We start from the raw sequence: 44,928 nt of genomic DNA, 5'->3' as shown, positions 1-44,928 counted from the left end.
GAACTCAGCAGTGAAACGATGCATCGCCGATGGTAGTGTGGGGTTTCCCCATGTGAGAGTAGGTCATCGTCAAGATTAAATTCCGAAACCCCTATCTGCGTATGCAGGTAGGGGTTTTGTTTTTGTCCGCAATGTAGGAGCGAGCCCACTCGCGAAAAACCCGAGAGCGCTGCGGGGCGTCAGGTTTCCCGCGTCATCGTTGGCGTCCATCGCGAGCGAGCTCGCTCCTACAAGGTCATTGTAAAAAAAATCACATAAACCTGACTCCGCGCTTTTGCTAAGGTGCAGCTCATTTTTAATGGACTGAGTTTGCGCCCACGGATCGGCATTCTTTTCAAAGAGTTGCTGTAGAAATGCCCGAACCGATACCCATCAAGGACCGCGAGAAAGAGACACGCCTGGTCAATAAAAGGCTGATGGCCTGCGGCTTGTTCGTTGCCGCTGTCACCTGTGCGCTGGTAGTGCGCCTGTATGTCCTGCAGGTAGTCGAGTTCGACTATCACTCGACCATCTCCGAAAACAATCGCGTACATGTCCTGCCAATTACACCGACTCGCGGGTTGATCTACGACCGCAACGGCGTACTCCTCGCGGATAACCGTCCCAGCTACAACCTGACCATCACCCGCGAACGTGCTACCGATGTAAACGAAGAGCTGGACGAGGTAGTCAATCTCCTGCATTTGCCCGCTGAAGACCGCTCGCAGTTCGACAAGGCGATGAAGCAGGCACGTCACCCCTTCGTACCTGTGACGTTGTTCTATGAACTGAGCGAAGAGCAAATTGCCGTACTCGCCGTCAACGAGTTCCGCTTGCCGGGCCTCGATGTCGAGCCGCAGTTCGTTCGGCACTATCCATTGGGCGAGCACTTCGCCCATTCGGTCGGTTACGTCGGACGTATCAACGAGAAAGAGTCAAAGGCTCTGGATACCGTGGAGTATCGAGGCACCCAATCCATCGGCAAGACCGGGATTGAAAAATTCTACGAGAAGCAACTGCACGGCCATGTCGGTTATGAGGAAGTCGAAACCAATGCCCAGGGCCGCGTGCTGCGAGTGCTCAAGCACACTGACCCGGTGCCAGGCGAAAACATTGTCCTGAGCCTCGACGTCAAGCTTCAGGAAGCCGCCGAGCAAGCCTTGGGCGATCGCCGTGGCTCGGTGGTCGCACTGGATCCCTCGACCGGTGAAGTGTTGGCCATGGTCAGCAACCCGAGTTTCGATCCGAATCTGTTCGTCACCGGTATCAGTTCCAAGGAGTACTCCACGCTACGGGACTCTATCGACCGACCGCTGTTCAACCGTGTGCTGCGCGGTCTCTATGCGCCGGGTTCGACCATCAAGCCGGAAATGGCAATCGCCGGCCTCGATGCCGGTGTCGTCACGCCACAGACCCGTGTGTTCGACCCCGGTTATTACCAGCTGCCGGATTTCGATCACAAATACCGCAACTGGAACCACAGCGGCGACGGCTGGGTGGATATGGATGCGGCGATCATGCGTTCCAACGACACCTACTTCTATGACCTGGCACACAAGCTCGGTATCGATCGTCTGCACGACTACATGGCCATGTTCGGACTGGGTGAGAAAGTCTCCCTGGACATGAATGAAGAGTCCGCCGGCCTGATGCCATCCCAAGCCTGGAAACGCGCCACCCGTCGTCAGGCCTGGTTTCCGGGCGAGACGGTGATTCTCGGTATCGGCCAGGGCTACATGCAGGTCACGCCACTGCAGTTGGCCCAGGCGACGGCGCTGATTGCCAACAAAGGCGTGTGGAATCGCCCGCACCTGGCCAAAACCGTGGACGGTGTCGCGCCGGTGGATGAGCATCCGATGCCGAACATTCTGCTCAAGGATCCTCGCGACTGGGAGCAGGTCAATCATGGCATGCAGATGGTGATGCACGATGCCCGCGGGATTGCCCGGGCCGCAGCCGCGGGCGCGCAGTACCGTATCGCCGGCAAGAGTGGTACCGCGCAAGTGGTGGCGATCAAGCAGGGTGAGCGTTACAACCGGGAGAAAACCCGCGAGCGTAACCGCGACAATGCCTTGTTCGTCGGTTTTGCCCCGGCCGAGCACCCGAAAATCGTGATTTCGGTGATGATCGAAAACGGCGAGGCGGGTGGCCGTGTCGCCGGACCGGTCGTGCGGGAGATCATGGACGCCTGGCTACTTGATCAGGACGGGCACCTCAAGCCGCAGTACGCAGTGCCGAGCAAGGCACCGGGCGAACCTCACGTCTGAACCTTCATGGCTTCACAGCACAGGCTCACGGATGCTGAGCATGTGCTGGAAGCTCTCGAGGAACACCGTTTCGGCCTGGCTCATCTTCTGTTCGCGATTCCACAACAACTGAATATCGAAATCCACCACCCCGTCTTCCGGCGGCAAGCGCCAGAGCAGACCTTGCTCGACATCCCGGCGCACCAGATGGGTGGGCAAGGCGCCGATGCCGTAACCCGCGCAGATCAAGCGGTAAATTTCTTCGAAACTGGTAGAGGAGGCGACGATCTTGCCGGTGAAGCCTTGCTGGTCGCGGAACAGCGTCAGGGGTGAAAGATTGCCGCCGAGTTGATCGCTGGTGAAGCTGACGAAGTTTTCCGCCGCCAGTTGTTCCAGGGTCAGATTCTGTTGCCCGAACAGCCGGTGACGTTGGCCACAAAAGTAAGCATAGGTCTCGCGAAACAGTACCCGTTGTTCCAGTCGTGGCTGTGGCAAGCGGCACAGGCCAACGCCGACTGTCGCAGTTTTTTGCAGCAGCGAACTGATGATGTTCGAGCTGCCCATCACCTCGACTTCCAGCTCGATTTTCGGATGGGTTTCATGGAAATCAGCGAGGAAGTCATCGTAATGCCGAGCCTGCACACCGCTGACGGTGAGGATGCGGATCTTGCCCACCACGTCGTCGTGGCGACTCTCCACTACCGTCCCCAGGCGTGAAATATCTCCGTAGATATCCGCCGCTATGCGCAGGACTTCTTCCCCGGTTTCCGTCAGATCAAAGCGTCGTCCGCTGCGGGCAATCAACACGCATTCCAGTTGTTCTTCCAGTCGTTTCAGCGCCTGGCTGACGGCCGACTGGGTGATGTGCAGTCGCGCGGCGGCGCGGCTCATGCTGCCTTCCTGGCCGATGACCAGATAGGTGCGCAGCAGGTTCCAGTCGAGGCGGTCATTGAGAAAGCGACGCCCGACCCACGGGTTGGAATTGGAAGGCATAAAACCTCATGCAGTAGCGGTGCTAATAGTAAAGATAAGGAATTGAAAATTGACTAATCCTGGCATGGAAGCGATAAAGCCCACAAGCGCCACAGAGCGCAACCGTCATCAGCCTTAACACCTGCCCAAAAACTATAAGTACACAGGGTCCTTGCATGCACACTACTCCCCAACCGCGCCGAGCCGCGGCCGCTGCCTTCATTGGCACGACCATCGAGTTCTACGACTTTTACATCTACGCCACCGCGGCGGCGCTGGTCCTTGGGCAAGTGTTCTTCCCCAGCAGCGACCCGGTCATGAGTACCCTGGCGGCGTTCGGCAGTTTCGCGGTCGGCTTCATTGCCCGTCCCATGGCCGGGATGGTGTTCGGTCATCTGGGCGATCGTCTCGGGCGCAAGAAAATGCTGTTGGTGACCATGGCCTTGATGGGCGTCGCCACGGCGGGTATTGGCCTGTTGCCGAGCTACGCCAGTGCCGGCATCTGGGCACCCATTGGTCTGATCGTGCTGCGTGTCATTCAGGGCATTTCGGTCGGTGGTGAGTGGGGTGGGGCGGTGTTGATGGCGAGCGAACACGCGCCGGCCAAGCGCAAGACGTTCTACGCATCGTTCGCCCAGCTCGGCAGTCCCGCCGGTTTGTTGCTGGCACTGATCGCTTTCCGTCTGGTGACGTCCCTTGAGCCAGAGGATTTCCTCGCCTGGGGTTGGCGCTTGCCGTTCCTCGCCAGCGGCGTATTGATGATGGTCGGGCTGTTGATCCGTTCCGGCGTTCACGAGTCGCCGGAATTCGCCAAGGCCAAGGACAACAACGAGACCGCCAAATACCCGGTGATGGACGTGATCCGTACCTGCTGGCGGCAGATCCTGTTCGCCGCCGCTGCCGTGACCATCGGCTCGGCCGGGTTCTTCTTCACCAACACCTTCATGATCACTTATGTCACCCAGTATCAGGGCATTGCCCGATCGACGATTCTCGATTGCCTGTTTCTGGTGACCGTCATCCAGTTGCTCTCACAACCGCTCTCGGCGCTGATCGCCGAACGTATCGGTGAAGGTTGTTTTCTCAAATGGGTCGCGTTGCTTTGCATGCTCACGCCATACCCGATGTTCCTGCTGGTAGGCACGCAGAACATTGTGTTCATGACTGCCGGCATTGCCCTGGCGGTGGTGATTCTCTCGGCGCTGTACGCGGTGATCGCCGGCTACATGACCCAGGCCTTCCCGGTGCACCTGCGCTACTCAGGCATTTCCATCGCGTACCAATTGGCTTGCGCCGTGGCCGGCGGCACCACGCCGCTGATCGGCACCCTGCTGGCCAGCAAGTTTTCCGGACAATGGTTGCCGCTGGCGGTGTTTTTCACCTTGCTCTCGGCCCTGTCCCTGATCGGTGTTTGCGGCCTGGCCCGCCTGCGCGCCAACCCGGTCGTCACCCACGCTGCTAAAGAGGTGTATTCGTGAGTAAACCTGCACACATCGACCCGGTTGAATGGCAAGCCCGTTGCGAACTGGCTGCGCTGTATCGACTGGTCGCGCACTTTCGCATGACCGACCTGATCGACACCCATATCACCCTGCGGATTCCGGGGCCTGAGCATCACTTCCTGATCAACCGCTACGGGGTGATCTTCGACCGCATGCGCGCCTCGGACCTGGTGCGCATCGATCAGGAAGGGCGGGTGGTCGACCCGGAGTGCGCGGGCCATCGGGTCAACGCTGCCGGCTTCGTGATTCACTCGGCGATCCACATGGCGCGTCCGGACCTGAACTGTGTGATCCATACCCACACGGCGGCCGGCATGGCGGTCGCGGCGCAGAAGCAGGGCCTACTGCCGATCAGTCAGCATGCGCTGAAGTTCTACGGCAAGCTGGCCTATCACACCTATGAGGGCATCGCGCTGTCGCTGGATGAGCGCGAGCGCTTGATTGCCGACCTCGGTCCGCACCGGGCGATGATCCTGCGCAACCACGGTTTACTGGTGGGTGGATCGGGCGTGGCCCAGGCGTTCCAGGAAATCCACTTCCTGGAGCGGGCCTGTCAGGCCCAGGTGCAGGCGCTGGCCGGTGGTTCGGCACTGCATTACCCGTCGCCGGAAGTCTGCGCGCACACCGCCGAGCAGTTCGACCGTGATGAGCAGGACAACATCATCGACCTGGCCTGGGAGGCCGCCCTGACGTTGATCGAATCCCAGCGCGAGTCATATTTGTCATGAACGCCGTCATCAACACAGTGGTTCTGCTGTCCCGCGATACCTTGCTGCTCAAGCAATTGCAGGCGGCGTTTGCCCGCAGTGCGCCGCAGCTCACCGCCGTGCTGGCCGACGATTCCCGGGCCGCCAATGCACAGATGGCGGCGTGCTGGTTTCCCTTGCCGGGCAGTCTCGGCGCATTGCCGAACCTGCAGGTGATTCACTCGGTGGCCGCCGGTATCGATCACCTCGATCACGATCCGTCGTGCCCGGACCTGCCGGTTTGCCGTGTGGTCGACCCGGGCCATCGCCAGGGGATGACCGAGTACGTGCGCTGGGCGGTGATCCACTATCACCGCGGTTTCGATCAGGTGTTGTCGCACCAGCGGGAGCAACGCTGGGAGCGGCCGCTGCAACGGGCGGCGGGGCAGTTCAAGGTCGGTGTGATGGGGCTCGGATCGCTGGGCAGCGCGATTGCTCTGGATCTGGTCGCAGCCGGTTACGACGTGCGCGGCTGGGCGCGGCGCAGCAAGGACTTGCCCGGTGTGCGCACGTTCGCCGGGGGTGATGCGTTGCATCCTTTTCTCGACGGCGTCGAGTTGCTGATCAACCTGTTGCCACTCACCAGCGAAACCCGCGGGATTCTCGGACGAGCCACTTTCGAACAGCTTGCCAGCGGCGCGGCACTGATCAACTGTGGCCGGGGTGGGCATTTGAACATCGACGATCTCGAACAGGCCCTGGCGAGCGGGCATTTGCGCGGCGCCTTGCTGGATGTGTTCGAGCAGGAACCGCTGCCGGTCGATCACCGGCTCTGGACAATGCCCGGTGTCACCATCACCCCGCACATGGCTTCGGCGGCTTCCCATGACTGTATTGCCGAACAAGTGGCAGAGAACTTTCGTCGATTGAATGCCGGCGAGCCGTTACTCAACTGTGCCGACCGAGTATTGGGATATTGAACTAACACACCCCCTGTAGGAGCGAGCCCGCTCGCGATGGTCGTTAACGATTTCGCGTGTTTGCCGGTTAAACGCGGTGTTCTTGAGTTCATCGCGAGCAGGCTCGCTCCTACAGGGACCAGCTTCCCGTAAGTCATAACAACAACCTTCGCCTCAACCGTTTTACTGCCAGTCAAAACAATTAAATAACGAGTTCTGATGAATTCCTGGAGACAGTGATGAGCGATCTATCGTCCGCAGAAAAGTCCGGCGCACCACCGGAAGTTGCAATCAGCATGAAAAAAGTCGCGGTGGCCAGTGTGATCGGCACCACCGTTGAGTGGTACGACTTGTTCGTGTTTGCCACGGCTTCAGCGCTGGTGTTCAACAAAGTGTTCTTCCCGGATTTCGTGCCGCTGATCGGAACGCTACTGGCTTTCGGCACCTTCGCTTCGGCGTATCTGGCACGGATTGTCGGCGCGGCGTTGTTCGGGCATTTCGGTGATCGCCTGGGGCGTAAGTCGATGCTGTTGATCTCGCTGCTGACCATGGGCGCGGCCACCTTCGCCATCGGCTTGTTGCCTGACTTTGCAACCATCGGTATCTGGGCGCCGATCCTGTTGTTGCTGCTGCGGGTCGTGCAAGGCCTGGCATTGGGGGGGGAATGGGGCGGGGCGGTGCTGATGGCGGTGGAGCATGCGCCGGCCAACAAGCGTGGCTTGTACGGCTCCTGGGTGCAGATCGGCGTGCCGGCCGGGACCATGATTGCCAACCTGGCATTCCTGTTGATCGCGGCGTGGCTGTCCCCGGAGGATCTGTTGGCCTGGGGGTGGCGTATTCCGTTCCTTGCCAGCGTGTTGCTGATCGCCGTCGGTTTGTATATCCGCCTGAACATCTCGGAAACCCCGGCTTTCAACAAGGTCAAGGAAGCCGAAGTGCAAGTGAAAATGCCGTTGGCGGAAGTATTCCGCAAATACTGGAAGCAAGTGCTGCTGGGGGGTATTGCCACCATGTCCACGGGCGCTTCGTTCAACATTATCGTGGCGTTCGGCTTGACCTATGGCACACAGAACCTCGGCTTCAGCCGCAGCGTGATGCTCGGTGTGGTGCTGCTGTCCTGCGCCTGGTGCATTGTCATGTTGCCGGTGTTCGGTGCGCTTTCGGACCGATTCGGACGCAAACCGATCATTGTCGGCGGCATCATCGCCGAAGCGCTGGTGGCGTTCCCGATGTTCTGGCTGATGGACACCAAGGAGCTGTCGATGGTGGTGTTCGGTTATCTGTTGTTGATGACCGCGTTCGCCGCCAACTACGGGCCGATCGCGACCTTCCTCGCCGAGCTGTTCGGCACCCGGGTGCGTTATTCCGGTTTGTCCATCAGCTACATGTTGTCCGGCCTGCTCGGCAGCGCGGCGACGCCCATCGTCACCACGGCATTGCTGGCCGCGACGGGCAAAGGTTCGTCGGTGGCCTGGTACATGATCGGTGCGGCGTTGATGTCCCTGGTGGCCCTGTTGCTGTTGACCGAGACCTTCAAGAAGGACATCAGCGAGATCCCCGGCGTTGTCCCCACAGACGATCCGGCCCCCGGTAAACCCTTCAAATCGGCTACGGCCTGACATCTGGAGCTCTACAACATGCGCAGAATTCAATCGGCCCCGGGCTACATCGGCCCGGTCGGGCCTTACTCCCAAGCTGTTGTCAGCGGCCACCTGGTGTTCACCGCCGGGCAGATTCCGGCCCACGGCAGCCTCGACGAACAGCCTGCTGATTTCCCCGAGCAGGTACGGCAAACCTTGCGCAACCTCGAAGCGATCCTGATCGAGGCGGGCTCCGGTTTCAGCCATGTGATCAAGGTCAATGCCTACCTGACCGATCCTGCGCAACTGGAGCCGTTCAACGCCGTGTACCGCGAGTTCCTGGGCCATGCGCCACCGGCGCGCACCACGGTGTGCGTGGCATTGTGGGGCGTATCGCTAGAGATCGACTGTGTTGCCGAACTGATTGCCGGGGAGCCGCAGCATGGATGAGTCGCAACTGATCGAGCAGCTCAAGGCCGTGAGCTTTCCGACCCTCGGGCACTTTCTCGAAGAGGGTTTTGCCGATCCGCAACTGCGGGCCATGGTGCCCAATGTGAAAGTCGTTGGCCGTGCGTTGACCCTGAAACTGGTGGGCGCCGATGCCATTGCCGTCAACCGGGCCCTGGCGCAAATCAGGCCGGGCGACGTGCTGGTGATCGACACCGGTGGCGATCACCAGCATGCGCCAGTCGGTGCGGTGACCAGTTGCGCGGCACGCTTTGCCGGTGCTGTGGGTATTGTGGTGGACGGCGCAGTGACCGATCTGCTGGAGCTGCGTGAAGCCGGGTTGCCGGTGTTCGCCCGAGGCACCAGCCTGTTGACCACCAAGCTGCACGGCCGTGGCGACAGCGCCATCAATCAGCCCATCCACTGCGCCGGCGTGACGGTGCAGCCGGGGGATTGGGTGCTGGCGGACGACAACGGCGTGTTGTTTCTCGACACGGCATCGGCGGCGGCAGTCATCGATCAGGCGCTGGCTTCGGATCGCAGCGAGCCGCGCTTGCTCGAACGCTTGCAGGCCGGTGAACCGGTGACGCAAGTCTTGCGCGTTTAGTCCGTCAGCCGTTGTTGCAGGCTTTCGAGAAAGATCGTCTCGGCACGGCTCATGCGCTGTTCGCGGTTCCACAGCAAATGAATGTCCACATCGGCAATCCCCTCGTGGGGCGGCAGGCGCCAGAGCAATCCGGCGTCGACGTCGGCCGCCACCACGTGTTCGGGCAGACAGCCGATACCGAAGCCGGCGATCACCAGTCGCCGGACTTCTTCCAGGCTCGGTGAGGACGCGACGATGCGACCACTGAAACCCTGCTGATCGCGGAAAATCGTCAGCGGCGAGAGCATGCCGCCGATCTGGTCACTGGTGAAACTGACGAAGTTCTCCCGTTGCAAATCCCCTTCGGCGACGTCCTGCTGGCCGAACATCCCATGGTGCTTGCCGCAGAAAAAAGCATAGCGTTGACGCAGGAACAAGCGCTGCTCCAGGCGTGGCTGCGGGCGCCGATTGAGGCTCAGGCCGAGGGTCGCGGTTTTTTCCTGGAGGGCGCTGACGATGTCGGAACTGCGCATCACGTCGACTTCCAGGTCCACTCGCGGGTATTGACGATGGAAGTCGGCGAGAAAGTCATCAAAGCGCTCGGAGAAGATCCGGCTGATGATCAGCAACCGCACTTTGCCGATCACTTCGTCGGCCGGTTGTTCCAGCACGCTACTGACCTGGGACATTTGCCCGTAGATTTCCCCGGCCAGGGCGAAGATCTGCTCGCCGACTTCAGTCAGGGCAAAACGTGGCCCGCGACGGGCAATCAATTGGCGGCCCAGTTGTTCCTCCAGGCGTTTGAGCGCCTGACTCACTGCCGGTTGCGTCAGGTGCAGGCGGGCGGCAGCGCGGCTGATGCTCTGCTCCTGGCCAATCACCCGAAAGGTGCGCAGCAGGTTCCAGTCCAGGCGGTCATTGAGCAGACGTTGCATAGGCGGTCAGCAGAAAGTCGGGGGGGCCAATAGGGAGAGTCGACGGCTTGCACACATCCTGCGCAAGCCATGGCAAATCTACAGTCGCAGGATCGTAACACTGTTGGAGCGCAGCAGCAGAGACAACTCGGATCTGCAAAAAAAACCTCATGCGTAGGCGAGGGCTTTCTCTTCCAGCAGCTCCTCATACAGCGCTGCCCATTTGCGACCCATTTCGTCCGCGGTAAACAGATTTTGATAACGGGCCTGCGCCTTCTCGCCCATTTGCGCCGCCAGCACCGGGTTTTCCCAAAGCGTGCGCATCGCCTCGCGAAACGCCGATGGATTGCTCGGTGGCACCACCAGCCCGGTCTCGTTATGGATGTTGATGTAACTGGTGCCAGTGCCAATTTCACTGGAGATCATCGGTTTGCCATACATCGCGCCTTCCAGCAGCGAAATGCCAAAGGCTTCGGAGCGCAGGTGCGACGGGAACACCACCGCATAACTCAACTCGAGCAAGGCGACCTTGTCTTCGTCGCCCAGGAACCCGAGAAAGTGCAGGTTCCGCAGGCCCAGCGCCCTGGCCTGGGCATGCAGCTCCGCTTCCAGCGGGCCGGCGCCCACGATCACCACGGGATAGTTCAGCCCCTGCATCGCTTCAAGCAGGATGTGCAGCCCCTTGTAGTAGCGCATCACACCGACGAACAGGAAGAACTTGTCCCCCAGCTTCTGGCGCCAGCGCTCGGTCCGCGCCGCGTCTTGCGTCGGATAACCCGACTTGTCCAGGCCATAGGTGATGACACGGGTCTTATCGTGGTAGTCCTTGAGCACGTCGCTGGTGTGAAAGTAGTTCGGGGACGCCACGGCGATTCGATCCGCGCTGTCCAGGAACCGACGCATCAACGGACGGTACAGTTTGAGCAGATGGCGTTGGCGAATGATGTCGGAGTGGTAACTCACCACGCTGGGCTTTTTGATGTCGCTGACAAAATGCACCAGGTCCATGAAGGGCCAGGGGAAGTGATAGTTGACCACGTCGGCTTCAGCCGCGAGCTCTCGAAACTGCTTGAACACGCTGTAGGAAAAACCGGTGGAGGCGAGTTGAAAATCCATCCTGGCCTGATGCACCTGGTGCTCGCGGATCTGCAACACGCCCGGTGCCGGATTATTGCTCAGAGTCAGCACAGTGCTGTCGACACCATGGCGCGCGCCACTTTCGCTCATCTGGAAAATGACTTGTTCGATGCCACCCATGGAGTCGGGCAAGTAGGTTTTATAAAAGTGCAGAACGCGCATATCAGTTCTCCATTGCCTGGCGGTAGGCGCGGGCGGTCACCGTCGCGCAACGCTCCCAGGAAAATAGCTTCGCCCGCTGCAAACCCGCCTCGCGACAGGCCTGCCAGTGCGCCGGGTCGTCGATCAACCGCTGCATGGTATCGCGCAAGGAGTCGGGGTCGTGCGCCTCGATGTAGTTGCCGGCATCGCCAGCGACCTCCGGCATCGCCGACTCACCCGTCAGAATCACCGGAGTGCCACTGGCCATGGCTTCCAGCACCGGCAGGCCGAACCCCTCGTACAACGAAGGGAAGACCAGCGCCCGGGCTCCGGCCAGTAGCTGCGCCAGATCGTCGTCCGACAAGTACCCCAGAAGGCACACATGACCTGACGCGAGGGCCGAACGTAATTCGTCGTTGAACTGCTGACGCTGCCAGCCGGCCATGCCGGCGATCAGCAACGGAAAACGCTGGCGCACGGTTTCCGGCAGCCGGGCATGAGCACGCAGGGCCAGGGTCAGATTCTTGCGTGGCTCCAGGGTACCGACGCAAAGGAAATACTCCCGCGCCTCGACGCCGTGGGCCTTGAGGACCTGATCGATGGCCTCGGGTTCACGGGGGTGGAAGCGCGCGGCCACACCCAGCGGTGCCACCACGAAGCGCTCGGCCGGCAGTGCGAACCAGGCCTGCGCTTGCTCGGCGATGTACTGCGAGTCCGTCAGAATCAGCCGCGCCCGCTGTACGCCGTCGGCCAGTCGCCGCTCGATTTCGCGCAGGCGTGCCGGTGGTTGGGTGTCGGGATAGTGCAGGTGCGTGAGGTCATGCAGTGTGATGATGGTCGGGCCGTTGAACGACAGCGGCCACAGACTCGGCTCGTGATACAGATCAATGGCCTGGGAAGGGCGCTGATCAAAACGCTTCTGCTCCAGCCAGCGCCGTGCCTGATAGGCTCCCGGAATCTGTCGCAGCAACGGCGTCAGACGCGAGTAACCGGGCATCGCCGCCTCAGGCAGAGTCGAACTCCAGCCCCAGCCGTGGAACAACGACAACTCGACGTCCGATTCGCGGGCCAGGGCCGTCGCCAGTTCGGCGACGTACTGACCGATGCCCGTGCGCGGTGCCTGGAGGATGCGGGCGTTAAGGGCAATTCGCATGCTGACTCTCAGGCACCTTCGTATCGCTGTGCAGATTGCGCTGGATGCGTTCGACCAGTTGCGCACTCGCCTCGCGCCAGCTCAGCCAACGCCAGTTATCCAGGTTGAGGGGCGCGGGAAATGCGCCGCCGCTTTCCATGTCGATGACCAGATCGGCCAGGTTCTGCGGGTCGGAGAGGTCGAAATACGCCATGTACTCGCCACCGATTTCGCGGAACACCGGGATGTCGCTGGCCATGGCCGGCAGGCCTCGCTGCATGGCTTCCACCAGCGGCAAACCGAACCCTTCGACGTAGGACGGGAACACCAGCGATGTCGCGTGGGAATAGGCGTGTTCCAGGCTCTTGTCCGAAAGGTTGTTGAACATGAACAAACGCAGGTTCAATTGCGGATGCTGGCGTATACGCTCGATCAGCGCCTCGCATTTCCAGCCAATCTTGCCGACGATGCATAACCGGGCTTTGGAGCCGGCCGCCCAGGCGCGCTCGAACGCGTCCAGCAGATACGCATGGTTCTTGCGCGGCTCGATGGTGCTGACCATCAGGAACACAGGGTCCGGCGTCTTGAACATCTGCAGCAGCCCCGGGTCGACGGTAGACCGGGCATCGGTCAGGTCGAGTTCGGAACCGAGGTGAAAATAGTCGAACCAGCGTTGCTGAACCTGCGCGGTACCGATCCTGCGGGTCATCTCCTGGCGGACCTGGTCGCGGATGGTGGTCGAGATCGCCACGTAGCCATCGGCGGTGCGGGCGATCCAGTCGAACCATTCGTTGAAGACCTTCACCAGTCCTGCGTCGCAAAACTGCGGGTGGGTCAGGGGAATCAGGTCGTAGATCACCGAAACGATGCCGACCCCGTCACGCTTGAGTTGTTCGGCCAGGGGGAAGAAGTTGGCGTGCCAGGACGAGTCCAGCAGCACCAATTGGTCGCCGGCGCGATGCCGCAACGGCACGCAACGCTCGGGAACCTTCTGGCCCTTGAGTGCCCGATCGAGCAGGCGCATCGGTAGGCTCAGGCAGGCGAACGCGGTCAGACGGCAACCGACGTAAAGCACCCGGCGGGCGAACTTCGATTGGCTGAAAGGACGGCGACGTTCCAGCGCGCGGTGGCGCAGCCAGAACTGATTGGCGAACTGTTCTAGCTTCACCCGCAGGCTCACCAGATCCACTTTGACGGTCGGCAGGGGCGCCAGGCTTTTCACCTCGAACAACGCGCCATTGATCATCACCACCGGAACGCATTCGCGCCGGGCGTTCGCGGCCGGCAATTGCTGAATCACATTGCGAACGACCCGCTGGATGCCCGAGTTGGCATCCGGGTGTTCGAAGACGTAGGTACATTCCACCAACAGTCTGGTCATCGTGTTTCCCCAATGGATTCCACCCGGTTTTCGCTGGAACGGGTCACGCTGGTCTGCGCTTCGAGCCAGGAGCAACCCACGAAATCTTCCTGGCGATTGTTGATCACGTGGAAAACCAGCCCGTAGTCACGCCATTCGAAATTGCGATCCAGGTGCGAATCCAGCCGCGACAGGCTCAGGGCCACCGAATAATTGCCCTTGCCCAGGCGCATGTCGAAGGCAAAACGGTAGGTGACGCGTTCGCCGGCACTCAGGTCGGTGAGGGCTTTGTCCACCCGGTGGGTATTGATGCCGTACATGGGCTGGCCAAGGCGATCCTTGATCATGAAGCCGAGAATCAGTCGCTCGATGTCCTGGCGCACCTCGACCTGCACTTCCAGGACCATCGCCTGGCCGACTTCAGCCACCTCCACCGAACGCCCCTTGGGGTCAAGCAGGCGGACGCTGAGAATGCCCGCTTCGCCTGTCCCGGAAATGGTTTGCACCTGCCCGTTGGCGAGCATTTCCTGACGCACCGTCTGGCCCTCGCGCTGGGCGAGCATGGCGTTGTAGTAGTCCATCACTTCTTCAGGCTTGCCGCGCATGGCCATGCGCCCGTTCTCCAAGAGGATGGCGGTGTCGCAGATCGACTGGATCGCCGAACGGTCATGGGACACGATCAGCAACGTGGTACCGGCCTTGCGGAAGTTGCGGATGCGATCGAAGCTTTTGTGCTGGAAGTAGGCGTCACCCACGGACAGCGCTTCATCGACGATCAGGATGTCCGGCCGCCGCGCGGTGGCCACGCTGAACGCCAGGCGCATCTGCATGCCGCTGGAATAGGTGCGAACCGGATGGTCGATGGCCTCGCCGATTTCGGCGAAGCTCTCGATCTCTGGCATCAGCGCTTCGATTTCTTCGACCTGCATGCCGAGCAACTGGCCGGCCATGAAGGTGTTCTGCCGACCGGTGAAGTCCGGGTGGAAGCCCATGCCCAGCTCCAGCAGCGCCGCCACACGTCCTTGCAAGTGGATGTCGCCGCAGGTGGGCTGGGTGGTGCCGGTGATCATCTTCAACAGCGTGCTTTTACCCGCACCGTTGACCCCGACGATGCCCACGGCTTCACCCGGCTGAATCTCGAAATCGACCCCTTGCAGGACCCAGTGCAGGTGATGCCGGGTGCGGGAAAACGGCACCAGCCATTCGAACAGCCGGCTCCAGCGATTCGGGTACTGCTTGTAAGCCTTGCCCAGGCCACTGACACGTATATGTCCCATCAGAGCTCGTCCACCATTTCACCGACACGCTGGCGGAACAGCCGCAGCGCCATCCCACAGAACAACAGGCCGATCACCAGCAACGGGACCAGCGAGCTCCAGTCTGGCCATTGGTTGTAGAGAAACAGGTTCTGGTAGCTGTTCATCAGTGCCGTCATCGGGTTCAGCTCGATAAAGCGCTGGATGCCCGTCGGCAGGATCGACAGCGGATAAACGATCGGCGTCAGCCAGAACCAGAATTGCAGGCAGATGCCGAAAAACTGCCCGACGTCGCGAAAGAACACGTTGAGCACGCCCAGAATCATTCCCAGCCCGGCAGCGAAGATCACCTGCAGGACCAGCAACGGCACCAGCGCCAGCAGCGCCATGCCAGGCAGCCGTCCGCTGATCAGCAGGAAGCCGAGGAACAACCCCAGGATGATCGCGAAATTGATCCCGGCATTGAGCAGCACGATGACCGGCAGGCAGATGCGCGGGAAGCTGATTTTCTTCAGCAGGTTGGCGTTTTCCAGGAACATGCTCTGGCTGCGCGTGGTGATCTCGGCGAACAGGCCCCAGGTCAGCAGGCCGGCGCACAGGTAGACGCTATAGGCCAACCCGTCATCCACGCCCGGCAAGCGGGCGCGCATGATGGTGGAGAAGATCACCGTGTAGACCAGGATCATCGACAGCGGATTGAGCACGGTCCACAAGGCACCGAACAGCGAGTTGCGATAACGCGCCTGAAACTCCCGTTTGACGCTGCCGAGGATGAAACCCCGGTAACTCCACAGCGATTGGTAAAGATTACGCAGCATTCAAACCGTCCTGCCGTATTGATCTTCGAAGCGGACGATGTCGTCCTCTCCCAGGTATTCGCCGCTTTGCACTTCGATGATCACAAGGTCGATCACGCCGGGATTTTCCAGGCGATGTTTGTGACCGGCGGCAATGAAGGTCGATTCGTTCTTGGCCACCAGGTGCGTGCCGGTGCCATTGTTGGTGACCTTGGCCATGCCTTCGACCACCACCCAGTGTTCATTACGATGGTGGTGCATCTGCAACGACAACTTGGCGCCGGGCTTGACCACGATGCGTTTGATCTTGAAGCGCGGGCCTTCCTCGAGCACGGTGTAGGTGCCCCATGGCCGGCTGACCGTACGGTGCAAGCGATAGGCTTCGTGCTCTTTATCCTTGAGTTGCCTGGCCACCCGGCGCACATCCTGGGCACGGTCGGCGTGGGCCACCAACACCGCGTCGGCGGTGTCGACGATGATCAGGTTATCCACGCCCACGGTCGCTACCAGACGGTTTTCGCTCTGGACGAAGTTGTTGTGGCTGTCGATGAAAATCGATTCGCCGACGGTGCGGTTGTTCTGTGCATCCGCTGGAACCAGCGCGGCCACCGCCCCCCAGGAGCCGATGTCGCTCCAGTCGAAACGGGCCGGCACCACGACCACTTTGTCGGAGCGCTCCATCAACGCGTAATCGATGGAAATGTCCATGATTTCGCCAAACAGGGCCGGTGACAGTTCCTGTTGCAGGCTTCCGGCGTTTTCCACCGCGGCGCTGGCGGCCATGCAGGTTTGCGCCTGCTCCAGCAAGTCGGGAGCATGGGTTTGCAGCTCGGCCAGCAGGCTGGCGACCGAGAAGCAGAACATCCCGGAGTTCCACAGGAAGTTGCCGCTTTCCACGTAATGCGTCGCGGTTTGCAGGTCGGGTTTTTCGACGAAGCGCCGCACACTGGCAGCGCCTTTATCGTCCAGCGATGTGCCGGCTTCAATGTAGCCAAACCCGGTTTCCGGAGCGGTCGGTACGACACCGAAGGTCACCAGGTGACCGCGCCTGGCCAATGCCACGGCATGCTCGACTGCGTCCTTCAATGCGTCGACATTGACGATCAGGTGGTCGGCGGGCATGACCAGCATGATCGCGTCGTCACCATGCAGGGCCTGGAGGGAGAGGGCGGCGGCGGCAATGGCCGGCGCCGTGTTGCGCCCCGTCGGCTCCAGCAGGAAGTGTCCGCGATGGCGGCCAAGGTGCGCGTCCCGAAAGTGATCCTTGCTCTGGAAGTAGTACTCGCGGTTGGTCACCGTGACGATATCGCCCCAGCCGTCGAGCAGGTCCGCGGCACGCCGATAGGTCTTGCCCAGCAGCGACTGGCCGTCGGGCAATGCCATGAACGGTTTGGGATGGCCTTCACGCGACACCGGCCACAACCTTGTCCCGGCACCGCCGGAGAGAATCACGGGAATCAGCATGGCCTACTCCTTGGCGACGCGTTTCATGTCCGCATCCATCATCATGCGGATCAAGGTATCCAGGTCGGTTTTTGGTTTCCAACCCAGCACACGCTGGGCCTTGGCCGGGTTGCCGAGCAGCACTTCGACTTCGGCCGGGCGGAAGAACGCCGGGTCGATCTTCACGAAGTCGCGGTAGTTCAGGCCCACGTGATCGAAGGCGATCCGGCACATCTCGCGCACGGTGGTGGTGACGCCGGTGGCCACCACGAAGTCATCGGGCTTGTCCTGTTGCAGCATCAGCCACATGGCTTCGACGTAGTCCCCGGCAAAGCCCCAGTCGCGCTTGGCGTCGATGTTGCCCAGGCACAGTTCCTGCTGCTTGCCCTGCTTGATGCGGGCGGCGGCGTCGGTGACTTTGCGCGTCACGAACTCGATGCCGCGCAGCGGTGATTCATGGTTGAACAGAATGCCGCTGCTGGCGTGCAGGTTGAAGCTTTCGCGGTAGTTCACGGTGATCCAGTGGCCGTACAGCTTGGCCACGCCATAAGGGCTGCGCGGATAGAACGGTGTGTTCTCGTCTTGCTGTTCGGCCTGGATCAGGCCGAACATTTCGCTGGTGGACGCCTGGTAGAAACGCGTGTGCGGGCTGAACTGACGGATCGCTTCGAGCAGGTGGGTAACGCCCAAGCCGTCGACGATGCCGGTGGTCACCGGTTGATCCCAGGAAGCCGCGACAAAGCTTTGTGCAGCAAGGTTGTAGATCTCGTCCGGCGCCGATTTGATCACCGCGCGCTGCACTGAACAGGCATCGGCCATGTCGCCGTCCAGGTAGACGATGTCCGCCTCGACCCCCATCTCGCGCAGGCGCCAGCGCGAATCGCTGCTGCGACGCGCCACCAGGCCGTGGACTTTGTAGCCCTTGTCGAGCAACAGTTTCGCCAGATAAGCGCCATCCTGGCCGGTGATACCTGTGATCAATGCACTTTTAGTCATTCTTGTCGTACTCGCTTCTCCCAGTCGGACAGGATCGCCCGCAGGGATTGTTGTGTTGTGATTTCAGGCTTCCAATCGGTGGTTTGGGTCAGCCTGGCAGGGCTGCCACACACACGTCGCTGATCCGCGCGGCGAAGTCGTGCAGGGTCCTGGACCAGTTGCAGATCGACCTGGGCAAGATCTGCCAGTTGTTCGATCAAACTGCGAATGCTCTGCTCGCGCCCCGAGCAAATGTTGTAGACCTGCCCCGGCGTACCTTTTTCCAGCAAGGCCAGGTAGGCCGAGACCACGTCCCCGACATCGAGGAAATCGCGCGTGACGTCGATGTCCCCGACCTCCAGTTGTGGCCCTTGCAGTCCTTGCTTGATCCGGCAGATCTGACGGGCGGCGCTGGCGATGACGAAGCTGTCTTTCTGCCCGGTACCGATGTGGTTGAACGGGCGGGCGACCAGTACGGGCCAGCCTTCGCTCAGGCCCCATTGCAAACTCAGGAACTCCGCCGACAGTTTGCTGACGGCATAGGGATTGCGCGGGCAGGGTGGTTGCAATTCAGTGATGGGCAGATGCTCTTCAGCGACCTGGCCATAGACATCGCCGGAGCTGACGTACAGGAACGTGCCGCTGAAGCCGCGCGCCTTGAGGGCCTGCAGCAGGTTCAGGGTGCCCAGCAGATTGATATTCAGGGTACCGGCCGGATCACGAAAAGCCTCCGGGACGAACGTCTGGCCGGCCAGGTGGATCACCGCATCGGGCATGACCGGCCACAACCCTTCGAGGCTGTCCGGCGCGGCAAGATCGTAGCGGCCGGGAACAGGCAGCAGCTCCCATTCCGAGGCGTCAGCCTGCAAACGCGATTGGATGTGTTGTCCTACGAATCCAGTCAGACCCGTGACAAACAGACGTTTTTTCAACAGCGACCCCCGGTCATACATTTCATCCATTTCCTACTGGCTTAATGGAAGGGTCTCACGAATCAACAGGATCGCTCGTAAGACAGATGAAATGTTTTGTTGTAGTTGTTTGGTAGCCAATCTGTGCCATTTGCTCGGCAATTTCAACAGGTCCAACCGTGACTGATCAGTTCTCGTCTGCGTAGCCTGATTTATTCTCGTCGGGCGGTTCACGAATCCTCAACGGATGTGGTTAGAATGCCCCTCGTCACGATTACCCGGGGTTCGGCAGCGTCGCTTCGAAACTGCGAGAAACTGACCACTAAAACAAGAACGAAGACGGGCAGGAAGACGATGGACGAGCGCCAGTAAACACGGACTCGAACCGTATCCTCCCCGTCATAGCGTGAGGCTGCCGGGATGGCGGCGTCACCGTGGGATGCCATGAATTTTATTCTTTACTCCGACGTCAACGACAGCTCCATCAGCCAGAGTCTCGGCCGTCCAGAATACAGTTACTACTTCGTGCTCAAGGCGTACCGACCGTTGTTCGAAAGCCTCGGGCCGGTGCATGTGGTGTCATCGGCCGCCGAGGTCGACCCGCTGTATCGGCAGTTGCAGCAGGCCGGTCAGGACTGCCTGTTCATTTCGTTCGCGCCACCGCACAAGACCCCCACCGACTTGCAATGCCCGATGGTGTGCGTGGTTGCCTGGGAGTTCGACAGCATTCCCGCCGAGCACTGGGACAACAATCCGCGTCAAGACTGGAGCCAGACACTGGCGCGTCTGGGACGAGTGATCACCTTGTCCACCCACACCGCCGAAGCCATCCGCCGGACCCTGGGCGACGACTTCCCGGTGTTGGTGCTGCCGACGCCTTTGTGGGAACGCTTCGCCGGTATCCGCCAGCAATATCCCGGTACGCCGGTGAACGCGGGTGCCACGCTGCAGATCAAGGGTTGCATCCTGGACAGTCGCTCGATGGGGTTGTCCGCCGATGGTTTGATCGCGCCGATCATCGAGCAAGCACCAGAGGAAATCGTCGAGCCGGAACCAGAGCCGGAACCAGAACCTGAATCAGCGCCACCGCCACCGCCACCGTTGACCCTGCGGCGGCGCCTTTTCATCACCAAACATTACCTGCGCGAAGCCTGTCGAGCCCTGTCGGCAGACAGCGAGCACTCGTCGCTGTTCCTGCTTAAACACTACCTGCTGTTGTGGTATCGCGAAGCTGTTCGCGATCTGGTGCCGGATGCCGTTCGGCCGTGGCTGGCCAGGTTTCGCACGCCTCAACCGTTGCCGATCGAACCTGCGGTCAGCGAAGCTCCCGCGCCGGATGAACCCGTCATCAGCGCGACTTGCGCGCAGGACGAGCATCCACAAGCGGCTTTCCCCGACACCAGTCAAACGGTGGAAATCGAGGTCGATGGCGTCATCTACGTGAGCGTGTTCAACCCCGATGACGGGCGCAAGAACTGGCATCACCTGATCACGGCGTTCTGCTGGGCGCTGCGTGATGTGCAAGACGCCACGCTCGTGTTGAAGATGACCCAGAACGACCTGTCGACCTATTACGTCGAGCTCATGACCTTGCTGTCCCAGCTCTCGCCCTTCGCCTGTCGCGTGGTGGTCATGCACGGTTATCTGCAGGACGAGCAGTTCGCCCGGCTTTATGGCGCGGCGAGCTACTACGTCAACGCTTCACGTTGCGAAGGCTTGTGCCTGCCGCTGATGGAGTTCATGTCCTGCGCCCGGCCTGTCATCGCCCCGAACCACACGGCGATGCGCGACTACATCGACGAGCGCGTGGCTTTCGTCGTCAAGTCCAGCCAGGAGCCGACGATCTGGCCGGAAGACGCGCGCATCCTGTACCGCACATTGCGCCACCGTCCGGACTGGGGGTCGTTGAAAACGGCTTATGAGAACAGCTACGCGATGGCAAAAAATCAGCCGGACGCCTGGCAGGCCATGGCGGACGCGGCCAGCGAACGCATGCACCAGTACTGCAGCTTCGGGCCGGTGCAGCAGCGGCTGGCGCTGTTCTTCAAACAGGAACCTGCCCGTGACGTCGTGCCGGTGGTTACCGAAACGGGGGCTGCATCGTGCTGATCATCATTCATTCGGAAACCAACAAGAGCAACATCCAGCAGAATCTTGGGCGGCCCGAGTACAGCTATTACTTCGTCCTCAAGGAATTCCGCCCGGTGCTCGAACGGCTGGGGCAGGTGATCGAGGTCAGCAACCCGGACGAGCTGGTCGATCGGTTGTATTTCGATTGCCTGAGCCGGGGCGAAGACTGTGTGTTCCTGTCCTTCTCCCCGCCGCATCGCACGCCGGTCCACTACGCGTGCCCGACGATTCCGGTGTTCGCCTGGGAGTTCAGCACCATTCCCACCGAGAGCTGGCAGGGCGAACCACGGCATGACTGGCGGACGGTGTTGGGCTCCTGCGGGACAGCGATCACCCACTCCAGTTTTACCGTGAATGCCGTACGCGATGTGATGGGCCCCGATTACCCGATCAGCGCTATCGCAGCACCTGTCTGGGACCGTTTTGCCGCCCGTGGCGAGCTTCTGGACAAGCGTCCGGTCGTGGGCCCTATACGTCTGAACCTGCGCGGGCTGTTGATCGACAGTCGCACCACGGACTTGCGCCCCTACGGCCCCGAACGTTTGCGCGAAGGCACGCCGATCGCCTTCGACCAACCGCCGCGCGATTGTGAGCTGGTGCTCGAGGGCGTGGTCTACACCTCGGTATTCAATCCCTACGACGGACGCAAGAACTGGAAGGACATGATCAGTGCATTCTGCACTGCCTTTCGCGACACGCCCGACGCGACCCTGGTGCTCAAGCTCACGCACCATGACATCGCCAATGCTTTGAACGACATGCTGCACCACGTCTACAAGAATCAGTCCTACCAGTGCCGCATTGTGCTGATCCACGGCTTTCTGTCCGACATCGACTACGAGCGCCTGGTCGAGGCCACCAGTTACGTCGTCAACTGCTCCTACGGCGAAGGGCAATGCCTGCCGTTGATGGAGTTCATGTCCTGCGGCAAGCCGGCCATTGCGCCGCTGAACACCGCCATGGCCGACTACATCGACCGTGACAACGCGTTCATCGTCGAAGGCACCGACGAACTGACATCCTGGCCCCACGATCCTCGCGCAGCGTATCGTACCCTGCGTTACGTCACGGATTGGGACTCACTGTGTACGGCATTTTCCGCCAGCCATGACGTCGCCAGGCAGGACGTCGAGCGCTATCAGCGAATGTCGGCCCATGCCGTCGGCAGCCTGCAGGGGTTCTGCAGCCAGGCCGTTGCCGAACAGCGCCTGAAGGCGGTGTTCGAGCAGTTGCTGCAACGGCGTGAAGCAAACTGCGCACAAGCGTCGGGCATATGATTCGGCGCCTGCTTGCGAAGTTGCGGCCCGCACCGGTAGCGGTCGCCCCAGCAGAAATGCGGGTCTCGCCCAGGGACATCGGTTTGTACGATGCCCTGCTCGACGGCTGGTTTCTCGGTGACAGCGGTGAATTGCTCAAGGGGTTTGCCATCACCGCCGACGACACCTTGCTGGATGTCGGCTGCGGTGAAGGCGTGGCGACTTTGTTCGCGGTCCGCCAGGGCGCTTCGGTGATTTTCACCGACAGTGAACACGACAAGGTCTGCGAGCTTGCCCGACAAGTGGCGGCGCAATCAGACAAGCCGAGCCTGGGGCTGGTCAGCAACAGTTTGCCGCTGCCATTGGCCGAGGGCTGCGCCAGCAAAGTCGTGTGCATGGAAGTACTGGAACACATCGATCAGCCAGAACCCTTCATGGCCGAACTGGTGCGCATGGGCCGCCCCGGCGCGCTGTACCTGCTGAGCGTACCGTCCCCGGTAGGCGAACATTTGCAGAAAGGCATCGCTCCGGCCAGCTATTTCCAATCGCCCAATCACGTACAGATTTTCAGCCCCGAGCGATTCGCCGCGCTGGTGGAAGACGCGGGCCTGGTCATCGAGCATCGCCAAGCGTCCGGTTTTTTCTGGGTCATGGGCATGATTTTTTTCTGGGCCAGCGAGCGCGCTGCCGGGCGTGAATTGGGTGGCGCGGTTCGCGACCGGATTCAGGCGCCGTATCCGCCGCTGATGGAGAGCTGGGCGAAAACCTGGCAGGACTTGCTGGCCCAGCCCGACGGGTTGGCGATCAAGCAGATGCTGGATCAGTTCATGCCCAAGAGCCAGGTGATCATTGCTCGCAAACCTCATGTCCAGGAGGGCGCATGAGCAACGAAAAACGGATCATGGACATCGAGTTGTTGCGCGGCATTGCGGTACTCGGCGTGCTGTTTCATCACCTGCAGGACAGCCTGTTCGCGGCGGCCGTGCCGTTGTTGCAAGCCATCACGCTGTACGGTCAGCCGTGGTGGGGCGTGGATCTGTTTTTCGCGATCTCGGGCTTCGTCATTGCCCGCAGCCTGATCCCGGCCTTGCGCCGTTGCACAACGCGTCAGGAATATTGGCAGCAGACGCGTAATTTTTGGTTGAGACGGGCCTTTCGATTGCTCCCTTCAGCCTGGTTATGGCTGGCGCTGATGTTGCTGGCGTGCCTTTTTCTCAACCGCTCCGGCGCGTTCGGCACCCTGCACGCGAACATTCAGGCGACCCTGGCCGGCATCGCCCAATACGCCAATTTCCGCTTTGCCGACAGTTTTTATCACTACGAGTACGGCACTAGCTTCGTGTACTGGAGCCTGTCGCTGGAAGAGCAGTTCTACCTGCTGTTTCCGTTGATGATCGTGCTGTTTCGCAAGCACCTGGTGTGGGCGTTGCTGGCGCTGGTTGCGGTGCAATTGTTCACCTTGCGCACGCCGATCCTGATGGTAGTGCGCACCGATGCGCTGGCCCTTGGCGTGCTGTTGGCGATGTGGAGTACGCAACCGTCGTACCTGCGCTGGGAGCCAAAATTCTTGCGTCGTCCATGGGCGGGCGTTGCCGCATTGATCGCGCTGTCGTTGCTGCTCAGCTTCATGGCAACGGATCGTTTCACCTTCACCTCTTACCGGATCGGCGTGATTGCGGTGCTGTGCGCGCTGCTGGTCTGGATCGCTTCTTACAACCGCGATTACCTGTTGCCGCGCGGCGTGTTCAAAAACCTGATGACGTGGGTCGGCAGCCGTTCCTACGGGATTTACTTGATCCATATCCCGGCCTACTTGCTGGTTCGTGAATTCATTTTCCGTTTGCAGGCTGCCGGGCTGCCCAGTCCGGCTGGCCATCCGATCTTGATGTTGCTGATGGCTGGCGGCCTGATCGTGCTGCTGAGCGAACTCAACTATCGCGTCATCGAAATGCCCATGCGCAACCGCGGCGCCTCGCTGGTCAAACGCCTGGGCACTTCCCGAACAGCCGTCACATCCTCTGGAGCCACCTCATGCTGAGCCTTTTGAAGAAACTCACGGCGGGCACGCCCGCGCCTGTGCAGCCAGAGACCCCGCCCGCGGCGCCAGTGGCGGAGAAAGTCGACCCTTACATGCTCGGCCTGCACGATGCGATGCTCAGCGGCTGGTTCAATCAGCAGACCGGCGAACTGTTCAGCGGATTCCCGGTGACCCCCGAGGACACGCTGCTGGATGTTGGCTGCGGCGACGGCGGCAACGTACATTTCTGCGGGATGCGCGGGGCGAAGATCATCATCGCCGATATCGACGCGGCCAAGGTCGAAGCGACCCGCCTGCGCCTGAGCGATACACCGGCCCGCGACGTCGAATGCCATGTCACCGACTGCAACCCGCTGCCGATTGCCGATGCGACCGCCACGCGGGTGGTGTCGACCGAGGTCATCGAACACGTGGACGATCCGGCGCAGTTCCTCGCTGAACTGGTACGCGTCGGCAAACCGGGCGCGTTGTATCTGCTGAGCGTCCCGCACCCCAGCTCCGAAGACCTGCAGAAAGATATCGCGGCGGCCGAGTATTTCCAGAAGCCCAACCACATCCGCATCATCAGCGAAGAGCAGTTCAAGGCCATGGTCAGCGATGCCGGCCTGGAAGTGATCAGCCACAGCCAGTACGGATTCTACTGGTCGATGTGGATGCTGTTGTTCTGGGAAGCCAAGGTCGATTTCAGCAACCCGGACCATCCGTTGCTCAACCACTGGGCGGATACCTGGCAGGCGATCCTGGCTTCGCCACGGGGCGCACAGATCAAGCAGGCGCTGGATGCCGTGGTGGCGAAAAGTCAGGTGATCATTGCGCGTAAACCCTGATCAGCAATACTCACCCGGGCGAGGCCGCGAACTCCAGCCTGATTGCCCGGGTACACCTGCATAGCCCTTGCCCATTATTGGCTGGAGCGAACGGCCCCTCCATCAATCAACAGGTTCTGCCCGGTCAGGTAGCCCGCATGGTTGCTGCAAACGAAGGCACACAGCGCACCGAACTCTTCGGGTGAGCCGAAGCGTTTGGCAGGAATTTCGCTACGGCATTGGCCAAGGAACTCCTCGCTGTTCTGCCCCGACTCCTGGGCAGCAGCGACCAGGTTGTCACGCAGTCGATCGGTGTCGAATGAGCCTGGTTGCAGGTTGTTGATCGTCACATTGCGACTGGCGATGTTTTCTTGCCGGGCAAGCCCTGCGATAAAACCTGTCAGACCACTACGCGCACCGTTGGACAGGCCCAGGCTTTCGATAGGGGACTTCACGGCACTCGACGTGATGTTGATGATTCGACCAAATCCACGTGCCGCCATACCGTCTACCGTTGCCTTGATCAACTCGATAGGCGTCAGCATGTTGGCATCCAGCGCCTTGAGCCAGGCGTCGCGATTCCATTCGCGAAAATCCCCGGGGGGAGGGCCTCCAGCGTTGTTGATCAAGATATCGAAATGCTCATGGGCCATGAGCGCTGCCGCCCGACCCTCGGCCGTCGAAATGTCTCCGGCTACGGCGATGACCGTCACTTCAGGATTTAGCGCTCTGAGCTCACGGGCTGTTTCATTGAGCGTGTGCTCGCCGCGTGCGGTGATCACCACGTTCACGCCTTCATGGACGAGTGCCTGTGCGCAGGCTTTGCCCAGACCTTTGCTGGCGGCGCATACCAGCGCCCAGCGTCCTGCTATTCCCAGATTCATGTGCGTTTTCCTGAAAGAAGAAAGCTCAAAGAAAGTGGTTGCCTATTCATGCATGATCCACCGTTGCAGACCGGCTTGGCGATCGAGCACTGATGCCCATGAAGCGCCGCACTCGTTCTCCTTCGGCATCGCATCGTATGGTTTCAGGTGCGGCATCCAGTTGGATATTACCGTTCTCCATGAATACGACCCGGTCGGATATCGACATGGCAAAGTCCATTTCGTGGGTCACGATCAGCATGGTCATGCCCTCTTTGGCCAGGTCGCGGATCACGTTCAGCACGTCGTTGACCAGTTCCGGGTCGAGGGCCGAGGTCGGCTCGTCGAACAGCATGATCTGCGGTTCCATCGCCAGGGCTCGAGCGATCGCCACACGCTGTTGCTGCCCACCGGAGAGCTGGTGCGGGTACTTGTGGGCATGGGCCAGCAGGCCGACCTTGTCCAGTAGCGCATAAGCACGATGTTCACTCAGCTCGCCCGGCTGGCCATGGTAACGGGGCGCCAGGGTGACGTTGTCGAGAATGGTGCGGTGCGGGAACAGGTTGAAGTTCTGGAACACCATGCCGATGTGCCGCACGCCTTTGCGCAGGCGGGTGCTGTTGGGTTTGTCCGACGCTTCAATGAATTTTTCGCCGAACAACAGAATGTCGCCGGTATCGATGGTTTCCAGGCCGTTGACGGTGCGGATCAGCGACGTCTTGCCGGAGCCGGATGGCCCGATGATCGAGACCACCTGGCCGTATTCGACATTCAGGTCGATACCCAGCAGCACCTTGTGGGTGCCATAGCTTTTCTGGATGTTCTTCAGTTGCAGGATGGGCGTCGCATTGTTGCCTGCCGCTTTGCGCGCAGTGTCGGGCAACGCTTCGGCGCTGGCCCTGAAGTTGGCTATGGCGGCCGCGTCGAGTGTGTGAGGCTTGCGGAAGTTCAGGTCCAGGTAGCGCTCCAGGCGCTGCAGGAAAAAACCGAACACGGTGACGATCAACACGTAATAGACGCCTACTGCCGCCAGGGTTTCCATGACCAGAAAGTTGGTGGCATAGAGGCGTTGGCCGACCGTGAGGATTTCGGTCAGGGAGATGACCGAGACCAGCGATGTCAGCTTGACCACCGTGATGTATTCATTGATCAGCGTGGGCAGCGAAATACGGAATGCCTGGGGGATCACGATCAAGCGTTGCATGCCGAACAGGCCGACACCCAGCGCGCGCCCGGCTTCCTTCTGGCCTTTGGCCACGGAGATCAGGCCACCACGATGGATTTCCGCCATGTACGCCGCTTCAGTGACCACCAGGGCCAGCAGGCCCGAGTAGAAGGGGTTGGACAGAATCGGTCCGCTACCGGGAAACAGTTGCGGCAGGTTGTAGACGAAGACCACCAGCACCAGCAACGGAATGCTGCGGAAGAACCAGATGTAGACCGCTGCGGGAATGCGCAGCAAGGGCGTGTGGGACAGCTTGGCCGTGGCCAGGACAAAACCCAGCAGCATGCCGATGAACCAGGCCAGGGCGCTGAGCTGGACCACCGTTACGCAGGCCTTCCAGAAGTCCGGCAGGGAGAACAGGGACAGGAAATATGACCAATCGAATTGCATGGGGCACCTCGATCTGCCGCCCCGGTGCAGGGGAGGCAGATGACCAGACTACAAGGACAGGTTCTTAATTGGCAGTCGGTTCTTCCAAGCCATATTTCTGGAGAATTGCGGCGTATTCACCGCTCTTTTTGCTCTCCTCGAAGGCCTTTTGCACGGCCTGGAAGGTTTCGTCGTTACCTTTCTTGACGAAGATGCCCAGGGTTTGCTGATAAATCGGATGCTCGGTGGTGATCACTACCCGGCCGTTGGTCTTTTCCGCGATCATTTTTGCCGCGCCGGCGATTTCAACCTGGGCCTGAATGTTCCTGGACAACAAGGCCTGGGTCACTTCGGGGGCCGAAGGGTACTCGCTGACGGTGATGGCGCCTTTGTTGTTCGGCACGCAGTAGTCGTCGGAGAGCTTCTTGAATTCCTTGACCCAGGTGGTGCCCTGTTCCAGGCCCAGTTTCAGGCCGCACAGGTCTTCAGGCTTCTTCGCATTGATCTCGCTGCCCTTGGGCACCATGACCGCGGCACCGGTGTTGGCGTAGGCGATGGTCTGGGCCTGAGTCTGGCGCTCTGGCGTGATGTACATGCCGGAAATGACTGCGTCGTACTTGCCGGAGTTCAAGCCCAGGATCAGGCTCGGGAACTTGGTGTCGACGAACTCCACCTTGGCGTTCATGTGCTTGGCCAGTGCCGTTGCCAGTTCGGGGTCCGAACCCACCACGTTTTTGTCCTTGTCATAGGACTCAAAGGGAGGGTAGGTGATCTCCATGCCGACCTTGAACGTGTCTGCCGCGGCCATGCTCACCGAGGCACCGAACATACCGGCTGCCAACACAGCCAGGCTCAAAAGGTTTTTCTTATTGTTTTTCATGATGTACTGACTCCGGCGTAGGTAGGGGGTTAGCTGAAAACTTCAATCAGGACGGTTGAGCCTGATTTTTCAAATGTCCGAAACTGGCGGGCTTGCGTGCCTTGCCTGGCAGTTGAACTTCCCCGTTGGCCACCCTCTGGCGCAGATACTGATAGGTCTGCAGCGCCTGGCCATACATGTGTTCGCCGATGGTGATTTCTTCGTAGTCGTTGCCTGCCTGTGCGAACCCGGGCAGTGGTTTGATCTGGGTGTGATAGTCGCAGGCATAAAACAGCGGAAAGGAATAACGTTCCTCCTTCACGCTGCGCACCCGGTGCGCGGTGGCTACGAATGCGCCTGCGGTCATCACCTCCAGCATGTCGCCGATGTTGACCACAAAGGCATCGGCAATCGGTGGTGCATCGATCCATTGGCCAAGGTTGTTCATCACCTCAAGGCCTGGTTTGTCGGCCAAAAGGATGGTGAAACACTCGTAATCAGTATGGGCTCCAAGACCCGGTGCGTCATGGGCGGTACCGTCGAAGGGATAGTGGATAAGGCGCAGCTTGGACGGGGGACGGGTGACCAGGCTGTCGAAGTAGTTTTCTTCCAGGCCCAGGGTCAGGGCGAAGCCACCGAACAGGCGCCGGCCCAAGGCGAAGATGGCTTCATAGTAGGCCTGCACCGACGCCTTGAAACCTTGCAGCTGCGGCCAGTCATTGGGCCCCAGCAATGGCGTGTTGGTCAGCACCAGCGGGTCATCGGCCGGGACTTCGAAGCCGACGTCAAAGGCTTCCTTGTGGTCCGGCTTGCCCTTGGAATAGACCTCTTCGCCTTCGGGCACAAATCCCTTGTGGGTTTGGGAGGTGCCGATGTAGTGCTGCATCTTGGTGTCGAAGGGCTGGTCGAAAAAGTCCTTGGCAGCCTGGCGCAGGTTGGCGATCAGTTGCGGGTCGATACCGTGATGGGTGATGTAGAGGAACCCGACCTCGCTGGCGGCGCGCCCCAATTGTTCGGCCACGGCCAGGCGGTGTTCCAGTTCAACGCTGAACAGACCGGTGATATTGACCACCGGGATGCTGTTGAAGTTGGCTTTGTGTGTGTCAGTGCTGGCGCTGTTGTTTTTATTGTCAGGCATGACGCATCGGCTCCCTAAGGATGGCTTGAGTGGCTGAAACGGTTGAAGTGTTCGCGCTCGGTCTGGCCCATCCACACGTTCAATGACCACAGGTCGGCAACCGGGACATTGGTGAAGGGCAAATGATGCAGGTAGCCGTCGGCGCCGAATTCCGGGGTCAGGGTGCTGACCTGGTAACCGCGGGCTTGCTGCGAGCGCCAGATGCTTTCCCAGTGCTGCTGATGGAAAGCCAGTTCTTTTGCATATTCGGGAGCTGCCGGGTGCGGAACCTGCGGGCCCTGGTCGTAACCGATCCGGGCCTGGATATGGTGAACCCGCTCGATGAAAGTGCTCAGGTCATCGGCCGGGTCATTCAACAGGCGCTCGCAGGTCACGACCCAGTGGCTGATGTCACTGGTGAACAACAGATCGGGCAATTGCCGGATCAACTCCAGAGTCACCCAGGGGTTGAACAGCGAACGCGAACGGTGGGTTTCGAAACTGCAGACCTGGCCGTGTTTGCGCGCCAGATCCAGCGCCTGGCCGAAAAACTCCACTTGCTGTGGCAAGGACCAGCGGTCATTGCCCGCCAGCACGTTGACGAAGCGTGGGCCGAGTTCAGCGGCCCAGGCGAGTTTCTGGTCGAGGTCATTGAGGTGAATGGCGGGGGACGCCGACTGGTCCGGCAGCACGTCATACGCGGTGAAGACTGTGCTGATATAGCCCAGGCGATTGGCCTGGAGAAAGGCGCCAAACTCGGTCCGTTCACGGGCGTCCAGTGGCAGGCGTGCTTCCATGCCATCAAAGCCCGCTTGCAGCAACTCCTCGAGTGCCTGAGCCTTGCTGGCGGTGTAACCCCACAGCGTGCGAAAAATTTCCAGCTTCATCGGTGATCCTCAAAAATCCCAAGGCCTACTGCAAATGCACTTCGACGGCGCCAGACTGCCAAGAGGCTGGTTCGCTGTGGAGTCGATGTTAGGCACAGGCCGCGCACTGAAAGAATCTGAAAGTTCAAATGAATACTTCAGACTTTCATTAACAAATAGCTTGCTACTTATAGCGCTGGCCGGAAGGGGTTTTCTGGGCGAGAACCTGTCTACGTTGGCTATTAGCGAGAGATGCCATTGTTGCGGCATCATTTTGAAGAGTCCCAAGCGACCCCGGGCCGATGAGGGTTCGCTTTTGATCGATTGCTGCCTGTCGAGAAGAGCCGCGACCTGTAACTGACATTGCAGACCCACGTTTACATTCTGCTCAACGCCTGTGCGTTGCACACCGCGTTCGACTGTCGCTCTCAATTATAAGCTTAAGTAATACTTCGAATAATAAATAGAAAATTGACTAATCATGGTCCCGGAACGAAAAATCATCCCCAGACCGGCGCCGCCAGAGCGCTGCGGATTTGCCGTTTCTCTCCTGCCAGAAAAATAACCAAAGGAGCCCGACCCATGAAGCCTCAAGCTTCGTCCCAGCCGCGCCGTGCGGCCGCCGCTGCCTTCATTGGCACCATGATCGAGTGGTACGACTTTTACATCTACGCCACCGCCGCCGCGCTGGTGTTCGGTGCGCTGTTCTTTCCCTCGGACGATAAGCTGTTCAGCACCATGGCCGCTTTCGGCACCTTCGCCGTGGGTTTCTTTGCGCGGCCGTTGGGCGGGATTGTCTTCGGTCATATCGGTGACCGCATCGGCCGCAAGAAGTCGCTGATCATCACCTTGTTGATGATGGGCGTGGTCACGGTGTGCATCGGCTTGCTGCCGACTTACGCGCAAATCGGCGCCGCTGCCCCGGTGCTGCTGATTCTGTTGCGCATCGTCCAGGGCATTGCCGTGGGTGGCGAGTGGGGCGGGGCGGTGTTGATGGCCGGCGAGCATGCGCCGAAAGGCCGGCGCAATTTCTTCGCCTCGTTTGCGCAACTGGGCAGCCCGGCGGGTTTGATCCTGTCGCTGCTGGCCTTCAGCGCCGTCACCCGTCTGCCGGAAGAAGACCTGATGAGCTGGGGCTGGCGCCTGCCGTTCCTCGCCAGTTCGCTGTTGCTGCTGGTGGGCCTGGCGATTCGCCTGGGGGTCAATGAGTCGCCGGAGTTTCTCGCCAGCCGCGAATTGGCGAGCAAAAACAAACGCAAGGAGCAGGCGCCGGTCATGGAAGTGCTGCGCACCGCGTGGCGTCCATTGTTGCTGTGCATCGGCGCCAACACCCTGGGGATCGCCGGGGTGTATTTCACCAACACCTTCATGATCGCCTACACCACTCAGCAACTGGAACTGCCGCGCTCGCTGATCCTTGAGTGTCTGTTTGTCGTCGCGATCATCCAGTTCTGCATTCAACCGCTGGCGGCCTGGGTCGCCGAGAAGATTGGCGCCACCCGCTTCCTGTGCCTGGTGTCGCTGCTGGCGATGGCTTCGCCGTACCCGATGTTCGTGCTGGTCAGTTCGGCCCAGGCGCCGCTGATCATCCTCGGCATTGCGTTGGCGGTGGTGTGCATGGCGTCGTTCTACGCGGTGATCGCCGGCTACGTCAGCGGCATGTTCGAGACCCGTGTGCGCTACACCGCGATCTCTCTGGCGTACCAGATTTGCGGCGCTGTGGCCGGTGGCCTGACGCCACTGATCGGCACGCTGCTGGCACACAGGTTCGTCGGCCAGTGGTGGCCGATGGCGGTGTTCTACAGCCTGATCGCCGCGACTTCGCTGCTGTGTGTGCTGTCCCTTGCCCGTCGCCATGCCAGCGCTGAACGCCTGGAACTGGCCAAGGCCTGACCCCCGAATTTTCCTGGAGAAACACATGTTGAAGATCAATGGCGAACGCCTCTGGGCGAGTCTGATGGCGATGGCCGAAATCGGCGCCACCGCCCGTGGCGGCAGCTGCCGCCTGGCCCTGAGCGACGAGGACAAGGCCGGTCGGGAACTCTTTGCCCACTGGTGCCGCGAAGCCGGCATGACCCTGAGCGTGGATGCCATCGGCAACCTGTTTGCCCGCCGCGCCGGCACCGATCCTGATGCAGCGCCGGTGATGATGGGCAGCCACCTCGACACCCAGCCCGAAGGCGGGCGTTTCGACGGCGTGTACGGCGTGCTCGCCGGTCTGGAAGTGGTGCGCTGCCTGAACGATCTGGGCATTCAGACTCGCAAGCCGCTGGAAGTGGCGGTGTGGACCAACGAAGAAGGCGCACGCTTCACCCCGGCCATGTTCGGCTCGGCGGTGTTCACCGGGATCATGGATCTGGACGTTGCGCTGGCGGTGCGCGATATCGATGGGATCAGCGTCGCCGAGGCGCTGCAACGTACCGGTTATGCCGGCGAGCGCCCGCTCGGCGGCGCGGTGGATGCGTACTTTGAAGCCCACATCGAGCAAGGGCCGATCCTCGAAGACAACGCCAAGAGCATCGGCGTCGTCAGTGGCGGCCAGGCGATTCGCTGGCTCGACGTACGGGTCGAAGGCATGGCGGCCCACGCCGGCACCACGCCTATGCCGCTGCGCAAGGACGCCTTGTACGGCGTGGCGCAGATGATCCAGGCCATCGAAGGCCTGGCGGCGGACTTCGCTCCCGAAGGCCTGACCACGGTCGGTGAATTGAGCATCAACAAATCGTCGCGCAATACCATTCCGGGGCTGGTGAACTTCACCGTCGACCTGCGTCATCACCGTGATGAAACCATCGAGACCATGGAACAACAGGTCCGTGCGCGGCTTCAGGCGATTGCCGACGCTCGCGGTTTGAAACTGGCGATCACCCCGCACTGGATCAGCCCGGCGACGCCGTTCGACGTGGACTGCGTGGCGGCGGTGCAACAGGCCGTGGACGCCCTGGGCTACGCTCAACAATCGATTGTCAGCGGCGCCGGACATGATGCGATCCACCTGGCGCGGTACTGCCCGACAGCGATGGTGTTCATCCCGTGCGTGGGCGGCCTGAGCCATAACGAAGCGGAAGATGTGCTGCCCGAGGATGTGCGCCAGGGCACCGATGTGTTGCTCAATGCCGTGTTGGCCCGCGCGGTAAAAACTGAATAAACGCAGTCAATGTGGGAGCGAGCTTGCTCGCGATAGCGGTGGATCAGTCGCCATGAATGTTGAATGTGCTGACCTCATCGCGAGCAAGCTCGCTCCCACAGTGGAATGCGGCTGGTTTCAAGATCCAAGTTAACTGACAGGTATTCACTCCATGCGCAGTTTTTTCCATCCCGAACAATTGCTCCACCATCCACGCAGCTACTATTCCCGTGGCCAGATGCGTACGCCGCAGGAAGTGCCGGAGCGTGCGCAGCGCCTGGTGCAGGCGTCCCGTGCGTTGGGCTTTGCCGTTGAGCAACCGGCCGATGCCGGGCTCGATCCGCTGCTGGCGGTGCACGGCGCACCGTACCTGAGGTTTTTGCAGGAAGCCCATCAGCGCTGGAAAGAGATTCCCGAGGATTGGGGCGACGAGGTGATGTCGAACATCTTTGTCCGCGAACCCAATGCCCTGCGCGGAATTCTCGCGCAAGCGGCGCGCTATCTGGCCGATGGCAGTTGCCCGGTGGGCGAGCAGACCTGGCGTTCGGCCTACTGGTCGGCGCAAAGCGCCATCGCCGGTGCCCGGGCGTTGCTCGATGGCGAGCCGGCAGCCTATGCCCTGTGCCGGCCACCGGGTCACCACGCCCGGGCCGAAGCGGCGGGTGGTTTCTGTTATGTGAACAACGCGGCGGTGGCGGCGCAGGTATTGCGCGCCGGTTTTTCGCGGGTAGCGGTGCTGGATACCGACATGCACCATGGTCAGGGTATTCAGGAGATTTTCTACGACCGCGATGACGTGCTCTACGTGTCGGTGCACGGCGATCCGACCAACTTCTATCCGGGCGTCGCAGGTTTTGCCGAAGAGCGTGGTGTCGGTGCAGGCGAGGGTTTCAACCTCAACCTGCCGATGGCCCATGGCGCCAGCGAGGCGGTTTTTCTCGGGCAATTGGAAGTAGCGCTGAAGGCGCTGAAGGACTTCGGCGCCGAGGTGCTGGTGCTGTCCCTGGGCTTCGATATTTTCGAGCTGGACCCGCAGAGCAAAGTGGCGGTGACTCGCGAAGGGTTTGCCGTGCTCGGTGAGCGCATTCGCAGCCTCGGGTTGCCGTGCCTGATTGTGCAGGAGGGCGGGTATCACCTGGAGAGCCTGGAGGATAATGCCCGGGCGTTTTTTGTGGACCCTGAGGTTTGGCAGCTCTGAGATCTTTGCTGCCTGGTAGATCGCTATCGCGAGCAAGCTCGCTCCCACACTGGTCAGTGTTGAACACAAATATGCGGTTCACCTCGGTCAAGTGTGGGAGCGAGCTTGCTCGCGATGAACGATAACGGGGTCCACCTGACGGAACACAAGCGCCCTACGGCACTTGCCATAGCCCTGACGTTAACGTAAAGATTGCTCCAGGGCGCCGACGTATGAAGGCGCAGGGTGGATGACCCGGAGCGCTTGATGACGCCAATAAAAACAAACTCCCCCAAACTGCATCGCGAAGCCCGGCTGGCCCGGGAAAAGTTGCACCTGGAAGGCGAAGTGCCGGATGGCGTCCTGCGTGCGGAGATCGATGCCTCGTGGCGACGCAGTCTCAGCCATGGCGTGCATTTCAATGCCAAGCATGAGCTGGCGCTGGAATCGAGTGCCAGCCTCGACGTGTTGCTGTCCAGCAACCGCTTGTTGATCGACGCTGCGTTGCCGGCCATCGATTACCTGGCCGAGCGTCAGGGCAAGGAAGGGCTGATCATCCTCGCCAACTCCGACGCCACCATCCTCGCCGTCGAAGGCCGCGCCGACCGTCTCAAAGGCAGCGGCCTGCAGGACATCACCCTCGGCACCTGCTGGAGCGAAGCGGTTCGCGGCACCAACGCCCTGGGCACGGCACTGGTGGAAGCCCGGCCGACCCTGATCGATTGCGGCGAACATTATCTGGATCGCCTCAGTGATTTTTCCTGCACTTCGGTGCCGATCCATTGCCCCCAGGGCGACATTCTCGGCGTTCTCGACCTGACCCGCGAAGGCCCCCTCGGCCGTGCCCACGACAGCACTGCGCTGCTGGCCATGGCGGTCAGCCAGATCGAAAGCCGAGTGTTCAACGCCAGTTATCCGGACGAAATCGTCCTGGCCTTCCACAGCCGCAGGCAATATCTGGAATCCCCGTGGCAAGGCCTGCTGGCAGTGAGCCTCGGCGGGCAGATCCTGGCGGTCAGCGCCCAGGCCTGCCAGTTGCTCCACGCCGAGCGCTCGGCCCTAGTCGGTCGGCGCTGCGAAGAGTTTCTCGGAGTCGACGGCCTGCAATTGTTGGCGCGTCTGCATCAGGGTGGAGTCGGCAGCCTGCAAACCGCCAAGGGTGAATTCTTCTACAAAACCCTGCGCGCGCCGCAACGCTCGATCAACGTCAGCAGCCCGCCGCGCACAGTCGCGAAACCGCCCAAGGCGCAACCGGACCTGGAAGCGCTCGCCGGCAGCAATACCCGCTACGCCCGTGCCTTGCGCATGGCCCGTCAAGGCCTGGCCAATGAACTGCCGGTCCTGTTACTGGGTGAAACCGGCACCGGTAAAGAGGTGATCGCCCGCGCCCTGCACATGGCCGGAGCGCGCTGCGACAAACCCTTCGTGGCGGTGAACTGCGCGGCCATTCCCGAAGGCCTGATCGAGTCCGAACTGTTCGGCTATCGTGAAGGCGCGTTCACCGGTTCACGCCGGGGCGGCATGGTCGGGCGTTTGCAGCAGGCCCATGGCGGCACCTTGTTCCTCGATGAAATCGGCGATATGCCTTTGGCTTTGCAGGCCCGGTTGTTGCGGGTGCTGCAGGATCGCAAGGTCGCGCCCCTGGGTGCAGGCGAAGAGCAGGACATCGACGTCGCGCTGATCTGCGCCACCCACCGCGACCTCAAGCGTCTGGTGGAAGAAAAACACTTTCGCGAGGACCTGTTCTACCGGGTCAATGGCATCAGCGTGATGCTTCCGGCCCTGCGCGAACGCGAAGATTTCGGCGCGCTCGTCACTCGCATGCTGACGACATTGGGCGCACCCGCCGTGGTCCTGCACGATGATCTCGATCGCTTGCTCAACGGTTATCAGTGGCCGGGTAACATCCGCCAGCTGGAGATGGTCCTGCGCACCGCGCTGGCCATGCGCGAACCGGGCGACACCGTGCTGACCCTCGACCACTTGCCCGACAGCATGCTCGACGAGTTGACCACCAGCGAACGGCCCCAGGCCGGCAGCATCCGGGAAAACGAACTGGATCTGATCCGTCAGTCCCTGGACACGCACCAGGGCAATGTCTCGGCCGCCGCCGACGCTCTGGGTATCAGCCGCGCGACGCTTTATCGCAAGCTCAAACAGTTGCGTTCGTGATGCAGCGCTTGATCGTTCGGCTGATCGACAGCCAGAACCCCGAGGCTCTGCAAGCGGCATTGCGTTGGCTGTACAGCTTCGTGCGACCCCATCGCCTGGCGATTGCCGGGCTGCTGGGTTTGTCGGTCTGCGCCTCGGCGCTGGTGCTGGTGCAGCCGTGGCTGACCAAACTGCTGATCGACGATGGCCTGTTGGCGCGTAACTTCCCGATGCTGGTAATGATCGCCGGGCTGATGATCGTTGCCGGGTTGCTGGGCACGGCACTTTCGGGCATCAACCGCTACCTGCACACGCGACTGTCCGGGCGCATGCTGTTTGCCCTGCGCGATGACCTGTACCGGCATTTGCAAACCCTGTCGCCGAGCTTTTACGGCCAGCGGCGCATCGGCGACCTGATGTCGCGCCTCGATGGTGACGTCGCGGAAATCCAGCGGTTTGCCGTGGACTCGCTGTTCTCGGCGGTGTCCAGCGTGATCGGCCTGGTGGTGGCCGTGGCGATGCTGCTGACCTTGTCCTGGAAACTGTCGCTGCTGGCCCTGGTGCTGATTCCCCTCGACGTGCTCTGGCTGCGCTGGATGCGGCGCAAGGTGGAGCGCGATGTACGGCAGTTGCGCGAGCGTTCGGCGGACATGTCGTCGTTCATGGTCGAGACATTGCCGGTGATGAAATTCATCCAGTCCGCCGGCCAGCAACAGCGCGAAGCGCGGCGCCTCGAGACGCTGGGGCAGGGCTACATGAGCCAGTTGCTGCGCCTGCAAGTCACCGAATTTTTCACCCAGGCCGTGCCCGGTACCCTGACCTCGCTGTCCCGGGCCTGCGCATTTCTGATCGGCGGTTACTGGGTGGTGCAGGGCACCTGGCAGCTCGGCGCCCTGATTGCGTTTTCCACTTACCTGGGCATGGCCGTGGGGCCGGTGCAAAGCCTGCTCGGGCTCTACGTCGCGATCCAGCGGATGACCGTCAGCCTCGGCCGGGTCATGGAGTTGCGCGGCGAACAACCGACGGTGTTGACGCCCGCTACGCCAAGGGCAATGCCCACTGGCGGCGATCTCTGGTTCGACAACGTGCACTTCGCCCATCCCGGCCGCCAATCGACCCTGCGCGGCATCGAGGCGCGGATTCCCTACGGTATGAAAGTGGCCCTCAGCGGCGGCTCGGGCGTGGGCAAGTCCACCCTGATCGACCTGCTGCAACGTCATCACGATCCGCAATCGGGCCGGGTACTGCTGGGCGACGTCGATCTGCGCGAGCTGGATCTGTTCCAGTTGCGTCGGCGCATCGCCATCGTCAGCCAGGACATCGTGCTGTTTCGCGGCAGCCTCGCCGACAACCTGGCCTACGCGGCACCGGACGCCAGCCGCGAGGCGATTGCCGACGTGGCGCGACTGGCGCAACTCGACAGCCTGATCGAGTCCTTGCCCGAAGGTCTCGACAGTCCCTTGGGCGAGCGGGGCCAGCAGTTGTCCGGCGGGCAGAAACAACGCATCGCGATTGCCCGGGCACTGTTGCAGGACCCACTGATCCTGGTGCTCGATGAAGCCACGTCCGCAGTGGATGAAGCCACCGAGCGCGAAGTCATCGACGCCATCGACCGCCTGTTTGCCGGGCGTACGCGCATCCTGATCAGCCATCGCCCTTCAACCCTGGCCGACGCCGACCTGCGCTTTGAATTGCTCGACGGCGTACTGACCTCGAAAACGGTGCTGCATGAAACCTGAGTTACGCATTGGTGTGGTGGACAGCGGTCACTCGGCGGCACAACGGGTGCAAGTGATCGCCGGTCGACGCTTTTCATTGCTCGAAGACGGCCTGGCTGAGGGCGACTTGCGCGAAGACCCGCTGGGGCATGGCAGTGCGGTGATCGAGGCCATCGGCCGGCGTGCACCCTCGGCTCTGTTTTGCGTGGCTCAGGTGTTCGACCAGCGGGGTGTCACCAGCGCCTTGCAGATCGCCACGGCGATTGACTGGCTGCTGACGCAGGACGTTCGACTGATCAATTTGAGCCTTGGCCTGCGCCAGGATCGCAGCCTGTTGCGCGCGGCCTGCGCGGCGGCGGTGGCGCGGGGTGTGCTGCTGTGTGCGTCGAGCCCGGCCCAAGGGGAAGGGGTGTTTCCGGCGAACTATCCGCAGGTGTTGCGGGTGACCGGCGATGCGCGGTGCGCCGAGCAGGAATGGTCGTGGCTCAACAGCGCCCAGGCGGATTTCGCCGCGTGTGTGCATGGCACGTACCCGGGGCAATCCGGGGCGAGCCTCGGTTGTGCCGCCTTGAGCGGACACATCGCCGGGTTCCTCGTCGAACAGCCTGGTGCCAGCAATGAGCAAGTCATCGAGTGGTTGCGCGAGCATGCCCGTTACCGTGGCCCTGAACGGCGCTTCGGGCCATGACCGACATCGTCATTCTGGGCGCCGGCCCGGCGGGGGCCGCGGTCGCGCTGGGTTTGAAGCGGCTGGGCCATGGCGTCACGCTGATCAGCGAATGGCGCCGGTTCGCGGCGCTCGAAGGCGTGTCCGTACGGGTTCTCGAGGCTTTGCGCGGCGTGGGCCTGCACCAGGCGTTGGCGCAAGCAGCGCTGCCTTCTCAACGCCAGGTGAACTGGAATGGCCAGCAGCATGCGCAGAACATCGAATACTTGCTCGACCGTCCGCTGTTTGACCGAGGCCTGCGTGAGGATTTGCGCCTGGCGGGGGTCGAGTTGATCGAAGGCCGGGTGCTGACGGTTCAGTCATCGACCAATGGCCACCGAATCGAAATCGACGGCCGCGAACCACTGCTCGCGCCGTTTCTCGTAGAGGCCCGAGGACGACAGGCCCCCACTATCGGCAAAGGCTTGCGTGGGCCCGAGACCGTCAGCTTGCTCAATCGCTGGCAGGGTTCGCCGGGCAGCACTGCCAGCGCAGTGGAAAGCCTTGAGGACGGTTGGGCATGGATGGCGCGGCGCGCCGACGGCCAGTGTTACTGGCAATGGACGGTGGATGTGGCCAGTGCCGGGTTGCCGGGCAAGGCTATGTTGCTCGATTACTGCCGACAGCGGCGCGAGGGTTCGCGGCTGGCCACTGCATTTTTCGCTGGCGCAGCGCAAAGCGATCTACAACTGCACGCCCGCAGCAGCACGGCGATTCTGAGCCCGCAGGTGTGTGGCGAAAACTGGATTCGGGTCGGCGATGCGGCAATGGCGGTGGACCCATTGTCGGGCAACGGGATCTTTCAGTCCTTGTCTTCGGCGTTGCAGGCGCCCGCGGTTATCAACACGCTGCTGTGCAAACCCGAACGAACGGCTCTGGCCCAGCGTTTCCACCAGCAGCGGGTGGGGCAGTTGTTTTTGCGGTTTGCGCGAATCGGCCGGGATTTTTATGCCGATGAGCAACGCTGGCCGGACCAGCCGTTCTGGCAGGCACGGCGGAGCTGGCCGGATGCCGAGGTGGCCCATGCCGAGGCGGATTTCAATGCGCTGAGGATTGAGCGGGCGCCGGTGTTGCGTGATGGGCTGGTCGATGAAGCCGAGGTGGTGATCACGGTGGATCAACCGCTGGGTATCTGGCATGTGCATGGGGTTGAGGTGGCGGCGTTGGTGCAGAGGTTAAAGCAGGGAGAGTCGGCGGATCAGGTGTTGGCCGGGCTGACGGTGGAGCAGGGGCGGATGGTTCGCAGCTGGTTACTGGGCCAGGGTTTCAAACCCTGAATGAAGAACGTCCGGATACGGCGAAAAAGCCTGTTCTCCCAGCGCAAAGCATCGTAATTTACGCGCCATAACGACAAGGAATTTTGGGGTGTAAGTGGGAGCTTATCGTCTGCTATTGGCCGTTCTGGTGGCCGTTTCTCATATGGGCAAGACGTTCATGGGGCTAAACCCCGGCGTGATTGCCGTGATTTCCTTCCTGATCATCAGCGGTTTCGTGATGACCTCGCTGATCGAACGCAACTACAAGGCGCCGGAGAAAGTCGGCCTGTTCTACCTGGACCGCGCCCTGCGGCTCTATCCTCAATTCCTGTTCTACTTCGTGGTTTCCTGTGCGGTGATCTATTTCCTGCTGCCCGGCACGCCTCAAGCCGCCGAGCTGACGCTGCGCAACATCGCCGCAAGCCTGGCTATCGTGCCACTCGGCTTCTACATGTTCGGCGCGGCGGGATCGTGGATCTTGCCGCCGGCCTGGTCTTTGGGGCTTGAGATGTGCTTCTACCTGATGATCCCTTTCCTGATCATCTATAGGGCGCGGGGCGTTGCGTTTGCTCTATCCGTCGTCGTCTTCATGGCCGCGTGCCTGGGTTTCATCAACACCGACCTGTACGGCTACCGTCTATTGCCGGGTGTGCTGTTCATGTTCCTGTGCGGCAGCTACCTGTACAAAGCGCAGCCGAAGGATTTGGCGATCGCTGCCGGCACCGCCGTGGTGGCGGCCCTGATGTTTGCGGCCATCATGGCGGGATGGATAGAGCGCCGACCGTTCAATGCCGAAGTGACCGCCGGCATAGCGCTGGGCGTGCCCGCCGTGTACCTGCTGACAAAGCTCAGGTTTCACCGGATTGACGAGTTCCTCGGCAATATCAGCTACGGCGTGTTCCTGAATCACTATGTGGTGATGTACTTCCTGCACGCTGTCTGGTCGGTTGCCTACGATGGGGCCGTTGTTGCAACAGTGCTGGCCTTGTCGTTGCTGCTCAGCGGCGTTTCGTACTACTGCGTCGAACGGCCGGCCCTGAAGCTTCGTCACGCGCTTCGGGCCGGCGCAAAATATGGGGTGGGTCGCCCACTGGACCGCGAAACAGCGGCGTAGTGGCTGGGGGACGCCTTCGCGGACAAGCCCGCTCCCACAGGGGAACGCAATCCAATGTGGGAGCGGGCTTGCTCGCGAAGGCGGCCTGAAGAACGCTACGAATCACAACTTGATCAGCACCGACTTCAACTCGGTGTAATGCTCGATCGCCGCATACCCCATCTCACGCCCGACCCCGGACATCTTGTAGCCGCCGAACGGCAGCGTCGGGTCCAGGGCGCTGTGGCAGTTGACCCACACCGATCCTGACTTGATGCGCGGAATCATCCGGTGCACCGCCGCCAGGTCATTGGACCAGATGCTCGCGCCCAATCCATACGGACTGTCATTGGCCATGCGCAGGGCATCGGCTTCGTCATCGAACGGGATGGCCACCAGCACCGGGCCGAAGATTTCTTCCTGCACCAGTGAGTGCTTCTGATCGACGTCGACAATTACCGTTGGCTTGACGAAGAACCCAGGCCCGAACTGCTCGCCACCGCAGGCGATGGTCGCGCCGCTTTCCCGGCCCTTTTCGATGTACCCGTAGACGCGCTCCTGCTGGCGCGCCGAGATCAAGGGCCCCATGTCGACGCTCGGGTCCAGGCCGTTGCCGAGTTTCATGGCGTTGGCAATGTCGCTGATGTCCGCCACCACATTGTCGAAGTGCTTGCGCTGCACATACAGCCGCGAGCCTGCGCAGCAGACCTGGCCCTGGTTGAAGAAGATCGCGCTGGCAGCCCCGGCCGCGGCGGTTTTCAGGTCGGCGTCGGCCATGACGATGGTTGGTGATTTACCGCCTAGCTCCAGGGTGACCCGGGTCATGGAATCCATGGCGATCTTGCCGATCTGCTTGCCGACGGCGGTGGAGCCGGTGAAGGTCAGCTTGTCCACCAGCGGGTTGTGGGTCAAGGCAGAACCTGCGGTGATGCCGGTGCCGGTGACCACGTTGAATACGCCTTCGGGATAACCGGCTTCCAGCACCAGTTCGGCAAGTTTAAGTGCGGTCAGCGGGGTTTCGTCGGCCGGCTTTAGCACCACGGTGCAGCCGGTGGCCAGGGCCGGGCCGAGTTTCCAACAGGCCAGCAACAGCGGGAAGTTCCAGGCAACGATGGCACCGACCACGCCCACCGCTTCACGGCGGATGAAGCTGTGGAACTGGTCGTTGGGCATCAGCGGTGCCGACACGTCAACCGTAGAACCTTCGATCTTGGTCGCCCAACCGGCCATGTAGCGCAGGAAGTCGATGGCCAGTTGCACGTCCATCACCTGGGCCACCGCTGCGCTTTTACCGTTGTTCAGGCATTCCAGTTGCGCCAGCAGCTCGGCGTCGCGCTGCATCAGGTCGGCGAGTTTCCACAGCAGGTTCTGCCGCTCCCGGGGACGGGTGCGGGTCCAGGCCGAATCGTCGAACGCCTGGCGGGCGGCGAGCACCGCACGGTCGACATCTTCCGGTGTTGCCCGTGGCACCACGCACAGCACCTCACCGGTGGCCGGGTTGTGCAGGGGCATGGTCTGGCCGTCGGCGGCCTCGACCCAGTCACCGCCGATAAGCATGCGCGGGGCGCGCTGGATGAATGCCGAAGTGGCGGGAAGCAGGTTTGGGAGCGACATTGGCGAGGCCTCTTGTTGTTCGTGAGAACCGGGCTTTCGCAATGCCTGTGCCAGTTGTGTTTTTTCGGCCGCAAGGCCCGATCCAGTGGGGTGACAGATATTTTCCGGGTCACCGTGAGATCGATAAACGTCGCAAATTGCGACGACGTGAGACGCCCCGAACACAACACCCTGTAGGAGCGAGCCTGCTCGCGATGGACGAAAGAGCACTACGTTTAGCCTGTAAGCACGCGATATCGTTAACGACCATCGCGAGCAGGCTCGCTCCTACAGAAAACTATGCTTGTCTCAGAGTGAAACAGTTGTCGCGAAATTAAACGTGCAACGCCCATGACGTCTCCCGAAAAAAACCGGTTATTAGTCACAAGTCATTGATTCATTGAGATATTAATAAGCTGGCACGCTCCGTGTATTGCTCATCGCAGACGTTTCTCTTGCCTCCGTCAGCGGATCAAAGCCGGCGGCAGAAACCATAAAAACGATAAGCCACAACAATAAGAACGCACCGTGCGAGGTTCGACGTTGATGAAGAGAAAACTCCGATCAGGCATGAGCGCCAGCCTGCTGGCCGTAGCCGCTTGTGTAGCGCTGCATTCGCCTCATAGCCTGGCAGCCCGCGACGCCCAGACCATCCTCAAGGAAACCTGTCAGGGCTGTCACACCCCCGAAGCCGATAACGCCCTCAGCCGCATCAGCCACCAGCGCAAAACGCCGGAAGGCTGGCTGATGAGCATTGCCCGGATGCAGACCATGCACGGTTTGCAGATCAGTGATGAGGACCGTCGCACGCTGGTCAAATACCTGGCCGACACCCAGGGCCTGGCGCCGAGCGAAACCGACGGCGTGCGCTATGCACTGGAGCGCCGGCTCAATACCGTCGAGCAGTTCGACGACCAGACAAGCCAGATGTGCGGCCGCTGCCACTCCGGTGCGCGGGTTGCCCTGCAACGGCGTCCGGCCCAGGAGTGGGAACGCCTGGTGAATTTCCACCTCGGTCAGTGGCCGTCCCTGGAGTACCAGGCGCTGTCCCGGGACCGCGACTGGTTCGATATGGCCCGCAAAGAAATGGTGCCGCTGCTGGCCAAGCGTTATCCGCTGGACAACCCGGCCTGGAAAAAATGGCAGAGCGCCGCGCCGAAAGCCGATGCCCTGGTGGGCGACTGGAGCTTCAGCGGCCACTTGCCGGGCAAGGGTGAGCTGGCGGGTGTAATGACCGTGAGTGCCGATGGCAGCGACACCTTCAAGGTCAGCGTCAAAGGCCAGTACGCCGACGGCACGCCGTTCAACGGCGACGGCAGTGCAATCCTCTACACCGGCTACGAATGGCGCGGCAACGTGACCATCGATGGCGTGACCATGCGCCAGGTGTTCGCCGCCCAGGGCAATGCGATGCAGGGCCGGATGTTCGAGGCCGAACACGACGAGCGTGGCCTGGACTTCGTCGCCGCCAAGCAAGGCTCCAACCGTTTGCTGGCGGTGCAGCCGGGTTATCTGAAGGCCGGCAGTGAAACCGAAGTGACCCTGATCGGCAGCG

Annotated in this window: 37 protein-coding genes and 1 rRNA gene (1 of these 38 running past the window's edge); 22 read left to right on the top strand and 16 right to left on the bottom strand. The window is 61.2% G+C overall.

Annotation, left to right across the window (positions count from 1 at the left end; translation table 11 throughout):
* A 5S ribosomal RNA gene (gene rrf, locus PSJE_RS32320) occupies positions 1-75 on the top strand; the annotation flags it as partial.
* Between the two features lie 278 nt (positions 76-353).
* Positions 354-2,246, top strand: coding sequence for a penicillin-binding protein 2 (gene mrdA, locus PSJE_RS25050; protein ID WP_090456983.1), 1,893 nt, complete (start codon positions 354-356; stop codon positions 2,244-2,246).
* 12 nt (positions 2,247-2,258) lie between these two features.
* On the opposite strand, the gene PSJE_RS25045 is transcribed toward mrdA, so the two are convergent.
* Positions 2,259-3,218, bottom strand: coding sequence for a LysR family transcriptional regulator (locus PSJE_RS25045; protein ID WP_057713890.1), 960 nt, complete (start codon positions 3,216-3,218; stop codon positions 2,259-2,261).
* 155 nt (positions 3,219-3,373) lie between these two features.
* On the opposite strand from PSJE_RS25045, the gene PSJE_RS25040 reads away from it, so the two are divergent.
* The 6 genes from PSJE_RS25040 to PSJE_RS25015 all read left to right on the top strand — a co-directional run bounded on the left by PSJE_RS25040 (position 3,374) and on the right by PSJE_RS25015 (position 8,978).
* On the top strand, positions 3,374-4,675 hold the full coding sequence (locus PSJE_RS25040; protein ID WP_090456981.1) for an MFS transporter: 1,302 nt from the start codon (positions 3,374-3,376) through the stop codon (positions 4,673-4,675).
* The gene (locus PSJE_RS25035) at positions 4,672-5,427 is read left to right on the top strand and encodes a class II aldolase/adducin family protein (protein ID WP_090456979.1); all 756 of its coding nucleotides are present in this window, start codon (positions 4,672-4,674) and stop codon (positions 5,425-5,427) included. The genes PSJE_RS25040 and PSJE_RS25035 overlap by 4 nt, the downstream gene beginning before the upstream one ends.
* On the top strand, positions 5,424-6,365 hold the full coding sequence (locus PSJE_RS25030; protein ID WP_191622268.1) for a 2-hydroxyacid dehydrogenase: 942 nt from the start codon (positions 5,424-5,426) through the stop codon (positions 6,363-6,365). The genes PSJE_RS25035 and PSJE_RS25030 overlap by 4 nt, the downstream gene beginning before the upstream one ends.
* 218 nt (positions 6,366-6,583) lie before the next feature.
* Positions 6,584-7,963 carry an MFS transporter gene (locus tag PSJE_RS25025; RefSeq protein ID WP_090456977.1) on the top strand — a complete coding sequence of 460 codons (1,380 nt, stop codon included), beginning with the start codon at positions 6,584-6,586 and terminating at the stop codon, positions 7,961-7,963.
* An 18-nt stretch (positions 7,964-7,981) separates the two neighbouring features.
* Positions 7,982-8,374 (top strand): RidA family protein, encoded by a 393-nt coding sequence (locus PSJE_RS25020; RefSeq protein WP_090456976.1) that lies wholly within the window; start codon positions 7,982-7,984, stop codon positions 8,372-8,374.
* Positions 8,367-8,978 (top strand): RraA family protein, encoded by a 612-nt coding sequence (locus PSJE_RS25015; protein ID WP_090456974.1) that lies wholly within the window; start codon positions 8,367-8,369, stop codon positions 8,976-8,978. Before PSJE_RS25020 ends, PSJE_RS25015 begins: the two co-directional genes overlap by 8 nt.
* Here the strand turns inward: PSJE_RS25015 and PSJE_RS25010 are convergent.
* The 9 genes from PSJE_RS25010 to PSJE_RS24970 all read right to left on the bottom strand — a co-directional run bounded on the left by PSJE_RS25010 (position 8,975) and on the right by PSJE_RS24970 (position 19,044).
* The gene (locus PSJE_RS25010; RefSeq protein ID WP_046043224.1) at positions 8,975-9,892 is read right to left on the bottom strand and encodes a LysR family transcriptional regulator; all 918 of its coding nucleotides are present in this window, start codon (positions 9,890-9,892) and stop codon (positions 8,975-8,977) included. The two genes, PSJE_RS25015 and PSJE_RS25010, sit on opposite strands and share 4 nt — an antisense overlap.
* A gap of 147 nt (positions 9,893-10,039) precedes the next feature.
* On the bottom strand, positions 10,040-11,170 hold the full coding sequence (locus PSJE_RS25005) for a glycosyltransferase family 4 protein (protein WP_090456972.1): 1,131 nt from the start codon (positions 11,168-11,170) through the stop codon (positions 10,040-10,042).
* Between the two features lies 1 nt (position 11,171).
* Positions 11,172-12,302, bottom strand: coding sequence for a glycosyltransferase family 4 protein (locus PSJE_RS25000; RefSeq protein ID WP_090456971.1), 1,131 nt, complete (start codon positions 12,300-12,302; stop codon positions 11,172-11,174).
* Positions 12,286-13,662, bottom strand: coding sequence for a glycosyltransferase family 4 protein (locus PSJE_RS24995; protein WP_090456969.1), 1,377 nt, complete (start codon positions 13,660-13,662; stop codon positions 12,286-12,288). The genes PSJE_RS25000 and PSJE_RS24995 overlap by 17 nt, the downstream gene beginning before the upstream one ends.
* Complete coding sequence (locus PSJE_RS24990; protein ID WP_090456967.1) at positions 13,659-14,918, bottom strand: ABC transporter ATP-binding protein; 1,260 nt, start codon at positions 14,916-14,918, stop codon at positions 13,659-13,661. Before PSJE_RS24990 ends, PSJE_RS24995 begins: the two co-directional genes overlap by 4 nt.
* Positions 14,918-15,715 carry an ABC transporter permease gene (locus tag PSJE_RS24985; RefSeq protein WP_057713900.1) on the bottom strand — a complete coding sequence of 266 codons (798 nt, stop codon included), beginning with the start codon at positions 15,713-15,715 and terminating at the stop codon, positions 14,918-14,920. Before PSJE_RS24985 ends, PSJE_RS24990 begins: the two co-directional genes overlap by 1 nt.
* Entirely contained in the window at positions 15,716-17,158 is a 1,443-nt protein-coding gene (locus PSJE_RS24980; protein WP_090456965.1) for a mannose-1-phosphate guanylyltransferase/mannose-6-phosphate isomerase, read from the bottom strand.
* A 3-nt stretch (positions 17,159-17,161) separates the two neighbouring features.
* Positions 17,162-18,133: a GDP-mannose 4,6-dehydratase gene (gene gmd, locus PSJE_RS24975; RefSeq protein ID WP_057713902.1), complete on the bottom strand. Its 972-nt coding sequence runs from the start codon at positions 18,131-18,133 to the stop codon at positions 17,162-17,164.
* The gene (locus PSJE_RS24970; RefSeq protein ID WP_090457963.1) at positions 18,130-19,044 is read right to left on the bottom strand and encodes a GDP-mannose 4,6-dehydratase; all 915 of its coding nucleotides are present in this window, start codon (positions 19,042-19,044) and stop codon (positions 18,130-18,132) included. Before PSJE_RS24970 ends, gmd begins: the two co-directional genes overlap by 4 nt.
* 423 nt (positions 19,045-19,467) lie before the next feature.
* Here PSJE_RS24970 and PSJE_RS24960 point away from each other — a divergent pair, with 423 nt between their 5' ends.
* The 5 genes from PSJE_RS24960 to PSJE_RS24940 are packed head-to-tail and all read left to right on the top strand — an operon-like array spanning position 19,468 to position 25,274.
* Positions 19,468-21,132, top strand: a complete 1,665-nt coding sequence (locus PSJE_RS24960) for a glycosyltransferase (protein WP_090456962.1) — start codon at positions 19,468-19,470, stop codon at positions 21,130-21,132.
* A complete protein-coding gene (locus tag PSJE_RS24955; RefSeq protein WP_090456960.1) occupies positions 21,126-22,430 on the top strand; it encodes a glycosyltransferase in 1,305 nt (434 codons plus the stop codon). Before PSJE_RS24960 ends, PSJE_RS24955 begins: the two co-directional genes overlap by 7 nt.
* Positions 22,427-23,293, top strand: a complete 867-nt coding sequence (locus tag PSJE_RS24950; protein WP_090456958.1) for a class I SAM-dependent methyltransferase — start codon at positions 22,427-22,429, stop codon at positions 23,291-23,293. Before PSJE_RS24955 ends, PSJE_RS24950 begins: the two co-directional genes overlap by 4 nt.
* Positions 23,290-24,447, top strand: a complete 1,158-nt coding sequence (locus PSJE_RS24945) for an acyltransferase family protein (protein ID WP_090456956.1) — start codon at positions 23,290-23,292, stop codon at positions 24,445-24,447. Before PSJE_RS24950 ends, PSJE_RS24945 begins: the two co-directional genes overlap by 4 nt.
* Positions 24,441-25,274 carry a class I SAM-dependent methyltransferase gene (locus tag PSJE_RS24940; RefSeq protein WP_057713908.1) on the top strand — a complete coding sequence of 278 codons (834 nt, stop codon included), beginning with the start codon at positions 24,441-24,443 and terminating at the stop codon, positions 25,272-25,274. Before PSJE_RS24945 ends, PSJE_RS24940 begins: the two co-directional genes overlap by 7 nt.
* A 74-nt stretch (positions 25,275-25,348) precedes the next feature.
* On the opposite strand, the gene PSJE_RS24935 is transcribed toward PSJE_RS24940, so the two are convergent.
* The 5 genes from PSJE_RS24935 to PSJE_RS24915 all read right to left on the bottom strand — a co-directional run bounded on the left by PSJE_RS24935 (position 25,349) and on the right by PSJE_RS24915 (position 30,573).
* Positions 25,349-26,137 (bottom strand): SDR family oxidoreductase, encoded by a 789-nt coding sequence (locus PSJE_RS24935; protein WP_090456955.1) that lies wholly within the window; start codon positions 26,135-26,137, stop codon positions 25,349-25,351.
* A 46-nt stretch (positions 26,138-26,183) separates the two neighbouring features.
* Positions 26,184-27,731: an amino acid ABC transporter permease/ATP-binding protein gene (locus PSJE_RS24930; protein WP_090456953.1), complete on the bottom strand. Its 1,548-nt coding sequence runs from the start codon at positions 27,729-27,731 to the stop codon at positions 26,184-26,186.
* 64 nt (positions 27,732-27,795) lie between these two features.
* Positions 27,796-28,590 (bottom strand): ABC transporter substrate-binding protein, encoded by a 795-nt coding sequence (locus PSJE_RS24925; RefSeq protein ID WP_057713911.1) that lies wholly within the window; start codon positions 28,588-28,590, stop codon positions 27,796-27,798.
* A 46-nt stretch (positions 28,591-28,636) separates the two neighbouring features.
* The gene (locus tag PSJE_RS24920) at positions 28,637-29,707 is read right to left on the bottom strand and encodes an isopenicillin N synthase family dioxygenase (protein ID WP_090456951.1); all 1,071 of its coding nucleotides are present in this window, start codon (positions 29,705-29,707) and stop codon (positions 28,637-28,639) included.
* A 14-nt stretch (positions 29,708-29,721) separates the two neighbouring features.
* Positions 29,722-30,573 (bottom strand): sugar phosphate isomerase/epimerase family protein, encoded by an 852-nt coding sequence (locus PSJE_RS24915; protein WP_090456949.1) that lies wholly within the window; start codon positions 30,571-30,573, stop codon positions 29,722-29,724.
* Between the two features lie 561 nt (positions 30,574-31,134).
* Here PSJE_RS24915 and PSJE_RS24910 point away from each other — a divergent pair.
* The 8 genes from PSJE_RS24910 (at position 31,135) to PSJE_RS24875 (ending at position 41,801) form a co-directional block, all read left to right on the top strand.
* A complete protein-coding gene (locus PSJE_RS24910; protein WP_057713914.1) occupies positions 31,135-32,445 on the top strand; it encodes an MFS transporter in 1,311 nt (436 codons plus the stop codon).
* Between the two features lie 25 nt (positions 32,446-32,470).
* Positions 32,471-33,700, top strand: a complete 1,230-nt coding sequence (locus tag PSJE_RS24905; protein ID WP_090456947.1) for a Zn-dependent hydrolase — start codon at positions 32,471-32,473, stop codon at positions 33,698-33,700.
* A 151-nt stretch (positions 33,701-33,851) separates the two neighbouring features.
* Complete coding sequence (locus PSJE_RS24900) at positions 33,852-34,877, top strand: histone deacetylase family protein (RefSeq protein WP_090456945.1); 1,026 nt, start codon at positions 33,852-33,854, stop codon at positions 34,875-34,877.
* A gap of 246 nt (positions 34,878-35,123) precedes the next feature.
* A complete protein-coding gene (locus tag PSJE_RS24895; protein WP_090456944.1) occupies positions 35,124-37,028 on the top strand; it encodes a sigma-54-dependent Fis family transcriptional regulator in 1,905 nt (634 codons plus the stop codon).
* On the top strand, positions 37,028-38,746 hold the full coding sequence (locus PSJE_RS24890) for an ABC transporter ATP-binding protein (protein WP_057713918.1): 1,719 nt from the start codon (positions 37,028-37,030) through the stop codon (positions 38,744-38,746). Before PSJE_RS24895 ends, PSJE_RS24890 begins: the two co-directional genes overlap by 1 nt.
* On the top strand, positions 38,736-39,413 hold the full coding sequence (gene qhpE / locus PSJE_RS24885; RefSeq protein WP_090456942.1) for a subtilisin-like serine protease QhpE: 678 nt from the start codon (positions 38,736-38,738) through the stop codon (positions 39,411-39,413). The genes PSJE_RS24890 and qhpE overlap by 11 nt, the downstream gene beginning before the upstream one ends.
* On the top strand, positions 39,410-40,708 hold the full coding sequence (gene qhpG, locus PSJE_RS24880) for a flavin-dependent monooxygenase QhpG (protein WP_090456940.1): 1,299 nt from the start codon (positions 39,410-39,412) through the stop codon (positions 40,706-40,708). Before qhpE ends, qhpG begins: the two co-directional genes overlap by 4 nt.
* A gap of 94 nt (positions 40,709-40,802) precedes the next feature.
* Entirely contained in the window at positions 40,803-41,801 is a 999-nt protein-coding gene (locus tag PSJE_RS24875; RefSeq protein WP_090456939.1) for an acyltransferase family protein, read from the top strand.
* Between the two features lie 102 nt (positions 41,802-41,903).
* Here PSJE_RS24875 and PSJE_RS24870 read toward each other — a convergent pair whose 3' ends face one another.
* Positions 41,904-43,394, bottom strand: a complete 1,491-nt coding sequence (locus tag PSJE_RS24870) for an aldehyde dehydrogenase family protein (protein WP_090456937.1) — start codon at positions 43,392-43,394, stop codon at positions 41,904-41,906.
* Between the two features lie 525 nt (positions 43,395-43,919).
* Here PSJE_RS24870 and peaA point away from each other — a divergent pair.
* Positions 43,920-44,928, top strand: partial view of a quinohemoprotein amine dehydrogenase subunit alpha gene (gene peaA / locus PSJE_RS24865; RefSeq protein WP_090456935.1) — the 5' portion only. The gene runs 572 nt beyond the window's last position; the window shows 1,009 of its 1,581 coding nt (coding positions 1-1,009); its start codon is at positions 43,920-43,922; its stop codon lies beyond the right edge, outside the window.

The sequence above is a fragment of the Pseudomonas jessenii genome, from assembly GCF_002236115.1.
Taxonomy (GTDB): domain Bacteria; phylum Pseudomonadota; class Gammaproteobacteria; order Pseudomonadales; family Pseudomonadaceae; genus Aquipseudomonas; species Aquipseudomonas jessenii.
This window is presented reverse-complemented; position numbering and strand designations above follow the sequence as displayed.

What these genes read in the sequence shown, in the direction of transcription:
- mrdA (WP_090456983.1), top strand. Translation starts at nt 354, where the DNA reads ATGCCCGAACCGATACCCATCAAGGACCGCGAGAAAGAGACACGCCTG.
- PSJE_RS25045 (WP_057713890.1), bottom strand. Translation starts at nt 3,218, where the DNA reads ATGCCTTCCAATTCCAACCCGTGGGTCGGGCGTCGCTTTCTCAATGAC.
- PSJE_RS25040 (WP_090456981.1), top strand. Translation starts at nt 3,374, where the DNA reads ATGCACACTACTCCCCAACCGCGCCGAGCCGCGGCCGCTGCCTTCATT.
- PSJE_RS25030 (WP_191622268.1), top strand. Translation starts at nt 5,424, where the DNA reads ATGAACGCCGTCATCAACACAGTGGTTCTGCTGTCCCGCGATACCTTG.
- PSJE_RS25025 (WP_090456977.1), top strand. Translation starts at nt 6,584, where the DNA reads ATGAGCGATCTATCGTCCGCAGAAAAGTCCGGCGCACCACCGGAAGTT.
- PSJE_RS25020 (WP_090456976.1), top strand. Translation starts at nt 7,982, where the DNA reads ATGCGCAGAATTCAATCGGCCCCGGGCTACATCGGCCCGGTCGGGCCT.
- PSJE_RS25015 (WP_090456974.1), top strand. Translation starts at nt 8,367, where the DNA reads ATGGATGAGTCGCAACTGATCGAGCAGCTCAAGGCCGTGAGCTTTCCG.
- PSJE_RS25010 (WP_046043224.1), bottom strand. Translation starts at nt 9,892, where the DNA reads ATGCAACGTCTGCTCAATGACCGCCTGGACTGGAACCTGCTGCGCACC.
- PSJE_RS25005 (WP_090456972.1), bottom strand. Translation starts at nt 11,170, where the DNA reads ATGCGCGTTCTGCACTTTTATAAAACCTACTTGCCCGACTCCATGGGT.
- PSJE_RS25000 (WP_090456971.1), bottom strand. Translation starts at nt 12,302, where the DNA reads ATGCGAATTGCCCTTAACGCCCGCATCCTCCAGGCACCGCGCACGGGC.
- PSJE_RS24995 (WP_090456969.1), bottom strand. Translation starts at nt 13,662, where the DNA reads ATGACCAGACTGTTGGTGGAATGTACCTACGTCTTCGAACACCCGGAT.
- PSJE_RS24990 (WP_090456967.1), bottom strand. Translation starts at nt 14,918, where the DNA reads ATGGGACATATACGTGTCAGTGGCCTGGGCAAGGCTTACAAGCAGTAC.
- PSJE_RS24985 (WP_057713900.1), bottom strand. Translation starts at nt 15,715, where the DNA reads ATGCTGCGTAATCTTTACCAATCGCTGTGGAGTTACCGGGGTTTCATC.
- PSJE_RS24980 (WP_090456965.1), bottom strand. Translation starts at nt 17,158, where the DNA reads ATGCTGATTCCCGTGATTCTCTCCGGCGGTGCCGGGACAAGGTTGTGG.
- gmd (WP_057713902.1), bottom strand. Translation starts at nt 18,133, where the DNA reads ATGACTAAAAGTGCATTGATCACAGGTATCACCGGCCAGGATGGCGCT.
- PSJE_RS24960 (WP_090456962.1), top strand. Translation starts at nt 19,468, where the DNA reads ATGAATTTTATTCTTTACTCCGACGTCAACGACAGCTCCATCAGCCAG.
- PSJE_RS24950 (WP_090456958.1), top strand. Translation starts at nt 22,427, where the DNA reads ATGATTCGGCGCCTGCTTGCGAAGTTGCGGCCCGCACCGGTAGCGGTC.
- PSJE_RS24945 (WP_090456956.1), top strand. Translation starts at nt 23,290, where the DNA reads ATGAGCAACGAAAAACGGATCATGGACATCGAGTTGTTGCGCGGCATT.
- PSJE_RS24940 (WP_057713908.1), top strand. Translation starts at nt 24,441, where the DNA reads ATGCTGAGCCTTTTGAAGAAACTCACGGCGGGCACGCCCGCGCCTGTG.
- PSJE_RS24935 (WP_090456955.1), bottom strand. Translation starts at nt 26,137, where the DNA reads ATGAATCTGGGAATAGCAGGACGCTGGGCGCTGGTATGCGCCGCCAGC.
- PSJE_RS24930 (WP_090456953.1), bottom strand. Translation starts at nt 27,731, where the DNA reads ATGCAATTCGATTGGTCATATTTCCTGTCCCTGTTCTCCCTGCCGGAC.
- PSJE_RS24925 (WP_057713911.1), bottom strand. Translation starts at nt 28,590, where the DNA reads ATGAAAAACAATAAGAAAAACCTTTTGAGCCTGGCTGTGTTGGCAGCC.
- PSJE_RS24920 (WP_090456951.1), bottom strand. Translation starts at nt 29,707, where the DNA reads ATGCCTGACAATAAAAACAACAGCGCCAGCACTGACACACACAAAGCC.
- PSJE_RS24915 (WP_090456949.1), bottom strand. Translation starts at nt 30,573, where the DNA reads ATGAAGCTGGAAATTTTTCGCACGCTGTGGGGTTACACCGCCAGCAAG.
- PSJE_RS24910 (WP_057713914.1), top strand. Translation starts at nt 31,135, where the DNA reads ATGAAGCCTCAAGCTTCGTCCCAGCCGCGCCGTGCGGCCGCCGCTGCC.
- PSJE_RS24905 (WP_090456947.1), top strand. Translation starts at nt 32,471, where the DNA reads ATGTTGAAGATCAATGGCGAACGCCTCTGGGCGAGTCTGATGGCGATG.
- PSJE_RS24900 (WP_090456945.1), top strand. Translation starts at nt 33,852, where the DNA reads ATGCGCAGTTTTTTCCATCCCGAACAATTGCTCCACCATCCACGCAGC.
- PSJE_RS24895 (WP_090456944.1), top strand. Translation starts at nt 35,124, where the DNA reads ATGACGCCAATAAAAACAAACTCCCCCAAACTGCATCGCGAAGCCCGG.
- PSJE_RS24890 (WP_057713918.1), top strand. Translation starts at nt 37,028, where the DNA reads ATGCAGCGCTTGATCGTTCGGCTGATCGACAGCCAGAACCCCGAGGCT.
- qhpE (WP_090456942.1), top strand. Translation starts at nt 38,736, where the DNA reads ATGAAACCTGAGTTACGCATTGGTGTGGTGGACAGCGGTCACTCGGCG.
- qhpG (WP_090456940.1), top strand. Translation starts at nt 39,410, where the DNA reads ATGACCGACATCGTCATTCTGGGCGCCGGCCCGGCGGGGGCCGCGGTC.
- PSJE_RS24870 (WP_090456937.1), bottom strand. Translation starts at nt 43,394, where the DNA reads ATGTCGCTCCCAAACCTGCTTCCCGCCACTTCGGCATTCATCCAGCGC.